The sequence below is a fragment of the Streptomyces sp. NPDC048352 genome (assembly GCF_040651895.1).
GTDB lineage: Bacteria > Actinomycetota > Actinomycetes > Streptomycetales > Streptomycetaceae > Streptomyces.
This window is the reverse complement of the sequence record NZ_JBEZKZ010000022.1, coordinates 1-55,644: the sequence shown is the minus strand read 5'-3', so window position 1 is coordinate 55,644 and position 55,644 is coordinate 1. Positions and strand designations below refer to the sequence as shown.

The following is a 55,644-nucleotide window of genomic DNA, read 5'->3' as shown; positions in this document are numbered from 1 at the left end:
GCCGCGTACAGCTCCTGGACCAGCAGGTCCCGCAGACCGGGACCCACCTGCGCCGTGCAGCTGCGCACCGGCGCGCAGGGGGTGAGGACCGTGACCGGGTCCGCCGCACCGCCCGCCCCGCCCGACGGGAGCAGGGACACCGGCTCGCTCCAGTCCCAGGCGGCCCAGCCACCGAAGAACTCCCTGCGCAGCGCGCCGGGGGAGCGGTCCGCGGCCTCCCGGACGGTCCGTGCCGCCAGGACGGCCCAGGCCAGTCCCGGCAGCCCCCCGAACGGTGCCGAGTCCAGCCCCCGCGCCCGCGCCCAGGCCTTGACCTCCCGCGCCAGCCGGGCGAAGGCGGCGTGCTCCGCACCCACCGCCTCCCGTACCGCCCCGGCGTCGGCGAGCGCGCTCAGCGCGACGGCCGCCGCCCCGCCCAGCTCCGCCCGCCGGGCCACCGCGAGCGCCGGGTCCAGTGCGCCGGCGCCGACCACCACCAGGTCCACGTCCAGCCCGGACGCGGACAGCCGCAGCCCCGGCACCCGCGCGCCCGTCACCTCCCGCAGCCGCCGGGCACCGGGCAGCGCGGCCGCCACCCGCGCCCGCACCCCGGCGGCGTCCCCCGGCCCGGGCAGCACGGCCACCAGGTCCAGGTCGGCCCCCGGCAGCGCGCACCCCATGGCGCGGGAACCGGCCGTCCCCACCAGGCCCTCCGGCAGGGCCGCCGCGATCCGCGCCGCGACCTCCTCGGCGGCGCCCGCCACCTCGACGGCCCCGGCCGGGGCCTCGGGCGGCGTCCAGCGCACCGCACCGGTGCCCAGCTCCACCACCGCCCGCACCCGCATCGGCCCGTCCCCGCGCCGCGACAGCACCGCGAGCTCCCCGACCTGGGCCGTGCGCCCGCCGGGGCCGAGCCGCTCCGCGAACTCCCGCTCCGCCCGCAGCGGGTCCCCGCTGCGGCCCAGCGTCAGGTGCGGGGTCCAGCCACCGGCAGACCCCCGGCACCCCGGGAACCGGTCGGCGAGGGCGTCGCGCAGCGCGTGCCACGGCGCGTCGCCGCCCTCGCCCGCCGCCGGGTCCAGCCACAGGGTGGCGTCCTCCCGGTGCCCGAAGGAGTGCACGCCCTCCAGCCGGGCGGTGAACGGCCGCGTCGCCGCCGCGACCTGCGCCAGCAGCGGCAGCGCCTCCTCGAAGGACGACTCGGGCACGAAACCGGACAGCAGGTTCACATGCGCCGGCCAGCGCTCCGCCTGCGGGTCGTGCGCCCGGCGCAGCTCCTCGACGACCGGGTCCGGTGGCGCCGGCCACGCCACGGCCGTCCGCGCCGTCGCGGCCGCCGCGCACCGCTCGGCTCCGGCGTCCGCCGTCCCGTACTCGACGGTGGCCTCCACCCCGAAGTGGTCCGAGACGAACAGCCCGTCGGGCCCGGGGGAGTCGCCCCGCAGTGCGGCCTCCCGCACCAGCGCGCCGCCCGACGGCCGCAGCAGGATGCGGTCCAGGCGGGCCGCCCGCCCCGACAGCGAGCCCACCGCCGCCAGCGGGTTGACGCCCGGGTCGAAGGTCGGGGTGTCGTCCTGCGGCCCGTGGACGTCGTTCCACGCGTCCCGCAGCCCCAGAGCGGCGGCCGGCCCCTCGGCCCCGGAGCGGCCGTCGTTGAAGTCGCCGAGCAGCGCGATCCCGGCGTCGATCCCGCCCAGCCCCTCGGCCAGGCGCGCCAGTTCGGCCTCCCGCCGGCCGGCGCCGTCCTCGGTGTGGTCGCTGGTCAGGTGTGTCGCGGCGACGACCAGCGGCCCGCCGGCGGTGTCCACGGTGACGGCGGCGACCGCCTTGTGCGGGCCGAGCGCGTGCACCCCGGCCTCGCGCACCGGCAGCCGGCTCAGCACCAGCAGCCCGCTGTCGGCCACGTCCGCGCCCTGCGGATCGGTGCCGAGCGCGTACCCGTCCCGCACCCACGGCGCGGCCAGCAGCAGCGCGAGCAGCGCCGGCTCGACCTCCTGGAGGGCGATGACGTCGGCGTCGGCCGCCGCCAGGCCGGCCAGCAGCATCGGCCTGCGCAGGGCGGTGGCGATGCGCGGGGCGTCGTACCGGTCCCACAGGGTGTTCCAGGTCAGCAGCCGCACGCTCGCCGCGGGACGCGCGGCCGGCGCGGGCCGCACCGGCCGCCAGTCGCCGGCCGAGGCGTCCCACGCGTGCGGGATCCGGGCCGTGAAGAACGGGGCGTTCAGCAGGCGCCGCTCGCGCACCCGCCCGGCCCGCGTCGTGTCGATCCGGTCCACCCCGGTGGCCCGGTCCCACACCAGCTCACCGTCCGCCTCGACGAACAGCACCCGGTGCCAGGGGATGTCGCCGCCGGGCACGAACGAGGGCAGCGGCACCCGTTTCGGCGCGGCCCCGCGCTGGAGCAGGCCGAGCGTGAACCGCGCCGGATCGAAGCGGGGGTCCCAGCGGACCTGGTGGTAGAGCTGCTCGCTGGTGCGCATCAGACGTCGTCCTCTTCGTCGCTCCCGGCCCCGCCGTGCGGCGCCAGGTGCCCTGCCCTGTCCTCGACCGCACCGGACGCCCCGACGTACCAGGTCCGGTGCGCCTGCCCCGGGTACGGCGGGCTGAACCGCCGCAGCTGCGCCGCCAGCACGGACTCCGGCACCGGGTGGGGGCGTACGGCGTTGCGCCGCGCCAGCTCCGCCTCCCCGACCAGCACCACCACCCGGGTGACCAGCGCGTCGCGGCGCCGGGCGACCGCGCCGGCCAGCCCGCGCTGCTGCTCGGTCAGGGAGGTGGCGTCCCACACCACCGTCCCCCCGGCGGCCAGCGCCGCGTCGAGCCGCTCCAGGCCCTCGCGCAGCACCTCCGGATTGGCCCGCTGGTCGGCGCGCGCACCCCGGGCCGCGCGCAGGTCGTCCAGGGCGACGTACGCGTCGACCCCGGGCAGGGTCCGCGCGAAGGTGGTCTTCCCGCTGCCCGAGGGCCCGCACAGCTGTACCAGCCGCGGGTACGCCGACCCGTCCCGCCAGCGCCAGGTCGCGGCCACCGCCTCCTGCGCCGTGGACAGCGAACCCCGCCCGAAGGCCTCGCGGGCCTCGGCCCAGCACCGGTCGGCGGCCTCGGCGTCCAGCCCGGCGAGGGCCTCGCGCAGCCCAACCCGCAAGCCCCCGAGGGGGTTCGGGCCGAGCAGGCCGGCCTCCTCCGCGCACAGCGCCGACCACTCGGCGCACTCCAGCTCCCCGGCCGTCGCCGGGAGCCCCGCGGCCAGCGCGTGCAGCACCCCGAGGTCGGCCGCCGCGGCCATCCGGACCAGCCCGGCCCGCCGCTCGTCCTCCGGGAACGGCCGCCGCAGCGCCGGGTACAGCCCCACCAGGTCCGCCACCCGCCGCGCCGTCCGCATCCCGAGCGGCCCCGCCGCGAGCCGCGCCCCGAGGGCGGCCCGGGGGCGGCGGTGCAGCGCGGCGGCCAGGACCCCGGCCAGCCGGGAGTCCCCGGTGCGGCCGGCGCCGTCGAGCCGGGCGGTGACCTCGGCCACGGCACGCTCCGCCGCGGCGTCGGCCGGCTCCTCCGTCCCGAGGGCGGCCAGCAGCCCGGCGGTGTCGGGCTCGGAGCCGGAGCGGACCGCCCACAGGGGAGCGCCCGGGCCGAGCCCGTTGGGCACGACGGGGGCGTTCATCCAGTGGGTGCCGGTCTGCACGTGGCCGCCCCGCACCCACTTGGCGACGTAGCGGCCGAAGTCCGCGCGGCCGAAGCCGGCCGTCGTGCGGACCACGTAGCCCTCCTGGCGGGTGGTGTCGACCCGCAGCCGGCGCAGCGCCCGCTCGTCGTAGGTCCCGCGCCACAGCACCTTCGGGACGGGGATGCCGAGCCGGCCGAGGAAGCGCACCGTGCGGTCCCAGTCGAGGCACTGGTCGCCGTCCCACACCGAGAACCCGTAGAACCAGCTGTCGAGTTCTGCGTAGGCGAGGGAGTGGCGGGCGTACAGGTTCTCCCCGCACACCCGCCACCCGGCGGGTATCCCGGCGCCGATCCGCCCCTGGAGGCCCTTGACCCAGGCGCGGGAGGGGTGGTGGCCGGAATCGAGGGAGCGGGCGTGCAGCCCGTCCGCGTACAGGGTGGTGTTCTCCCCGTCGAGCTTCTCGGTGACGACCACCTCGCGCCCGGCCAGTGCCGAAGTCCCCGCGGCGCGCACGTCGTCGGCGGTGGCGCCGGGGGACCACGGCAGGTGGGCCGTGCGGGGGTAGTGCGTACGCATGACGGGCTCCAGCGCGGGGGACGGGGTGCCCGGTCACCCTACGTATCCGCCGCGGCGGGCTTCCACCCAATTCGGCCGGAGCGGGCGCTCCCGAGGGGCGCGGCCGGAAACGGTCTAACGGCACAGCGCGGCGATGGCCGGGTCCACCACCCCGCGGGCCGCCTCGCACAGGGGGGCCATGTCGTACGAACGCCGCGGTGCCGGACGGGGCTTGGGCCGTACGGGTTCCCGGGTGCGCGGCTTCGCGGCGGGGGCGCGGTGTGCGGGGCGGGCGGGACGCGGCGGGCGGTCGTCGGAGCGGGCCCGGGGCGGGTGTCCGGCGGCGGGCTGCCGGCCGGCCTCGCCGGGAGCTGCCGGGGCGGCCTCGGAGGCGAGCGCGGGCGACGGCTCCTGCGGCTCCGGCGCGGGCCCCAACGGAAGCCCCTCCGACGCCGGTTGCCGGGGCGCCCCCACCGTACGCGCGGGCCCCGGCGCCTCGGCGGGCCCCGGTGCCCGGACGGTCACGCACCCGGTGGTCAGCACCAGCGCGGCGAGCATCAGGGACAGGAGCGGCGGCGGGGTCGGGCGCGACGGCATCCGCCCACCCTGCCGTACGGGAGCACCGGCGGTCGCGCCCGCTCACACGGACGGGTGAGCGCCTCCACCGGGTCGCCGGGAGGTCCCGTGACCCGGTACGTGGTCGGACCAGCTGCTTTCACACCGCCGGTCCGCACGACGGACCGTATCAAGATCGACATAATCTGGTCATAAGGAGGTATCGGGGCGGTAAAAGGATCTTACGGCGGCGTGCCGGGAGCGGCGGCCGGCCGCCGTAACCCGCAGGCCGCCCCCGCTGTTGCACGCACGACGGGTCCACCCACGGTGAACGGAGTACCGATGCCGCAGCTGACCGACGACCCGGAACGGGCGGGCACCTGGATGACCCCGGCGGAGTACGGGGCCTCCCGCGCCGTCCTGTGGACCGGAGCGACCGTCCTCGTCACCGACCCCGACGGGCGGGTCCTCGTCCAGAGCGTCGACTACCGCCGCGACCGGCTGCTGCCGGGCGGCGCCGTCGACGCGGGAGAGGCGCCCTCGGCCGCCGCGGCCCGCGAGATGCGCGAGGAACTCGGCATCGACGGCCACTACCCGCGCGGACTCGCCGTGGACTGGGTCCCCGCGGACGCCCCCGGCTTCCCGCCCGAGATGCGCTTCCCCGGCGAGATCCTCCACGTCTACGACGGCGGCACCTGGACCCCGGAACGCATCGGCTCCGTCCGCCTGCCCGCCCAGGAGGTCACCGGCATCGACTTCGCCGAGCCCGCCGACCTGCCCGCCCTGATGGACGCGGGCGACGCCCGCCGCGCCCTGTCCGCCCTCCGCGCCCGCGTCAACGGCGGCGGGCCCGCCCTGCTGGAGGACGGCCGCCCCACCACGCCCACCGCCCTGGACCGGCTCGGGGTGCTGCGCACCCGCCGTGCCCCGCAGCACGGCACCTGGCACCCGGGCCCCGTCCCCGCCCACCTGCCCGTACGGGACCGCACGGGCTGGCTCTTCGCCCCGGACGGCCGGGTGCTGCTGCTCGTCGCCCGCGCCACCGGCGCCGTGCACCTGCCCTCCCACCGGGCGGAGCACGCCGTCGCGGCGGTGCCGCTCGGCTACCGGTACGCCGACCAGCAGGCCCACGCCCGTACCGCGGCCCGGCTCACGGCGCTCTCCCCGGCCGCGGACCCGGCGTACGCCCGGCTGCTGGCCACCCCCGAGCAGGTACGGGAGCTCAGCGACTGGGGGCCGGCCGGGCGGCACGAGCTCGCCTCCGTCCACGCGGCCCGCGCCCACCTCGGCCTGCCCGCGCCGCCGCGCACCCCGCCGGTGGAACTGCCCGAGCAGGGGCTGCGCTGGTGAGGGACCCGTACCGCCAATGCGGGGCCCGCGGCGGCCCGTCCCGCAGCATGGGGCCATGACCGACAGCGTGATCGACTACACCCTCTACATCCAGGCCGACCCCGCCCGCGTCTGGGAGGCCCTCACCGACCCCGCGTACACCCGGCGCTACTGGGGTCTCAGCTTCGAGACGGACTGGGCGGTGGGCTCGACGATGGACTGGGTCGAGCGGGGGGCCCGCACCAGCGACCCCGAGCAGGTGGTCCTCGACTGCGTCCCCGACCGCCGGCTGTCCTACACCTGGCACACCTTCAGCCCCCAGTGGGCGGCCTCCGCCGGCATCGCCGAGGAGCTGCGGGCCGAGCTGGCGGGCGAGCCGCGCACCCGGGTGACGTACGAGATCGAGCCGGTCGGGGACACCCTCGCCCGGCTCACCGTCCGCCACGAGGGGTTCACCCCGGGCGGCACCCTCTTCGGCATGTGCGCCGACGCCTGGCCCCTGCTCGTCTCCAGCCTCAAGACCCTCCTGGAGACCGGCGCCCCGCTGCCGGAGGCCCGGCCGGCCCCGGGCGGCGCCTCAGGGCAGTGACCAGATCCGGGTCGTCACGACGTAGAACACGAGCACCCAGAACACGGTCGCCACCGCGACGGTCCCGAGGCCGATGAGGTTGGTCCGGGCCGGCCGCTCCGTGGGGGACGGCCGCAGCCACCGCTTGAGCAGCGGGTTCACGTAACGGGGCATCGTGAAGAAGCTCATGGTGAAGCTCGACAGCAGGTTGCCCACCAGCAGCCCCAGCCACAGCGGCATCCTCAGCGGCGACAGGGCGAGCGTCAGCAGCACCACGGTCGGATACAGGCCGACCCAGACCGCGAGGGCGGTCTTGGTCTCCGACGGCGCCGGCGCCTCCCTGCCGTTCTCCGCGAAGGCGAACCAGCTGCCGAAGGAGTTGTCGACGGTGCGCAGCTTGAAGTCGTCGAACTTCCGGCCCTCGGCGAGGACCTCCTGCCGCTTGTCCGAGGTCAGCCAGGCGTCGAGGTGCTCGGCGGTGTCGTAGCGGTACAGGGTGGTCCACTCGTCCTGGAGGCCCTCCACCGGGCGGAAGACCTCGCTGCCCCGGAACCCCTCGAACGTGCTCTCCGCATGGCTCATGCGGCGCTGCCAGGCGAGGAATTCCTCGACGTGGCCCGGGTGGACGCGGTGGGTGACCACGACGGTCACCAGCGGGTCGGTCGGCCGGGAGCCGCCGCTGATGACCTGCTGGGTCGCCGGTCCGTCGAAGTACTGCTCGCCGACGTCGAGGAGCCGCTGCCGGGTCGCCCCGTTCATCCAGGCCTGGAGGTGGGCGATCGAGTCGAACCGGTAGACGACCACCCAGTCGGGCTGGAGCGGCGTCGGCGGGGACACCTCGGCGCCGAGGTAGCCGGGGTAGTCGGCCGCGGCGGCGTTGACCCCGTACTGCCACTCCTCGTACTCCCGCTCCCGCCCAGGCAGGACCTTCCGGCCGATGATCACCGTGGCGGAGGCGTCCGGGTCCCCGGGCCCCGTGTTCACCGTCCCGGACCCGTCCGCGCGGCGCGGCTCTCCCCCAGCCGGCCGTAGATCCGCTCGGGGGTCAGGGGCAGCTCGCGGAACCGTACGCCGGTGGCGTCGCGCAGCGCGTTCGCCAGGGCGGGGGCCACCGGGTTGATGCAGCATTCCGCGATGCCCTTGGACCGCAGCGGCCCGACGGAGTCCGACGACCCCACCAGGAGCACCTCGGTGCGCGGGACGTCGGCGTAGGCGGGGATGCGGTAGTCGCGCAGGCTCGGGTTGGCCATCGCGCCGTCCGCGTCGACCCGGTGGTTCTCGGTCAGCACGAACCCGATGCCCTGGGCCACGCCCCCCTCGATCTGCCCGCGCACCTGCGCCGGGTTGATCAGCACGCCGGCGTCGGCCGCCTGGACGCTGTGCAGGATCCGGATCTCGCCCGTCACCGGGTGCACGGCGATGCGGAACCCCTGCGCGTTGGAGGTGACGCTGCGGGGCGAGCCGTACGCCTTGCGGGCCGCGGTGAACCGGATGCCGCGCGCCCGGGCCGCGGCGACGAGCTCGGCCAGCGCGACGCGCTGGTCGCCGCAGACCACGTACTCGTCCTCCAGCGCGCACATCACGACGTGGACGCCGGTGCGGGCGGCGGCGAACTCCAGGATCCGGTCGCGCACCGCGCCGGCCGCCCGCAGGACCGCGTTGCCCGCGACGAAGAGCCCGGCGCTGGCGAAGGCACCGGTGTCGAACCCCGTGCGGTCGGTGTCGGACTGCACCAGACGGATCCGCGAAGGCGTCGTCCCGAGCCGGCCGGCGGCGATCTGGACGTGCCCGGTGGAGGTGCCCTCGCCGAACTCGACCGTGCCGACCGCCAGTTCGTACACGAGGTCGTCGCCGAGCGTGACCCAGGCCTCGGAGATGTGCTCCGTCGGGGGCGCGGTCTCGTGCAGGGAGCACGCCACCCCGGTCCCGACGAGCCAGCCGGGGCCGGGAGGGGGGCTGCCGTCCGTACGGGCCAGGGCGCCGGCCACCAGGCCGAGGCACGCGCCCAGCCCGTCCTCGCTGAACGTCACGTCGTCGGGGCCCTCGTGCATCGCCACGAGCGGGTCCCCGGGCCGCACGACGTTGCGGCGCCTCAGCTCGACCGGATCCATGTGCAGGGCCAGTGCCAGCTCGTCCATGGCCGACTCCACGGCGAAGGCCGGCTGGGTCATCCCGTAGCCGCGCAGCGCCCCGCTGGGAACGGTGTTCGTGTACACGGAGTACGCGTCGTACTTCTTGTTCGGGCAGCGGTAGAGCATGACGGCGGCGCCGCCCGCGTACAGGGTCTCCCCGCCGTGGTTGCCGTAGGCGCCGGTGTTGGACACGTTGCGCACCTGCACCGCGGTGAGCGTGCCGTCCGCCTTCGCGCCGAGCCTGACCGTCAGCTTCATCGGGTGCCGTGGCGAGGCGGTGGTGAACTCCTCCTCGCGCGTGAACTCGTAGCAGACGGGCCGGCCCGTGTCGAGGGCGGCCAGCGCGGCCAGGTCCTCCGAGACGACCTCCTGCTTGCCGCCGAAGCCGCCGCCGACGCGCTTGCAGAACACGCGCACCTGGTCGGGGCGCAGGGCGAAGAGGTAGGCCAGTTTGAGCCTCGCGATGGACGGCGACTGGGAGCTGGTGCGGACGTTGAGCCGGCCGTCCTCCGTCCAGGCGATCGAGCCGTGGGTCTCCAGGTGGACGTGCTGCACGCGCGGGGAGGAGTACGTGCCCTCGTGGACGACGTCGGCCGCGGCGAACCCGGCGTCGACGTCGCCGATGTGGGAGTGGATCTCGAGGAGCAGGTTGCGGGCGCTGTCGCGGACGAAGGGGTCCTCCGAGCCGTGCAGCCGCGGCGCCCCCTCGGCCATGGCCTCCTCGGGGTCGAACACCGCCGGCAGCACCTCGTACTCCACGGCCACCCTGCGGCAGCCCTCCTCGGCCGCTGCGGGAGTGTCGGCCAGGACCGCGACGACGCGCTGGCCGACGAAGCGGACCGTGTCGTCCAGGAGGTAGGTGTCGTCCGGATCGACGAGGTGGTCGGTGTGGAGCGCGGTGGTGAAGCGCCTGCGCGGCACGTCCTGCCAGGAGTAGACGCGGTGCACCCCGGGGACCGCGAGCGCGGCGCTCCTGTCGACGGAGACGACCCGCGCGTGGGCGTGCGGGGAGTGCAGCACCTTCAGGTGCAGCATGCCCTCCATCCGGGTGTCCATGGTGAACTCGGCGCGCCCGGTCACCACGTCCTCGGCGGCCGGGGCCCCCACGTTCGTCCCGACCGCCCTCGCGGGCGCGGCTTTCTCCACGTGGGCGACGCCGTTGACGGCGTCCTCGATGGCCCGGTAGCCGGTGCAGCGGCACAGGTTGCCCTTGAGGGCTCTCGGCAGGTCCGCCTTCTGGGCGTCGGTCAGGGCGGCCGCCGTCATGATCATCCCGGGGGTGCAGAAGCCGCACTGGAAGCCGGGCGCGTCGCGGAAGCGCCGCTGCACGGGGTGCAGGTCGCCGGGCGCCCCGAGCCCCTCGACGGTGGTCACGGCGCGGCCCTCCGCGCGGAAGGCGGGGGTGATGCAGCTGTGCACGGGCACACCGTCCAGCCACACCGTGCAGGCGCCGCAGTCGCCGGCGTCACAGCCCTTCTTGACACCGAAGTGGCCGAGCGAACGCAGGAAGGTGCGCAGGCACTGTCCGGGAGCCGGCTCCTCCTCGAACGCGCTGCCGTTGACGAGGTAGGTCATGCCGGGCCCCCGGAGGCGAGTTCGCGGCGGATCTCCTCGGCGAAGTGCCGCGTCAGATGGCGGCGGTGGCCGGGGGTCCCGTTGGGGTCGTCGAACCAGACGTCGGCGGGGACGGCGTCGATGCTCTGCCGCAGCGTCGCGGCGTCGGGCATGTGGTCGAAGGCGAACCGCACGGGCCGGGTGGTGCCGGCGGTGACGGTCAGCAGCAGGTTGCTCGTCCCGGGCGCCTGCGTGCCGATCAGGAACACCGTCGAGCGGCCGAGGCGGGTCAGGGAGAAGCGCCGGTGCGCGGCGCGTTTGGCCAGGGCGTGCGCCGGAACGTCGATGCGGCGCAGGACCTCGCCGGGGGCGAGGACGTTGCGGTGGTCCCCGGTCACGAAGTCCAGGGCGTCGACCGTGCGCACGGTTCCGTCGGCGGCCCACAGCTCGTAGCGGGCCTCCAGGGCGACCGTCAGCGTGATCATCGGGCCGGCGGGAAGGGACATGCAGATGTTGCCGCCGACGGTGGCCGCGTTCCAGACCTTGAACGAGGACAGGAAGGCCTCGCAGGCGGTCCTGACGAGGTGGCCGGCCCCGGGCCAGTCGGGCGGCGCCCGGAAGGAGTACAGGTCGCGGACGGTGCAGGTCGCGCCGATCTCGAGGCCGGCGTCGCTCGGGACGAGGGGCTCCCAGGGCAGGGCGGTCAGGTCGATCAGGCGCCGCAGGTGCGGCTGCTCCGCGGAGTACAGCCAGGTGCCGCCCGCGAGCCACGCGTCGCCTTCGCGCCAGTCGGCGCCCGGCCGGTCGGAGGGCCGGCGCACGACCTCGGTGACGGTGTTGAGATCCATGGGGAACGGACTCCCTCACGACGGACTCACGACGGACTCACGACGGACTCATGACGGGTTCCCAGCGGACCCGCGACGGACCCGAGGCGCTGCGCGACGAAGATCCTTTCCAGGATAGGGCGCGGGCCCGGCCCCTGCCATGCAGGCCCGTCCGCCGCCCCGCCCGCACGGAATTCCTTGATCACCGGCGGAGTTCACGTGTACGGACCACACACGAGGAGGCCGACAGCATGGCACGTGAACACCACCGGGTCGTCATCACCGCGGCGGGGCGGGACTTCGGGCGGACCCTGGCCCTCGGTTTCGCCGCGCGGGGCGCAGAGGTGCACCTCTCCGCCCGCACCCTCGAAGGTGCCGAGCGCGTCCGCGCGGAGATCACCGCCCAGGGGCACGACCCCGACCGGGTCCACGCGTACGCCTGCGACCTCACGGACCCGGCCTCGGTGCGGGCGTTCGCCGCGGCGGTCGCGGCCCGTGCGGACCACGTCGACGTCCTCGTCAACAACGGCTCCCGCTACCAGCACGGGACGGACCTGCTGTCCGCCTCCGACGAGGACGTCGTGGACACCCTCGCCTCCGGGGCCACCGGAACCGTCCTGGTGACCAAGGCCTTCCTCCCCCTGCTCCGCGCGTCCGACAGGCCGGACATCGTGACCATGGTCTCCGGCTGCGGCGAGGCCGGGAACCACCGGTCCGACGCGCACAGTGCCTTCTACGCGGCCAAGAGCGCCCAGGCCGGGTTCACCGAGAGCCTCTCGCGCCGGCTGCGCGGCGAGGGCATCCGGGTGATCTCCCTCTACCCGCCGGACTTCGACAACCACGACCCGCTCTCGCCGGCCTGGGAGGACGCCCCGCGCACCGCGGAGGACCCCCTCACCGCCCAGTCCCTGATGGACTGCGTCTTCTTCGCCGTCGGCCAGCCCCGCGACTGCTTCATCAAGTCCTTCCACTTCGAGCAGGCCGCCGGGGACCGGCCGCACTGACCGGGACCGGGACCCCCGTCGGGGCCGCGCAGGGCCGTCGTGTGGAATGTGTGCCATGGGGAGCCCCGAACACCACATACGCCGTGTGCCGGCGGCCGGCCCGGCGACGCCGCCCCGGCCGCCGGAGCAGGCCCTTGCCGTGGCGGCCGACCGCTGGCGGTACGCCCGCCACCTCGACCGCCTCGCCGCGGCCGGGGTGGCCGGCCCGGCCGCGGAGGCCGTGGCCGTGGCCGACGTGCTGCGCGACCCGGACCCGGTGATGGCGCAGAGCGCGGTGGTGACCCACCTCGACCGCCGTGCCGTACGGCTGCTGCCCGGCGCCGGCTTCCACGACTGGGCCCGCGCCCTGCTCCTCGTACTCGACGGCCACGCCTTCCCGGCCCGCCGGCTGCGCGAGTGGACCCTGCTGAAGGCCCTGGAGGCGGGCGGGGCGTGGTCGGCCGGGGAGCTGGCCGCCGCCTCCGACTGGTGCCAGCACACCGCCGCCCGGTCGCCGGCCCCTGACGAGGCGCTGGCCCTGCTGGCCGCCTCGGGCCGGACCGGGCGGGTGCGCACCGCCGCGGCCCGGCGGCTCCACCGGCGTGCCATGTCCTGACCCGCCGCGCGCCATGCCGGCGGGCGGCCCGCGGAACCCGCCGGGCCGCCCCCGGTGTCAGAGGCCCTTGCGGACCCGGGCCGCGCGGCGGGCCTCGGCGGCCTGGCGCGCCTCGATGGTCTTGCGGGACTCCTTGCCCTTGCCGGGCCGGCCCGGGCGGGTGCCGATGCCGCGGAAGCCCAGCTCCGAGCCGCTCGGACGCCCCTTGGCGTCGGTCGGCAGGGCTCCGGCCAGCGGTACCCCGGACGGCTTCTTCGCACCGGTGATCCGGCTCAGCGCCGCCTCCCCGGAACGCACCTGGGTGATGGTGGGCCGGATCTTGGCGTCGGCCATGAGGCGCACCATGTCGCGCCGCTGGTTGGGGGTGACCAGGGTGACCACCTTGCCGGACTCGCCGGCCCGCGCGGTGCGGCCGCCGCGGTGCAGGTAGTCCTTGCTGTCGGCCGGCGGGTCGACGTTCACCACGAGGTCGAGCTCGTCGACGTGGATGCCGCGGGCGGCGACGTTCGTCGCGACCAGCACCGTGACCAGCCCGTCCTTGAACTGCCCGAGCGTGCGGGTGCGCTGCGGCTGGGACTTGCCGCTGTGCAGCCCCTCCGCCCGCACGCCCATGGCCCGCAGGTGCTTCACGAACTGGTCGACGCCGTGCTTGGTGTCCAGGAACATGATCACCCGGCCCTCGCGGGCCGCGATCTCGGTCGCCGCCGAGACCTTGTCCGCCGCGTGGATGTGCAGCACGTGGTGGTCCATCGTGCCGACCGAGGCCGACTGCGGGTCCACGGAGTGGGAGACCGGGTCCTTCAGGTAGCGGCGCACCAGCTGGTCGACGTTGCGGTCGAGGGTGGCGGAGAAGAGCATCCGCTGCCCGTCGTGGTGCACCTGGTCCAGGATCTCGGTGACCTGGGGCATGAACCCCAGGTCGCACATCTGGTCCGCCTCGTCCAGCACCGTGATCCGCACCCGCTCCAGGTGCACGTCACGCCGCCCGACCAGGTCGCTGAGGCGCCCGGGCGTGGCGACCACGACCTCCGCACCGGTGCGCAGCGTGCTCGTCTGGCGCCCGATGGACAGTCCGCCCACGACGGTGGCCATGCGCAGGTGCAGGGCCTGCGCGTACGGGGTCAGCGCCTCGGTCACCTGCTGCGCCAGCTCGCGCGTCGGGACGAGGACCAGCGCGAGCGGCCGCTTCGGGTCGGCCTTCTGCCCGGCCGTGCGGGCCAGCAGGGCCAGGCCGAAGGCGAGGGTCTTGCCGGAGCCGGTGCGGCCGCGGCCGAGGATGTCGCGGCCCGCGAGGGAATTGGGCAGGGTGGCCGCCTGGATCGGGAAGGGTTCGCGCACCTCCTGGTCGGCCATGGTCCTCACCAGCTCAGCGGGCAGCCCGAGTTCGTCGAACGAGGCCACCGGGGGCAGGGCCGGGGTGGCGGTCCGGGGCATGGCGAACTCGCCCTGCGGACCGAGGGTCCGGGGGGCCTTGCCGGCCCCCTTGGCTCCCTTGGCTCCCGGCTTGGAGCCTGCCTTCGCTCCGGCCTTGACACCGAAACGCCCGTGAGCTGACGGGTTCTTCATGCAGAACCTTCCGTGAGGAGAGTGAGGGGTGCGGGGCCCGCAGCGCCGGAACGGCGACGAGCCGGGGACCGTACCCCTCGGTACGGTCCCCGGCTCGTCGTACGCGTCCGCACCGGGCGACAGCGCCCGCGCCTCAAGTTTCCCGGCCATTTTACCAGCCGGTCACCGGCCCGGCCCGGGGTCCAGTTCCCCCGACCGCACCCGGGCGAGGTGGGCCCGCATCTCGACCTCCGCCCGGGCGAACCAGTCGGCGATCACGGCGATCTCGTCGGCGGTGTACTCGGCGAACACGGCGCCCAGCCGGTCGTAGAAGGGCTGGTAGGTGGCGATGACCCGGGCGGCGGCCTCCGGGACGGCCACGACCCGTACCCGCCGGCGGTCGGCGGGATCGGGCTGCCGGCGCGCGTACCCGGCCCGCTCCAGCCGGTTGAGCACGCCGGTGACGGCGCCGGTGGTGAGGTTCACCAGCCCGGCCAGATCGCCGGCGGAGAGGGGGTTGTCGCAGGCGTTCAGGATGTGGCCGAGGCAGGTCAGGTCGGTGACGTTGATCCCGAGGAGCTGCGCCACCTCCTGCTGGCCGATGAGGCCGAGGGCCACGTACTGGTCCATGCGGGCGATCGCCTCCCCGGCCGTGGCCGCGGGGCGGGGCTTGCCGTGCACCGACACTCTCCTTAGTATCTAAGTTACTTAGCTCGTGAGATAAATGATCCTGCTCCGAGCGTACTGCTGCCTGCCCTCAGAGGGGGAACCATGAGCGCCCACGGCGACGTCGACCTCGGCCACACCGTGGCCGGCTGGACCGGCACCACCCTGGCCCTGCTGGGCTGCACCGGAGCGGGGGCGGCCCTGTGCGCGGGCTGGACCCCCGGCATCTGGCTCGGACTCGGCCTGGTCGTCGCGGCGGGCCTGGCCGCCTGGCTGCTCCACCTCGCCGGGTGGGGCAAGCCCAGCGGCCCGCGTCCGCGCGAGGCGTGGGACTGGCGCGTGCGGGACACCGCCGCGCGGACGGGGCACGCCGACTGCCTCGGCTGCCGGGCCGCCGGTCCGCGGCGCGCCGCGGCGGCGCCGGCCGGCCGCCGGTCCGCCGCGCCGCTGCCCGCCGGGGACGGCGGCGCCTGACCCGCCCCGGTTGGCCGAGCCCCGCGTGTGGCGCACGGGACGGACGGGCAGTATCGAGACGGCCGCGCGTGTGCGGCCCGAGCGGAACGTCGAGAAGGATCAGTACCGATGGCAACTGGCACCGTGAAGTGGTTCAACTCGGAGAAGGGATTCGGTTTCATCCAGCAGGACGACGGCGGCCCGGACGTGTTCGTCCACTTCTCCGCCATCCAGGGGGCCGGCTTCAAGTCCCTGGAGGAGAACGCCCGCGTCTCGTACGACGTCACCCAGGGGCCCAAGGGCCCCCAGGCCGAGCACGTCGTGCCCGAGTAGGACCGCGTCCCCCGGCGCGCCGCCCGCCCCCGGGGGCGGGGCCGCCCGCCCTGCGGTCACCGCCAGTGGAGCCCCCGCCGGTCACCCGGCGGGGGCTCCCGCGCTCTCCGGGGGCGCCGCCTGGCGGACGGGCCCCGCTCAGTGCACCGGGCCCCCTGCGGCCTCCCCTTCCTCCCCGCCCGTGCCGTCCTCGCGCACGGTGATCGCCGAGACCGGGCAGGCCCGCGCGGCCTCCCGTACCAACGGGCTGCCGTGGCCGTCCTCCCGGCCCGCCAGCACCTCGCTGAAACCGTCGTCGTCCTGGGTGAAGACCTGCGGCGCGGTCAGCACGCACTGGCCGGCGCCGATGCACACGCCCTGGTCGACGGAGATCCGCACGCCGCTCACCACGTCACGGGCAGTTCGATCATGCCCTGGATGGTGTCGCCCGGCTTGAACGGGATCCGGTCGGGATCGGCCGCCAGGCGCAGCCCGGGCAGCCGCTCGAAGAGGGTGCCCAGGGCGATCTCCATCTCGGCGCGGGCCAGGTTCTGGCCCAGGCACTGGTGGATGCCGAAGCCGAAGGCCAGGTGGTGGCGGGTCGGCCGGTGCCAGTCCAGGGCGTCGGGGTCCGCGAAGACGGCCTCGTCCCGGTTGATGACCGACGTGGAGAAGACCACCCCGTCGTCCGGGCGGATCGTCACCCCGCCGATCTCGATGTCCTCGGTCGCCACGCGCAGCATGCCGTCGGCGATCGACAGGTACCGCATCAGCTCCTCCACCGCCTCCGGCATCAGGGCGGGGTCCGCCCGCAGCTCGGCCAGCTGCTCCGGGTGCCGCAGCAGGGTGAAGGTGCCGAGGGAGATCATGTTCGCCGTGGTCTCGTGCCCCGCGATCAGCAGGATCGCGGCCAGCGAGACGAGTTCCTCGACGTCGGTCTCGCCGGTCTCCAGCCGGGTCGCGACGAGCTCGTCCAGCAGCCCGTCGCCCGGATCGGAGCGCTTGCGCCGGATCAGGGCCTCCAGGTAGGCGTCGAGCCGCTCCCGGGCCTCCTCCACGTCGGCGGTCGCGGGGCCGCGCAGCAGCCGCCGCGACTGCTCCTCGAAGAACTCGTGGTCCTCGTACGGCACCCCGAGCAGGGCGCAGATCACCATGGACGGCACCGGCAGGGCGAAGGCGCCCACCAGCTCCGCCCCCGGGCCCCGGTCCACCATCGCGTCGATCAGCCGGTCCACGGTCTCCTGGATCCGGGGGCGCAGCGCGGCCGTGCGCTTGACCGAAAAGCTCGGGATCAGCATCCGCCGCTGCGTGTTGTGCTCGGGGTCGTCCACCCCGAGCAGGGCCGTCCGCCGGTTCTGCAGCCCCTTGAACCGGGGGCTGGGGGAGGGGAAGGCCTCTTTCGTACGGTCGGTGGACAGCCGCCCGTCGGACAGCAGGGCCCGCGCTTCGGCGTGGCCGGTGACCACCCATACGGAGCGGCCGTCGAAGAGGGTGACCCGGGAGAGCGGCCGGCCCTCCCGCAGCGGCTGATAGGCGGCCGGGGGGTGGTAGGGGCAGGTGCGGTCCTGGGGGAAGGCAACGGCATCGGACATGGAAAGCAACACCTCACAAGCGATGGTTCCGTCTTGCCGGACTCCATTACATGCCTGAGGCACCTATCCCACCTATGCCACTTTCGGCCAGCCTGCCCGAGTTCACCCGCGGGGCCCGGCGGCGACCGGACCCAGGCCGGAACCGGGGCGGGTCCGCCGGCACGACCTAGAGGTGCGCGTCCAGGAAGGCGCGCAGCTCCGCCGCGCCCATCGGACCCGCGTGGGCCGCCACCGCCTCGCCGGACCGCAGCAGGACCACCGTGGGCGCGCCCGTCACGCCGTAACGACGGACCGGCCCGGGGCAGCGGGTGATGTCGGCGCGGACGGCGGTGAGGCGCGTGCCGTACTCGTCCTCCCGCACCAGCTCCGTGACGAGCGCGTCCAACGCCCGGCACGCCTCGACGGCCTTCGGCCAGGTGCCGGTGAAACAGGCGAGGACCGGCCCCGGTGCCATCCGGACGATGAAGTCGAATTCCTGGTCCTCCAGCGGCCGGTGTACCCGACGGGCCATGGGTGGTGCTCCTCAGTTCGGACTGCCGTGACCGCCAGCCTAGGCCGTGACCTCCCGGCGGTCCGCCGGGAGGGGCCGGACCGCCCGTTGTCAGTGGCGGCTGTGAAGCTGGGCCCATGGACGACAGGATGCTGCGCCGCCGCGTCTACGGCGCCGACCACGACGACCCCGACCCGGGCCCGCGCCCCGGCCACGCCTACGGTGAGCTCGTGGGCGGGCCCCTCGACGGGCTGCTCCTCGACGTCACCGGCTGGAGCGCCCGCCGGCTGTCCGAGGAGGTCCGGCTGCCCACCGAGATAGGCCGCTACGGCGCCGGCGGCCGCGCCCACTACCGCCGCCGCGCCGCGGACCCCGGCCGCTGGGACTGGTCGGGGGACAGCCGGTAGCGGCCCGGGGGCCGGCCGGCCCCCCGGGCCGGCGTGCCGGGACCCCGTACCTCTGGTGCGCCTGACGGGCCCCCGCGGTGGCCGGTTCCGCGGAACCTCCGAAGAATCTTGCCCAGAGCTGTCGATCCGGGCGCCTCCCGTTCGACGCAGAGGTGAGAGGCGGGGAGAGCCCCCGCCCTCCCACGACCGAGGAGCCACCATGCCGCGCTTCCTGATGCTGATCCGCATCGACGAGCAGGACCCGCCCCCGGAGGACTTCCCGCCCGGCTTCGAACAGCGCATGGGCGCCCTGATGGACGAGCTGACCCAGGCCGGGGTGATGCTCGACACCGCCGGGCTGCTCCCCACCTCCGAGGGCACCCGCATCACCTGGTCCGGCGGGAGGACCAGCTTCACCGACGGCCCCTTCACCGAGACGAAGGAGGTCGTCGGCGGCTACATCTTTCTCCGGTGCAAGGACAAGGCCGAGGCCCTGGCGTGGACCAAGCGGTTCCTGGAGGCCCACCCGGCGGAATGGACCGTCGGCGCCGAAGTCCGCCAGGTCCACGAGATGTGACCCGGCGGCGGCCCGCGGCCCCGGCGGCGGACGCACACCGGAGGCCCGCGCCGAGGTCGAGAGGGCGGCCGCCCTCACCCGCAGCGCCCGCGGACGGGACCTGCTGCCGGGCCGCGCGGCCGCCCTCGGGGACGTCAGCCCGTGACCCGTACCGCCTGCGGCTCGGGCCGCCGGGGCGCCGTGAGCGCGACGGGCCTGCGGAAGCCGCCGGTGCGCGCGATGCTCTGCACCGTCAGCCGCAGCGCCTCCTGGAAGTCGCCCATCGTGCGGCGCGCCGCCGGGGTGTCCACGTACAGGGAGTTCATGTGGAGCCCGTCCGCGTCCCGCTGGAACCAGGAGCAGGTGCCGTTCGCCCGCGCCGACCACACGTGCGTGGTGGGCCGCCACTCGTCGTGGCGGTCGGCGCCCGGGCAGCGGCGCATGTCGATGTACGAGAAGAAGTTCACCGGGTACGGCCAGGAGCGGCCGGCGAACTCCTCGGGCGCCAGCAGCTGCCAGGCCCGTACGAACGGCACGTCGAGGTGGCGCATCATCTCGGTGAACCCCGCCCGGACCTCGGCCATGACCTGCGCGAAGTCCTTGCCGGGGGAGGCGTCGAACTCGATCGGCAGGGTGTTGACGAACCAGCCCACCGAGTTGTTCCAGTCCTCGCGCCCGCGCTCGCTGACCGGCATGAAGCCCCGGTAGACGCCGGGGCCGCCGGCCTCGCGCAGACACACGCCGACCGAGCCGAGCAGCCCCATGAACGGCTTCCCGCCGACCTCGCGGCACGTCTTCTCGAACACCTCGGTCTCGGCGGCGTCCAGCAGCGTGGAGGCCTCGTTGACGATCGGGTACATCCGGTCCGGCTCGATGCCCAGGTCCAGGGGGAAGCGCGGGAAGAACTCCCCGCCCCGCCGCGTGAAGGACTTCCAGTAGTCCAGGCGTTCGTCACCGGCGTCGATGGACAGGTAGCGGCGGCGCTGGTCGTCGGCGAAGTCGAGGTAGCTGGGCGCGGGCGGCAGCACGGCCGTCTCGCCGCGCCGCAGGGCCTCGTAGGCGGTCAGCACGTCATGGGCGACGACCGGCATCGACATGCCGTCGCAGACGATGTGGTCGAAGGCCAGGTACACGGTCGCCGAGTCGGGGCGCAGCACCGCGCCCATGGTGAACAGCGGCCACGCGAGGGTGTCGATGCTGCGCGTGAACCGCCCGGCAAGGTACGCGCCGAGCCGCTCGGTGGAGTCGAACGTGGCCACGTACTGTACGTCCAGGGCGAGTTCACCGATGGGCAGGGGCTCGCAGGACAGCTCGCCGGCGAGCCTGCGGAACGCGCAGCGCAGCACCTCGTGCCGCTCTACGAAGCCCAACAGGGCCCGTGTCATGGCCGGTTCGTCGAGCGCGCCCTCGACCTCGAAGGTGACGGCCACCCAGGAGGCCGTGGGGTCGTCGTCCGCGCGGGCTTCCTCGGCGACGGTGAAGTGCTTGTCCTGGTTGAACGACGCCTTCTTGCCCTCCGTGCCACCCCGGCCCGGGCCCTGCGGTTCGGCGGTGGCCCGCAATCGCCACTCGAACAGGCGCCCCGGCGCCACGTGGTGTGTCTCCAGAGGAAACTGCCGCATTCCGTCATCCCTTCGCCCCCCGAATCAGCCCCGAGCCCCTAACGACCCCCGGGCCGCGGAAGTGACGCCCGCGCAGGGACGGCCCCGGGGAACACCTCCCGGGGAGACGGAACTCGGGGAGGTCAGGCGCCGGGGTCGTCCGCGTCGTCGCGTCGCACCTCGATGCGGTCGGGGGCCAGGTCGACCGCGACGCGGTGTTCCATGCCCAGTGCCTCCAGGAACTTCTGCGGGAGCTGCACGCGGCCGGTGCGGTCCAGCATCACGTACTCGCGCTCGCTGACCGACTCCGTGCCGTGCTCGTCGGTCACCGTGCGGCGCAGGACCTCGCTGCTGGTGCGGCCGTCGCGGATCGCCACCGTACGGCGCACCTCGCCCGCCACCATGGGGTCGTGGGTGACGATGACCACGGTGGCGCCCAGTTCCCGGTTCACGGTGCGGAAGGCCTCGAAGACGGCCGTGCCGGTCTCGGAGTCCAGTTCGCCGGTCGGCTCGTCGGCGAGGAGCACCGCCGGGTCGTTGGCCATGGCGACGGCGATGGCCACCCGCTGCTGCTGGCCGCCGGAGAGTTCGGCCGGGCGGCGGCCGCCGAGTCCGCCGATCTCCAGGGCCTCCAGCAGCCGGTCGACCCGGGCCGCGCGCCGTGCCCGCGCACCGCGCCCGCCACCCTTCAACTCCATGGGCAGCGCGATGTTCTGCGCCGCCGTCAGGAAGGGCAGCAGGTTGCGGGCCGTCTGCTGCCAGACGAAGCCCACCGTGTCGCGCCGGTAGCGCAGCCGCTCGCGCGTGGACATCTCCAGCAGGTCGTAGCCGCCGACGGTGGCGGTACCGGCCGTGGGCACGTCCAGCCCCGCCAGGATGTTCAGCAGCGTCGACTTGCCGCTGCCGGAGGCGCCGACCAGCGCCACCAGGTCGCCCTGGGCCACCGTCAGCTCCAGCCCCTGGAGGGCCTGCACCTCGATGCCGTCACTGGTGAAGATGCGGACCAGCCGGTCGCAGACGATGGCCGTCCCCGGCGCGTGCCGGCGCGGTGCGGCGTCGGCCAGGGCCTGGCGCCGCAGTTCCTCGTACGTGGGCGCTTCGGTGTTCAACGTCGGTCTCCCGCTCTCAACTCGGTGGTGATCTGACGCCGGCCGGTCACCGCCGCCTCGGCGAGCACGGCCAGCGCCACGAGACCCGCCAGGCCCAGTGCCTGCGCGAGCACGGGTCGCAGGCCGAACCCGAGTCCGGGTGGCACGCCGGCGCCGACCAGGGTCGACAGGTCCACCGACGGGCCCAGCACGGCGACGGCGGCGACCGCGGTCAGGGCGCCGCCCAGCGGGGCCGCCAGGACCTGCGGCAACGACTCCGTCAGCACCAGCACCACGCCCTGCCGGGGCCGCAGGCCCATGGTCCGCAGCCGGGCCAGCAGCGCGGCCCGCTCGGGCGCGGCCCGTACCAGGGTCAGCAGGACGGACAGCAGCGCGAAGCACGCCGCCGCGGCCAGGGAGGTCCAGAACAGCCGTGCCGCCGCCCGCTGGAGGGGATCGCCGGCGAGCTGCGCGGAGACGGCCGTGCTGGTGCGGACGAAGGTCCGCTCGGCGACCGGGGCCGGGGCGTGGGCGCGGACCAGATCGCGCAGCCGCTGCTCGTCGACCGTGCCCAGGGCGAACCAGTGGTTCGGGCGCGCCGCCTCGGGCAGCCGTGCGGTGACCGGTCCCGCCGGCAGCACGACGACCGCCGCCTCCACGGACGGCTCCGCCGGGGTGCCTTCGACCACGCCGACCGGCCGCGCCCGCAGTTCCACTCCGCCCGCGAGGCTGACCCGGAACTCGCCCCCGGAGTCCTTCCCGGCGAGGTTCTTGCTGATCAGCACCGGGACGGGCGCGTCCGCACCACCGCCCCCGGTCAGCCGCGCCGGGTCGAACCGCCCCCGCCCGGCCGCCTCGGACAGCGCGGCGTAGGCCGCCGGGTCGGCGACCACCGCCCTGATCCGGGTGTCGGCCAGACCGTCCGACAGCAGGAGGGCGTCCCGGTCGGTCCACGCCCCGACGGAGCTCCGTACGCCGGGCAGCGTGCCCGCCGCCCGCAGGAACTCCGGCGCCAGTGCCTCGTGGGGCGGGGCCGACACGTGGGCGTCGCCCCCGACGTCGGCCCGCGCCGCCCGCAGACGGGCCCCGTCCACGGAGGCCAGTACGGCCGACCCGAAGCCGCCCGTGGTCACCGCCAGCAGCAGCGCGATCATCGGCAGGACGGACGGCCGGGCACCCCCCGCGTTCCCCCGGGCCGCGCGCGCCAGCCCGAGGAAGCCGGTCAGGCCCCGCCCGCGCCCCGCCGCCCGGGCCGCCAGCCGCGCCAGCGGGGGCAGCGCCCGGGCCAGCAGCAGCCCCCCGCACAGCGCGAGCAGCAGCGGCGCGGCGACGAGCAGCGGGTCCAGCCCGGCTCCGGCCGGGGCGACCCCGCGCCGGCGGACCTCGGCCACGGCGGCCGCGGTGGCGCCGAGCACCAGCAGCTCCGCCACCAGCCTGCGCCGGGGTGCGGCCGCACGCGGACCCGACAGCAGCACGAAGGCCCGTACCGGGAAGGCCAGCAGGGCCGCCATCGCGACGGCCCCGGCCGCGAGCAGGCCGGGCGCCAGGCGGGGCGTCGGCAGCAGCAGCACCCCGAGGGCCGCCGCGAGGACGGCGGCGGGCAGCACGGTGACGGCCCCCTCGCCCAGCAGCCGGCGCAGGACGCCCGCGCGGGAGCCGCCCCGGGCCAGCAGCAGGGCCAGTTCGGCCTCGCGGCGGTCGCCGGTGAGGCCGGCGGCCAGACAGAACACCACGAGGGCGACACCCGCCGCGCCGGCCGGCCCGATCGCGGCGAGCGGCGCGGCGGCCTGCCGGCGGGCCTCGGCGGCGGCGAACAGCTTCGGCAGTTCGGAGGTGATCCGGATGCCGGGGCGGCCGGTCTCCGCGGTCAGCCGCGTGGCGGTGGGGCCGGCCACGTACGAGGCGATCTGCCCGGCGGCCTCGGGCAGCCGGTCGGCGCGCAGGCCGCCCGTGTCCACCGGCAGCCGCCAGAAGTCCGTCGCGCGGGTGCCCCAGGCCGCCAGCCGGCCGATCCCCTCGGGGCCGACCAGGGCGGACGCCTCCCACCAGGACTTCTCCTGCTTCTTGTCCCACTTGAGGCAGGCCCGCAGCAGGCAGGTGGTGTCGGTGTCGCTCCAGTAGACGTCGGCGGGGTCGGCCGGGGCGAACAGGCCGACGACCTCGATGCCCATCGGCGGGGCGAAGCCCGAGGAGCCCTCCAGGACCGAGCCCACCGTGGCGCCGATGCTGTCGGCGGCGCTCTTGGACAGGGCGACCGGGACGGTTCCCTCACCACCGCCGGACGGCCAGCGCCCCTGGACCAGCCGGCTGTGCGCGGCGATCTGCGGCAGGTGCAGCAGGTCCATGTCGGGCGGGATGTCCGAGGGGCGGACGAGCCCGGGGCCCGTCAGGGAGCGCGGGTCCTTCGTGCGCACCCCGTACACGGGGCCGGAGTCCGCCAGCCGGTAACCCGGCCCGACGGCCGCGCGCAGGGCGGCCAGCGTGGAGTCCAGCAGGGCCGCGGGGTCCCCGCTCTGCGGGGTCCGGTCGGTGGCGATCAGGCTGGTCGGGCCCGGGCCCTGCTCGGCCAGGTAGGCGCGCAGGGCCGGGTCGGCGCCCCGGTCGAGGGCGCGCGGCAGCGCGGTGGCCAGCAGCACGGAGACGAAGACCAGCACGGCGGACAGGAGCGTGGCCAGCGGCGCGGCGCGCAGCCGCGTCCGCACCCAGCCGGCCCCGCCGCGGCCCCTGGGCACGGCGCTCCGCGGCTTGGTGGTCGGGCCGGTCATATCTCCTCCACGTGGCGCAGACGGGCGGCGGCGCCCCGGGACGTGCGGTCGCCGCCGCCGAGCACGGCCGACAGCAGCGGTACCGCCGCGACGGCGGCGGCCAGCAGCAGGGTCGCCAGGCCCGGCAGGTCCACCAGCACCGCCGGTACGGGGCGCTGCGCGGCGGGGGTCAGCACCATCAGCGGCACCGTCAGGTGCACGATGGCCGCGCCCACCGCCAGTCCCACCCCGGTCCCGAGCGCGACCAGGACCAGGCCCTCGGCGGCGGCCGCCCGGGCCGGACTCCGCCGGGGCGCTCCGAGGGCCAGGAGGACCGCGGACTCCCGGGCCCGCCGCCGCGCGGCCGCCGCCGAGGAGGCGGCGAAGCCGATGGCCGCCAGCACCGCGCAGGACAGGGCGAGGGCGGCCAGCGCGATGCGGGGGCCGGCGCTCAGCGGGTCGTCCAGCAGCCCGGAGGCCACCTCCTCGCGCAGCAGCATCCGGTGCGAGCCGGCGCCCGCGCGCAGTTCGGCCGCGGCCCGCGCGGGCGCGGCGTCCGATGCGGAGGCGGCGGGCAGCCACCACTCGTCGGCACCGGGCAGGGCCCGCCCGTCGGTGGCCGCCAGCAGCCGCCCGGCGGTGGCGAGGTCGACGGCCACCGCCTTGTCGCCGGACGCGGGCAGCGCGGCGACGGCGGCGGTGATCCGCACGGGTACGGCCGCCGGGCCCAGCAGCACCGGGATCCGGTCCCCGACCCCGGCGCCGACGGCGGCGAGGTAGGCGCGGGTGGCGACCCCCGGCAGCTCGGCGGCGGCCCGGGCGCCGGTGGTCAGACTGAGGTCGTAGGCGCCCACGGCGGCGCCCGCGTACCGCAGCCGCAGCAACGCCCCGTCGGCCGGCAGCAGCCGGCCGGCCGGGGCGTCGCCCGTGGCGCCGACGCCGGGGCCCGCCAGGTTCCAGGCGGGTGCGGGCGCCTCGACGGGGACGGCCCCGCCGCCCGCCGTCTGCGCGACCGAGACCCGGAGCAGCGCCAGTTCCGCCTCGACCGCCGGCCTGCCCCCGTCCGCGTAGCCGGACGGGCCGGGCTCCGACCCGTACGACAGGGCGAGCCCGGCGATGGACAGCGGTTCGGCGGCCGCTCCCAGCGGGGCCCCGGCCAGCGCCGCGACATCCACGGAGACGGTGCCCGCGCCGTTCTCGGGCAGGGCCTGCATCGGCGCCCGGTAGGTCAGCCCGAACCGGTCGCGCAGCAGCACGCCGAGCCGGGGGGCGCCGCTCGCGCCCGTCGCCCGCAGCGACACACCCAGTTCGATCCGCTGCGGGCGGCCCGGCAGGACGATGCCGGCGCTGCCCGGCGCGTCGACCGCCAGCGGGGTGAACAGCTCCTCCATGGGCCGGCCGTCCCGCAAATCGGCCCGCAGCGGCACCCGCCGCGCCACGGCGGGCGCGTCCAGGGCCAGCAGCTCCCCGGTCGTTCCGTCGGGCAGTCCATGGGCGGAGCGCACCACCGGGACCACCCGGTCGCCGCCCGGCAGGGACGCGTACCGGCCGGCCCGGCCGGGGGCGGGCAGTTCGCTGCCGGTCACGCGCAGCCCCCCGGCCGTGGCGAACTCCGCCTGGTCGCGCTGCGAGGCGGACCAGGCGGTGTGCTGGCCGAGGGCGAGGATGCCGCTGGACACCGAGAGGACGAGCAGCAGGACCGGTCCGGTGGCCCGCCCCGGGCGCCGCGCGAGCTGCCAGCCCACGAGCGCCGGGCCGAGCCCGCGGCCCCGGGCGGCGATCCGGGCCCCGAGCCGCGCCGCGAACGGCAGCAGCCGCAGCACGAGCAGGGTGCCCGCGCACAGGGCCAGGGTGGGCGCGGCCACCAGGACCGGGTCGACGCCGAGTTCACCGCCCGGGCCGGTGGCGCCCCCGCTGTAGCGGTCGAGCTGGCGGTACGCGAGGACGGCCAGGGCCACCACCGCCAGGTCCAGGCCGGAGCGCGCCGCCCCCGACACCACGGCCGCGCGGCGCCCGGCCCGGCGCAGCACGACCGCCGCGGCCCCGCGCAGCACGGCGGGCAGGGAGGTCAGCAGGACGCACCCGAGCGCGCAGGCCGCCGCGGCCGGCCACAGCAGCCACGCCCCGCCGGTCTCGACGGGGGTTTCGGCCAGGGGTCCGTAGCGGCCCGCCAGGTGCAGCAGCGGAGGCGTGAGCAGCGGGGCCAGCACCGCCGAGGGCAGGACCAGCAGCAGCGCCTCGGCCGCCGACAGCATCCCGAGCCGGCGGCGGGAGGCGCCGCGCGCGGTGAGCAGGATCCGCTCGGGCTCCTGGCGTTCCGTCAGCAGGTGGGCGACGAGCAACAGGGCGGCCCCGGCCAGGACGGCCAGCTGGAGCGCCCCGACCAGCAGGGTGGAGCGGGCCACCCGCCGGCCCGTCTCCAGCGCGGCGGAGTACTCCCGCAGCGCGGTGGTGACGGTGAGCCCGGCGGGGCCCTTGGCGCCGGTCTCGGGCGCCAGGGTGCGCAGGCGCTCGACGTCCGTGCCGCGCGCGGCACGGAAGTCGGGGGTCAGCAGCGTGGCGCGGCTGTTCTGGACCAGGGCGCCGCCCGTGAAGGCGGAGTCGTGCACGAGCAGCGGGCCGTAGCTGGTGAAGGAGGCGACCTGCACCTCGCGGCCGCCGAGCGGATCGAGCCGCCAGTACGGGGACTGCGGGTCGGCCGCCCGGAAGACGCCGGTGACGAGGACGCCCAGCGGCGCCCCGCCGTAGCGGTCCTCCAGCCGCACCTCGGCGGGCAGCGCCCGCGCGGTCAGCCCGAGCCGGTTCAGCGCGGCCTCGGGCACGGCCACCGGGACCCGCCCGGGGCGGTCCCCGACGGGCTCGGGCCACTGGCCCGCGAGGAGCCGTACGCGGTCGCGGTCGAGGGCGGCGAGCAGGGTGAGGTCCGGTTCCCCGCCGGGGGTACGGGGGCCGGGCAGCCCGTACGAACGGCTGCGCGCCACGCTCTCGACGGAGACGGGCACCCTCCCGAACAGGGCGTCCGCGAAGCCCCGTACGGCCGCGTCCTCGCCCGCCCGGGCCGCCAACCCGTGCTCGCCGGCGAGGACGACGGCGGTGCTCGACCTGCCGCCCGGACCGGTCAGGGCCCGGCGCAGCCCGGCGTCGCCCACACCCCGGGTGAAGGCCAGGAGCGCGGTCAGGGTGGTCGTGGTGATGAGCGCGGTGAGCAGTACGGCGGCCGCGAGCGGCAGTCGGCCGCGCAGCCGGCGCACGACGAAGCCGATCATGTGCCTGTTCCTTCCCCCCGAACCGGACCAAGGGCACCGGATAGCGGACGATGCTGTCAGATCCGGTCGGACAGAGGAAGGGACTTGCGTGATGGATGTGACAGATGAGCAAATTCGGACGCGAAGGCAGCGAAGAGCGCGCCGGCCGAGGGGGAGCCCACCATGACGCAGCAACCGGACCCGCAGGACACCCCGCCCGCCGGGAGCACCGCGCCGCCCATGATGACGGTGCGCGGCCTGCGCAAGAGCTTCGGCACCGGGGCCAACGCCGTACACGCCCTGCGCGGGGTCTCGTTCGAGGCCCGGCGGGGCGAACTCACCGCCCTCAAGGGCCGGTCGGGCTCCGGCAAGACCACCCTGCTCAACCTGGTCGGCGGCCTCGACACCCCGACCGGGGGCACCGTCGAACTCGACGGCACCGACCTGTCCACCCTGGACGAGAACGGACTGCTCGCGCTGCGCCGCGACCGGATCGGCTTCGTGTTCCAGTCGTTCGGGCTGCTCCCGGTGCTCACCGCCGCGGAGAACGTCGGCGTCCCCATGCGGATGCGCAGGCTCCCGGCGCGGCAGCGCGAGGAGCGCGTCCGCACCCTGCTGGCCCTGGTCGGCCTGGCCGAACACGCGGGGCAGCGCCCCGGGGAACTCTCCGGCGGCCAGCAGCAGCGCGTGGCCCTCGCCCGCGCGCTCGCCAACGAACCGTCCCTGATCATCGCCGACGAGCCCACCGGCCAGCTGGACTCCGAGACGGGCCGCTCCATCATGCGGCTGCTGCGCGCCGTGGTCCGCAGCGAGGGCGTCACGGCCCTGGTCGCCACCCACGATCCGCAGCTGATGGAACTCGCCGACCGGGTGGTCGAGTTGCGCGACGGCCAGGTCGTCGAACCGGCCGGGCCGGCCCGCTGACCGGCGCCGGCGGAACCCGCACCCGGTCCCACAGCTCCAGCAGCATCCGCACGGAGCGGGAGGCGGCGGCCAGCTCCCAGCGGCGGCCGCCACGGCCCCACCGGTCCAGCACGTCGAGCAGGGCGGAGTCGCAGAAGGTGACCCCGGCGGCGTCGAGCACCAGGCGGCGCGCCCCGAGGGCCGCCCCCTCGTCGAGGACGGCGCGCAGCGGGGCGCAGCTGTAGTGGTCCAATTCCCCGGCCAGGCCGACGGCGAGGACGCCGTCGCGCAGCGCGGAGCGGATACGGGGGAGCGGCGGGCCGGTCACGCCCCTCCAACGGGCCGTGCCCGCGGCGGGAACCGGCGCCCCCGCGCCATTCACCCGCGTGGCCGTGGGGCGCGCACCCCCGGGCCGGGCGGCCATGACCGACAGTGGGGCGCGTGGATGCCGATGCGGAAGTGGATCTGGAAGAGATCGTCGACGCCCTGTACGTGCCGCACCCCGCCGGGTTCAAGGCGGCGCGGGACGCGGCCGCGGCACGGGTGAAGCGGGCCGGCGACCCGGCGGCGGCCAAACGGATCGCGGCACTGCGCAGGCCCACGCTCGCGGCCTGGGCGTCCAACACGCTGGTCCGGGCGAAACCGGAGGAGACCGAGCAGTTCGTCCAGCTGGGGCAGACCCTGCGGGCGGCGCACCGGTCCCTGGACGGGGAACGGCTGCGGGCCCTGTCCCACCAGCAGCACGTGGTGATCGGGGCCCTGGCGCGGGAGGCCGCGCGGCTGGCCGAGGAGGCGGGGACGCCGGTCTCGGAGGCGGTGGTGCGGGAGGTCGAGCAGATCCTGCACGCCGTCCTCGCCGACCCCGACGCGGCCCGGGAGTGGGCCTCGGGTCGGCTCGTACGGGCGCCCGATCCGGTGTCGGAGTTCCCGGCGGTCGCCCCGGACGCGGTGCTCCCGCCGCCGCCCGAGCCGGCCCCCGGCGCGGAGCCGGAAGCGGAACCCGGTCCGGCGGCGGAGGCCGCCCCGGCCCCGGAGGCCGCGGACCCGGTCGGCGCGGCCCGGCTGGAGGCCGCCCGGGCGGCCGCCGCGGACGCGGCGTGGGCCGTCTCCGCCCGCGAGGACGAGCTGCGGACCGCCGAGGAGGCCCGGCAGCACGCCGTGGCCCGCGCGGCCGAGGCCGACGCGGTGGTCCACCGGCTGGAGGGGGAGGCCGCACAGGCGCGGACCGAGCGGGACCACGCGTACCGGGCCGTGTCGGAGGCGGAGGCCCGCCACCGCGCGGCCGAGCAGGCGGCCCGCGCGGCCCGCCTCACGGCGGCCTCCGCCCAGCGCCGCCTGCGCCGGCTCCAGGGCTAGGGGGTGCGGGCCGGGCCCCGTCGGCCAGGAGGGGCCCTCAGTCCTGCCAGTAGAACAGCAGGGTGCGGACGTCCAACGGGACGCGGGCGCCGAAGTAGTAGACGCCGAGGCCGGTGACCTCGATGGAGCCGACGGCCCCGTCGATCCAGCGGAAGCCGGCCGCTTCGAGGGCGTGCCGGACGGCCGGTTCGTCGTCGTGACCGGAGGCGAACCGGCCGAGCGTGCTGAGGTGGACCTCGCCGTCGTCCTCCCCGTAGCCGATCACGTCGTACGTGCCGTCCCCCTGCCCGTGGGCGTCCCCGCAGGAGACCGGCGGCTTCGGCGCGAGACCCGCGGCGGTGAGCGCGGCAGTGGCCCGCACCAGCCGCTCGGCGGGATCGGCAGCGGGGGGCGGCTCCGTACACAGGGCTTCGATCCGCCACCGCGGATCGCTCCGCTCCTCGCACCACGGCCCGTACTCGTGGACGATCGCCGCCCGCAGCTCCTCGTCGAGGCCGGCCACCTCCACCCGGGGCCGCCCCAGCGCCTCGTACACCCGCCGGGTCTCGGCGGCGTCCTCGGTGAGGCGGTGCAGCGCGTAAGCGGCCCACAGCTTCGCCTCGTCGGTCGGAGCCTCGGCCAGGTACGCGCGCAGGCGGCCGGGGTCGGTCAGGAGCGCTTGGGCGCGGTACGCGACGCCCCGGTCGGGGTCCGCGAGCGCGTCGGTGACGTCCTCCCCGGCGCGCTGCCGCATCACGACCCGGACGGAGCGGTCCTCGGGCCGGGCGTCGCCCAGCTCGGCCAGCACGGCCTCGACCCCGTACCGGGCCGCCAGGTCGTCCAGCCCGGCCTCGCCCGTCTCGCGCCGGTGGCGCCACGGGCTGAAGGCGAGCGCGGCCAGAGCGCTGGCCGCCGTACGGTCGCCGACCGCACCGCGCGCCCTCAGGATCGCCTCGGGCATGCCGTACCCGCCGTCCCGCTGCCGCTCCTCGTGGCGCAGCCACGGCTGCAGCTCGGGGCGGTCGGCGAGGACGCCGAGCAGGGCGATGCGGACCTCGCTCACGTCACCGGTGTCCTGCACGCGGGAGATCAGCTCGGCCAGCCGCCGCTCGGGCACCCGTCCCGTCAGCGCCTCCGCGCAGGCCCTCCGGCGCCACCACGGCTGCCCGGTGTCGGCCGCGCACCGCGCGAGGGCGTCCGCGTCGTACGCGCGCAGGGCAGCGGTGTCGGCCCGCCCGGCTTCGGGGCTCAGGGCCTGGATCGTCGTGGACATCCGGGGATGCTACTCGGCCCGGGCGGCCGCCCGCCCCCGGATATCGGCGCCCCCGGACGCCCGGACGGTGCCGGCGGCGGGGGAGCGGTGACGCGACCCCGCCCCGAAGCCTCCCCGGAGCTCCCGCGCCGCCTCACGCGCACAGCGCGATGAGGTCCACGATCCCCTCGGCGTAGGCGGCCGACACCGAACCGGGCCGGCCCGCCCGGCCGTCGCGCAGCAGGGGCAGGGCGGCCCGGACGTGGGCGGCGCACTGGCCGTAGAGCCCCGCCTCGTACGGGGTGCCGTCGTCCTCCGAGTTCAGCAGCGCCAGCAGCGTCCACAGCAGGGCCTCGCGGGTCGCCAGCCGCGGCGGGCCGGCCGACCAGACGGCCATCAGCACCGCGCAGGCCGCCGGGGCCGGGGGCCACAGCCGGGACCGGGCGAAGACGTGGCCCTCCAACGCGTGGAAGGCCGCCGGATGTCCCTCGGCCGCGTCCCACAGGGTGTCCTCGAGATGCCCCGCCGAGCGGCCGCAGCCGCAGGCGACGGACTCCCAGTCGTACCGCGCGATCGTCTCCCGTACGCCGTCGGGCACCAGCGGGCTGCTGCGCGGCGGTTCGTTCCCTCTCATGAGGCCCCAGTATGGGAGCGGGGTGCGGGCCCGGTCGAGGAGGCTGCCCGCAGACCGGGCCGTCCGGCGGTCCCGGCGGGCGGAACCGGTCGGCGGGCGGACACGTCTGAGTCCCCGTGTGGATGAAGAGAAGGATCCTGGCGCTGCTGTTCGCCCTGCTCACGACCCAGATCGCGGCCCTGGTCAGCCCCGCCTACGCGTGCGGCTGCGGGGCGATGGTGCCCGACGGCGGCTCCCGGATCGGGGTCGACAGGGAGAGCTCCGTCGTGCGCTGGGACGGGCGGACGGAAGAGATCGTGATGCGCTTCACCGTCGGCGGCGACGCCCGCCGCGCGGCCTGGATCATGCCGGTCCCGGGCCGGGCCTCCGTGGAGCTCGGCAACCCCGCCCTCTTCCCCCAGCTGGCCGACCTCACCCGGCCCGAGCGCAGGACCCGTACGTACTTCTGGCCGCGCGGCACCGACTGGCCCTTCTCCTCCGGCTCCTCGGACGGCGTGGGTGCCGCCCTGCCCGGTGCCGGCGCCCCGGTCGGCGTCGTCGGCCGCGAGCGGCTCGGCGACTTCGACGTGGCGCGGCTGACGGCCACCGACCCCGAGGCCCTGCGCACCTGGCTCCGGGACAACGGCTTCGAGCTGCCCGAGCGGCTCGCCGCCGAACTGAAGCCGTACGTCGACCAGAAGTGGGAGTACGTCGCCGTCCGCCTCGCCCCGCGGGAGCAGGGCCGGACCCTGCGCGGCGAGCTCGAACCGCTGCGCATCCGCTTCGACAGCGCCCGGCTCGTCTACCCGATGCGGCTGTCCCGGCTGGCCCGCACCCCGCAGTCCCTCGGCCTCTACGTCCTCGCCGGCCACCGGATGGAGCCCCGCTCCGCGATCGGCGGCGCCGTACCCGAGGTCACCTTCGCCGGGACCGTCAGCCCCGGGGGTGCGCTCGGGGAACTCACCGGCGGCGAGCCGGTGTTCCTGACGGCGATCGAGCAGCGGTTCCCGGACCCGTCCCGCATCGACGGGGACCACGAACTGCGGGCCACGGCCGAGGACACCCCCTACCGCAGGGCCGTCTACCGCAACGAGCTCCTCACCGCGGGCGGCGTTCCGGTCTGGCTGCTGACGGTGGGCGGCGTCCTGGCGGCGGCGGTGGCCGCCGCCGTCCTCCTCGTGGTGCGCGGGCGCCGGCCGTCCCGCTCCGGCCGGCCGGAGAATCGTGTTGACCTGCGAGAACGGTCCTGACATGGTCCCGTCATGATGACCTTCACGGCCCATGACGGAACCCGGCTCGCCTATCACGTCAGCGGCGGCGGGACCCCGCTCGTCTGCCTCCCCGGCGGCCCCATGCAGGACTCCGCCTACCTGGCCGGCCTCGACGGCCTCCTCCCGCACCGCAGCCTGGTCCGGTTCGACCTGCGCGGCACCGGCAGCTCGGCGGTCCCCGAGGACGCCGCGTCCTACCGCTGCGACCGGCTCGTCGACGACGTGGAGGCGCTGCGCGAGCACCTCGGCCTGGAGACGCTCGACCTCCTCGCCCACTCCGCCGGCGCCAACCTGGCCGCCCTGTACGCCGCCCGCCACCCCGGACGCGTCGGCCGGCTCCTGCTGGTCACCCCCAGCGTCTTCGCCGTCGGCATCCCGGTCACCGGCGACGACCGGCTGGAGACCGCCCGGCTGCGCGCCGCCGAGCCCTGGTTCGCGCCCGCGTACGCGGCCCTGGAGGAACTCGTCGCGGGCCGCGCCACGGCGGAGACCATGGGGGACATCGCCCCCTTCTGGTACGGCCGCTGGGACGAGGAGGCCCGCGCGCACCGGGCCGCCGAGTCCGGTCAGAAGAACCACGAGGCCGCGGCGGCGTACGGGGCCGAGGGCGCCTTCGACCCGGAGGCCACCCGCAAGGCGCTCGCCGAGCTCGCCGCACCCGTGCTGCTCCTCGCGGGCGAGGCCGATCTGGCGGCCCCGCCGCGCGCGGTGGCGGAGTACGCCGGCCTGTTCCCGAACGCCGAGCTCACCGTCCAGTCCGGCGCCGGGCACTTCCCCTGGCTCGACGACCCGGAACGCTTCGCCACCGCGACGGCGGGCTTCCTCGGCCGGACCGGTGCTCCCGCCGCGGTGAGCGGCTGAAGCGCCCGGCACGGCCGTGACCCGCGGGACCCGCCGGGCGTTCCCGCCCCGCAGGCGTCCCGTACGACCCGAGCCGCAGCCGCGTCACCCCGGACGTTCCACTCCTCGGACCGGCCCCGAACCGGAGGCGGCCGTCCGGAAAGCCGTCACCGCTCCCCGCGCCGCCCCGCGCGCCGCAGGGCCAGGGCCGCGAGGGCCTGTGGGGCGCCGGCCTGGCCGCGGATGCCGGGGAAGGCGTTGACGTCCACGATGAGGGGCCGGCCGCCGTCCGCGGCGATGACGTCCACGCCGTAGACGTCCAGGGCGAAGACCTCGCCCACCCGCAGGGCCAGTTCGGCCCAGCCGTCGGGCAGCCGGCCCGGCGGCCGGGCCGGCTCCTCGCCCCCGGCGGCCAGTTCGGAGCGGCGCAGGCCCGCGAAGACCCGGTCGCCGACCACCCACAGCTTGTGGTCCCAGCCGCTGTTGGGGGCGAACGGCTGCACCACGACCGGCTCGCGCTCCCAGCCGGCGGCCAGCGCACCGAGGCCGTCGGGGCCGTCCACCCGGGCGACCAGGTCGTGCTTGCGGCTGTGCCGGCTCTTGACCACCACAGGCCAGGCCGGTTCCGCCGACGCCCGGAGTGCCGCGAGGGAGGCGTGGGTGCGGGTGGCGGCGAAGGGGAGCCCGGCCCGCAGGGCCAGTTCGGCCATGGCGGTCCGGTCCTGGCACCGCCCGGTGGCGGCAGCGGAGTTCAGTACGGGCGCCCCGCGCCGCTCCAGTTCCCGGGCCAGGGCCAGGGCCGAGGGGGTCCGCGCCTTCAGCAGGTACACGTCGGCCCGCTCCCCGGCCGCCGCGGCGGCCCCGGCGCGCGGGTCCAGTACCCGTACCTCGTGCTCCGGCGCCAGCAGCCCCGCGGTGTCGGCCAGCAGCGGATGCCCGGGGTCAGGGGTGATCAGGCCGACCCTCACGCGCCGTCCCCCGCCCCTGCCGCCGCCTGCGCCGGGATCGCCACCGGAAGGCCGTACGGGCGGCCGGGCGGGCAGGGTGCGGCGGCGACCGGGCGCCCGCCGCCCGACCGGGCCAGCTCCAGGACGGCGCGCGCGACCCGCGCGGCCGCGTCCGGCACCTGGCGGAAACTCGGGAAGTCGTTCACGTCGACCACGACCGGCCCGTCGGGGCCCAGCAGCACGTCGACCCCGTACAGGTCCAGCCCGTACACCTCGCCCACCCGGGCGGCGATCCGCGCCACCTCGCCCGGCAGCGCCACCCGGCGCTCGCGGACGGCGGCGGCCGGGTGCAGCGGGGAGCGGCGCTCGGTGGCGAACAGCTCCCCGCCGACGCAGTACACCTTGAGGTCGGTACCGGAGTTGGGCACGTAGGGCTGCGCGATGAGCATGCCCTCGCCCGCGAGGGCGGGCAGCAGCGCGGCGAGCCGGTCCGGCGAGGGCACCAGGTGCACGCCCCGGCCGGAGCTGCCGTCCGCGGGCTTGACGACGAGCGGGTAGGCCGCGTCCGGTACACCGGCCAGGAGTTCGGGGCGGGCGAGGGCGTAGGTGGGCGGCAGCGGGAGCCCCCGGGCGCTGCCCAGGGCGGCGGCCAGCGCCTTGTCCCGTACCCCGCGGATCGCCCGGGCGTCGTTGACGGTGGTCGTGCCGCCGGCGGCGGCGGCTTCCAGGAGGGTGAGCCCGGGCCCGCCGGACACCGTCTTCAGGACCCAGGCGTCGTGCGCGCCGGCCCGGACCAGTCCGTCCATGCGCAGCAGCGAGCCGCCCGGACGGATCACGTCCACCCGGTGTCCCCAGGCGGTCAGCTGCGCGACCACCTCGTTGGGCATGCCGTCGTGGCGGTAGTGCTCCTCCACCAGGAAGCAGAGCCTCATGGAACTTCCCCGATTTCCCCGGACGTCCGCCGATTCCGTCCGGCGAGTGGTGACGTCACAGGATGCCATGGCATAGCCCCGAAACCGCTCCAGAAGCAGCCTAAGTGGGCACTACTCAACGTAATGTTTATCAAGACCTTTCCGAAACGATCACCAATCCTCTTATAGTTGTGCCTCGTTGCCACAGGAACCCTCTCTTCCATTTACGCCCGGTTTGAGGCTTTGATTGATGACGGCGTCGCCCTCCCCCCTCCGCCCCTCCGCGCTCGCCCTGCTGGTGACAGCAGCGGCCGCGGGCGCCCTCTCCACGGCGGCGGTGGCCGCGGCCCCGTCGGCCGTCCAGGTGCCCCTCGCGTGGTTCTCCTTCTCCGGCTCGCTGCTGCTCGCCGTCGCCGCCTGCGCGGTCACCTGGTGCGCGCGCAGCGCCCGGCAGCTGCGCGGCCGGCTGTCCGCCCTCGCCGGCGAAGTCTCCGCCCGTGACGGGTACATCGCCCGGCTGACCGCCGACGCGGCCCGCGACACCGCGGCCCGCACCGCCGAACGCACCCGGCTGGCGGCGGAACACGCCGCCGAGGTCGAGCAGCTGACGACGGCCCACGCCGCCGAACTCCACCGTCTCACCACCGCCCACGCCGCCGAACTGGACGCCCTCACCGCCGCCCAGCTCGCCACCCGCGAGCGGCTCGGCGAGGAACTGCGCCGCGCCCGGTCGGGCCGGGCCGCCGCCATGGCCGCCACCGCCAACGCGGCCGGCCGGATGCAGGCGCTCGCCACCGGAATGCTGGCCGACCTGCGGGAGATGGAGCACAAGCACGCCGACGAGGAGGTCCTCGGCGACCTGCTCCACCTCGACCACCGCACCGCCCAGGCCGGCCGCCTCGCCGACTCCATCGCCGTCCTCACCGGAGCCCGCTCGGGCCGCCGCTGGGCCAAGCCCATCGTCATGGAGTCCGTCCTGCGCGGCGCCATGGGCCGGATCGGCGGCTACCAGCGGGTCCGGCTGCACTCCACCAGCGAGGCCGCCGTCGCCGGGCACGCCGCCGAGGGCGTCATGCACGCCCTCGCCGAACTCCTCGACAACGCCGCGAACTTCTCACCGCCCACCGCCGAGGTCCACGTCTACGTGGAAGAGGTGCCGGCCGGGGTCATCATCACCGTCGAGGACAGCGGCCTCGTCATGAGCGAGGTCCAGCTGCGCCGCGCCGAACAGGCCGTCACCGCCGAGTCCCTGGACCTCGCCGGGCTCTCCGGCACCCGCCTCGGACTCGCCGTCGTGGGCCGCCTCGCCCGCAAGCACGGGCTGACCGTCTCCTTCCGCCCCTCCGCCCGCGGCGGCACCGGCGCGCTCATGATGATCCCGGAAGAGCTGATCAGCCACGCCCCGGCCGAACCCGTCCCCGCCCCGGCCCTCCTCGCGGCCCCCGAGCCCGCTCCCGCACCGGCGGCCCGGCCCACCGGGCCGGAGGCCGCCCACGACACCCCCGTAGAATCCGGCGAGCCCGAAACCACCGGCCCGAACCCGGTGCTCGGCGACAGCGGACTGCCCCAGCGGCGGCGCGGCCGGACCCTGGCCGCCGCCCACCCCGAGGGGCCCGGCGCCGCGAGCGCGGCGGCCCGCACCCCGGCCGCCCCCGCCGGCGCGTCCCGGCCCGCCCCCCGCTTCGGCAGCTTCCGCCAGGCCGTACGCGGCACCACGGCCCCGGCGCAGCAGCAGCCCACGAACCCCCCGCACCCGGAAGGCGACGACACCCCATGACCGGCTCCACCACCGACGAGACGCTCAGCTGGCTCCTGGAAGGACTCCTGGAGCGCACGCCCGGCGCCCGGCACGCCCTCGTGCTCTCCCGTGACGGCCTCAAGCTGTGCCGCACCCCCGAGCTCTCCGTCGACCAGGCCGACCAGCTCGCCGCGATCTCCGCCGGCATCCAGAGCCTGTCGCACGGGGCGTCCATCGAGTTCGGCGACGGCACCGGCGGGGTCCGCTCCGCCATGGCCGAGTTCTACGGCGGGATCCTCTTCATCGTGGAGGCGGGCGAGGGCGCGCACCTCGCCCTCGTCGCCGCCGAGGACGCCGACGCGGGCCTCGTCGGGCACAACATGTCCGAGCTGGTGGAGCAGCTGAGCGAGCATCTGATCGCCAGGCCCCGGGGTTGAGCCGCGTCAGGCCGGGCCGGGACGACTCCCCGGACCGGCTGTACACCCTCACCGGCGGCCGCAGCAGCTCCGGCAGCGACGCCTTCGACCTGGTCACCCTGATCGTGGCCGAGTGCGACCCGGTCCCCGGCATCCAGTCCGAGCACGCGGCGATCCTGCGGATGTGCCGCTTCCCGACGGCCGTCGTGGAGGTCGCGGCCGAACTGGGCCTGCCCGTGTCGATCACCCGGATCCTCCTCGCCGACCTCCTCGACGCCGGGCGCATCAGCGCCCGGCACCCGCGCGTCACGACGTACCGCCTTCCCGACCCCGACATCCTGGAGCAGGTGCTCGTTGGACTCCGCAACCTCTGACCGGGGCGAGCCCCGCCAGGCACTCAGCAGCACCGCCGACAACGGCCTCAAGATCGTGATCGTGGGCGGCTTCGGCGTCGGCAAGACCACCCTGGTCCGCTCGGTCAGCGAGATACGCCCGCTGAACACCGAGGAGACGATGACCGCGGCCGGCGAGGCCGTCGACCACACCGACGGCATCACCGCCAAGACCGCCACCACCGTCGCCTTCGACTTCGGCCGGATCACCCTCGACGCCCACAACGTGCTCTACCTGTTCGGCGCCCCCGGCCAGGAGCGCTTCTGGTTCCTGTGGGACCGGCTGTTCTCCGGCACCCTCGGTGCCGTCGTCCTCGTCGACACCCGCCGGCTCGCGGACTCCTGGTACGCCATCGACCGCCTCGAACACCACGGCACGCCCTTCGTCGTCGCCTGCAACGACTTCGGCGGCCCCGCCCACACCCCGGAGCAGATCCGCGCCGCCCTCGACCTCCCGTCCGAGGTGCCGCTGCTGTTCTGCGACGCCCGCTCCCGCGCGTCCGGCAAGCAGGTCCTCATCTCCCTCGTCGAGCACCTCCAGCACCTCCAGCACCTCCAGAGCCGCCGGCCCGACCAGCCGGACGTCGTCCCGCACACCATCCCGGAGCCCACCCCGTGACCACGCCCGAGCCGCAGCCCGTCTACCTCGGCGGCCCCCGCTTCCAGAGCGACCCCGCAGCGCTGTACCGGGAGATGCGCCGCGACCACGGCGTTGTCGCCCCGGTCGTCCTCGACGGGGACATACCGGCCTGGCTCGTCCTCGGCTACCGCGAACTGCACCAGGTCACCAGCGACCCGCAGCTCTTCTCCCGCGACTCCGACCTGTGGAACCAGTGGGACCGCATCCCGGCCGACTGGCCGCTGCTCCCGATGATCGGCCGCAAGCAGCCGTCCATCCTCTACACCGTCGGCGAACGCCACCGCGAACGCGCCGCCGTCATCTCGGACGCGCTGGAATCCGTCGACCCCTTCGAACTCCGCGGCCACGCCGAGCGCTTCGCCGACGAGCTGATCGACGGATTCTGCGGCAAGGGCACCTGCGACATCGTGGGCGAGTACGCCATGCTCCTGCCCCTGCGCGTCCTCGCCCGCATCTACGGCTTCTCCGACGAGCAGGGCCCCGGCCTCGTCACCGCCATGAACGACATGATCAACGGCAGGGAGGGCGCCCTCGACGGCCAGCGCCACCTCGCCGAGTCCATGTACGCGCTCCTCGCCGCCAAGGCCGCCGCGCCCGGCCCCGACGTCGCCTCCCGGATGCTGGCCAACACCGCCGGATTCACCGTCGACGAGATCGCCCAGGACCTCATGGTGATGATGGCCGCCGGGCACCAGCCCACCGCCGACTGGATCGGCAACTCGCTGCGCCTGATGCTCACCGACGACCGGTTCGCCGCCTCCCTGGCGGGCGGCCGGCACAGCGTCGGCGAAGCCATGAACGAGGTGCTCTGGGAGGACACCCCGACCCAGAACGTCGCCGGCCGCTGGACCACCCGGGACACCCACCTCGGCGGCCGGCGCATCGGCAGCGGCGACCTGGTCCTGCTGGGCCTGGCCGCCGCCAACGGCGACCCGCACGTACGCACCGAAACCGGCGCCCTCACCGGCGGGAACAACGCCTTCTTCTCCTTCGGGCACGGCGAACACCGCTGCCCCTTCCCGGCCCAGGAGGTCGCCGAGGTCATCGCCCGGACCGGCATCGAGGTCCTCCTCGACCGGCTCCCCGACGTCGACCTCGCCGGGCCGGCCGCCGGACTCACCCGGCGCCCCTCGCCCTGGCTGCGCGGCCTCACCGCCCTGCCCGTGACCTACACCCCGACCCCCGCGCTTGGAGCCACCCCGTGACCTGCCCGATCGACCACACCGGCCCCGCCCCGCTCGTCCTCGACCCCTTCGTCGCCGACCTCGACGCCGAGAGCGCCGCGCTGCGCGCCGCCGGCCCGCTGGCCCGCGTCGTCCTGCCCGGCGGGGTCGCGGTGTACGCCGTCACGCACCACGCCGAGGCGCGCAGACTCCTCACCGACCCCCGCCTCGTCAAGGACATCGGCGTGTGGGGCGCCTGGCAGCGCGGGGAGATCCCCCTCGACTGGCCGCTCATAGGCCTCGCCAACCCCGGCCGCTCCATGCTGACCGTCGACGGCGACGAGCACCGCCGCCTGCGCACCCTCGTGGCGCAGGCGCTGACCGCCCGCCGGGTGGAGAAGCTCCGCGCCGGCATCGAGGCCCTCACCGCCCGCTCGCTCGACGCGCTCGCCGCCCTCCCCGCCGGTGAGACGGTCGACCTGAAGGCGCACTTCGCCTACCCGCTGCCGATGAACGTCATCAGCGAGCTGATGGGCGTCGACGCCGCCGAACACCCGCGCCTGAAGGCCCTCTTCGAGAAGTTCTTCTCCACGCAGACCCTCCCCGAGGAGGTCCCCCGGATGATGGCGGACCTCGGCGCCCTCTTCTCGCGCATCGTGGAGTCCAAGCGGGCCACCCCGGGCGACGACCTCACCAGCGCGCTCATCGCCGCCTCCGAGGACGGCGACCACCTCAGCACCGAGGAGATCACCAACACCCTCCAGCTGATGGTCGCCGCCGGGCACGAGACCACCATCAGCCTGATCGTCAACGCCGTCGTCGCGCTGGAGACGCACCCCGCGCAGCGGGCCCTCGTCCTCAAGGGGGAGGTCCCCTGGGAGAACGTCATCGAGGAGACCCTGCGCTGGTCCACCCCCACGTCGCACGTCCTGATCCGCTTCGCCACCGAGGACATCGAGGTCGGCGACCGGATCCTGCCCGCCGGCGAGGGCCTGATCGTCTCCTTCGGCGCGCTCGGCCGCGACGAGGCCCAGCACGGGGAGACCGCGGGGGAGTTCGACGTCACCCGCACCCCCAACCGGCACATCGCCTTCGGCCACGGCCCGCACGTCTGCCCCGGCGCGGCCCTGTCCCGCCTGGAGGCCCTCGTCGCCCTCCCGGCGCTCTACGCCCGCTTCCCGGAGCTGTCCCTGGCCGTCGGACGCGAGGAGCTGCGCAACAAGCCGGTCCTCACGCAGAACGACCTGTACGACCTCCCCGTCCGGCTGCGCCCGTAGGAAGGCGCGCCACAGAAAAGAAATGGTAGTCGCACCGGAGCCGTTGCTAGGTTGCTCACGTGCCGAAGCTGAATCAGATCATCGCAGTCGAAAAGGGCGTCAAGTCCAAGTCCCTCCAGGAGCTCTCCCAGGCTCACCACGACGTGCAGAAGCCCGCCCTGCTGGCCGGCATCTCGCGTACGTACCAGCCCAAGGACGAGGAGGGCGAGCAGCTGCCGCCCGAGTCCACCCGGGTGCAGGTCAAGGCGGAGGACGTGCTGCGGGCGACGGCCGGCACCCTGACCCGCCTGTTCGACGTGACGGCGACCAAGGACTGGGCGAACCGCACGGCGGCCGCGGACGTCGTCGTCGACGGCCGGGTGCTCCTCGCCCAGGTTCCGGTGCCCTACCTGCTCTTCCTCGAGAAGCAGCTGACCGACCTGCACACCTTCGTGCGCAAGCTGCCCGTCCTCGACGCCTCCGAGTCCTGGAACCTGGACCCCTCCACGGACTCCTGGAAGACGGAACCGGTGCGCACGATCCGCACCAAGAAGGTGCCGCGCAACCACGTCAAGGCCGAGGCCACGGAGAAGCACCCGGCGCAGGTGGAGGTGTACTACGAGGACGTCGCGGTCGGCTACTGGACGACCGTGAAGTTCTCCGGCGCCCTCCCGGCCCGCCGGGTCAACGAGCTCCTCGACCGGGTGGAACGGCTCCAGCAGGCCGTGAAGTTCGCCCGCGAGGAGGCCAACGGCGCCGAAGTCACCGACCAGCGGGTGGGGGACGCCGTGTTCGGCTACCTGTTCGGGTAGCCCCGAGAACGCCCCCTGCGCGACAGGGGGTGCGCGAGAGCGCAAGCTGAAACTGACGTTGAAGCTGAAACAGGGGTGTCACTGGGGGTTCGAATCCCTCCCCCGGCACACGTGCCGGGGTGGCCCAAGCGGTAGAGGCGGCCCCTTGAATCTCAGATTATCGCTCCAGTCTCAGCATTCGCCGCCGAACACCGGATCGACCGGGCGGGGACGATCACCGACGGATGGGGGTTCAAGTCCCTCCTGCGCCTCTTCGCGGCGCGGTAGTTCAAAGGCAGAACACGTCGGCCTCACCATGATCCCCTCCCTTAAACGCCGCCGGTGTGCGCAATTGGGTGGCACACAGGGGCCCGGGAACTGGACATGTTCCCGGGCCCCGTCACGTTCCCCGGGCAACTCCCGTTCCCTCAGCCACTCGTACGACGCCCCGAGCGGCGGACTGCGACCACAGGGTGACGGTGGATCCCTCTGTGAGGCGACGAGGGCCCGCGGGCCCCCGCCTAGGTTGGACGGCATGACGATCCGACGCCGCACCGCGGCCGCCGCGGCCATGCTGGCCCTCCTCCTCCCGGTCCCGCTGACGGCGGCCTCCACCGCCATGGCCGCCCCCGCGGCAGCCACCGGCACCCGGGTGAATCCGGCAGAACTGCCCGCGCCCACCGGCCGTTTCGCCGTCGGCCAGGAGGACCTCCACCTGACGGACCGCAGCAGGACCGACCCCTGGGCGCACACCGGGCCCCGGGAACTGATGGTCACCCTGCGCTATCCCGCGCAGCGCGGCACCGGCCGCGCCCCGGCGCCCTACATGAGCACCGAGGAAGCCCGGCTCATGCTGGCCGACAAGAAGCTGGACCAGGTCATCGACCCCGCAGTCTTCGCCGCCACCCGGGCCCACGCCCGCGTCGGCGCCCGGCCCGTCCAGGGCCGCTACCCGCTGATCGTCCTGTCGCCCGGCTTCACCGTGTCCCGCGCCACCCTCACCTCGCTCGCCGAGGACCTGGCCTCCCGGGGCTACGTGGTCGCCGCCGTGGACCACGCGTACGAGAGCGCCGCCACCGCCTTCCCCGGCGGCCGTATCCTGACCTGCCTGGCCTGCGGGCCGGCCGATGCCCCGGGGGGCCACGAGGCCGTCCTCGGCGTCCGGGCCCAGGACGTCTCCTTCCTCCTCGACCGCCTCACCGGCCGTCACCCGGCCTGGCGTCACGCCGGGCTCATCGACGCCGGCCGCATCGCCATGGGCGGCCACTCCATGGGGGGCGCCGCCGCCCTGCCGGCCATGGCCGCCGACCCGCGGATCCGCGCGGGCGCCGACATGGACGGGGGCCTGCCCGGTCCGTACCCCGCCGCCGGGATCGGCGGCCGCCCCTTCCTGCTGTTCGGTGCGGCCGCCAGCGCGCCCGGGGGCCACTCGAACGGCGACTGGTCGAAGACGTGGCCGCACCTCGACGGCTGGAAGCGCTGGATCACCGTCGACGGCACCGACCACTTCGCGGCCACCGACTTCCCCGCCATCCGCGACCAGCTCGGACTGCCCCACCCCGAGGCGCCGCTGCCCGGCTCCCGCGCCCTCGAACTGACCCGGACCTACGTCGGCGCCTTCTTCGACCAGCACCTCAAGGGACGACCCGGGCCGGTTCTGGACGGCCCCCGCGCCGACACCCCCGAGGTCCGCTTCCACACCCCCTGAGCGGCCCGTACGGGGGCCCGTACGGGGGCCTGTACGGGCCCCCGTACCGCGCCCGGCGGCTACACGGGCACGGACACGAAGGTCCGGCCCGTCTCGTTCACCACCAGGACCTCCCTGACGTCCGACGGGTCCACGGCCGCGGAGCCGTCCAGGGCCGCGGCCTTGCCCTCGCCGTGCTCCGCCGTGCCCACGACCCAGCCGCCCGCCGTGGAGCGCGTACCGTCCCGGGAGACCACCACCAGCCGGCACCGCTCGCCCGCGGGCACCCCCGTCACCGCCGCGCGCAGCCGCACCCACCCGGCCGCCGGCGTCAGCTGTACGGTCATCCGCGCGCCCGTCCCCACATCCGCGGCGGAGGCCACCCGGGTGCCCGCCACCGGCGGCGAAGGCGCCGCCGACACGGTCGGCGGCGCAGGCGGCGGCAGCGCCCCGGCGCTCCCCGGGTCCGCGCCCACCCGGGCACCGGCCCAGAACACCGCCGCCAGCGAGGCGGCCGCGGCCAGCCCCACCACGCCGGCCCGCCACCGCGCGGCCGACGCCCGCTCCCCGCGCACCTGCCGCAGGGTCCGCTGGAGCAGCAGGTCCCCGCCCGGCGGAGGCCCGTCGAGGAAGGCCTCCTCGGGCACCTCGCCCAGCACCCTCTCCATCTCGCGCAACGCGCCCACCTCCTCCCGGCACCGCACGCAGTCGCCGAGGTGCTCCCCGACGCGCCGTACCTCCTCCTCGTCCAGGACGCCGAGCACGTACGCGCCGAGCAGTTCCGGTTCCTCCTCGTGCCGCTGCCGGTTCACGCCACCACCTCCCGCAGTCCGCCGGGCTGCTGGGGCGGCCGGCCGGTTCCTCTCCTCCGCGCGCCGTCCCCGGCGGCGTCCCCGAACACCTCGCGCAGGGCCTTGAGCGCGTAGTGCGAGCGCGACTTGACCGTCCCCGCGGGGATGCCCAGCCGGTCGGCGGCCTCGGCGACGCTGTGCTGGCGGTAGTACAACTCGGTCAGGACGTCCCGGTGTTCCGGCGACAGCCGGTCCAGGGCGCCGAGTACCGTCATGGCGTCCACCACGGCGTCCGCGTGGTCCCCCTCCACCGGGGGAGCGGCCGCCGACCCGGAGACCTCCGGCGGGCGGGCGGCCCTGGCCCGGTACCGGTCCGTGATGATGTTCCGGGTGACCGTGAGCAGCCAGCCGCGCACCGAGCCCTTGCCGTTGACCAGGACCTCGGAATGCCGCCAGGCCCGGATCAGCGTCTCCTGGACGACGTCCTCGGCGGCGGCGCGGTCCCCGGTCAGGCGGGTGGCGTAGGCGAGCAGGGCGTTGCCGTGCTCCTCGTACACCGCCCTGATCAGCGCCTCGTCGGTAGAGCCCCGCCGAGTACGGGGCCACAGTGGTCCGGGCATCTCACCCTCTCCGTCCGCCTCGTGTCGCGTCGTGCGCTCGGAACACGGCCCCGAAGGGCCGGCCGGTTCATGTGACCCGCGTCACTCGCGTCCGGCAGGTGAGGCCCCCGTCGAGGCAGGCGACGGGCTCGCCCCTCCTGGCGTCCGCCATCACGTCCGCGGACACCGCGCGCCCCGGCCGGCCGCCCGGCGGAGCCCGGCGCGCGGCCGAGGTTGGCCCGTCCCGTGCTTGTCCGGCCGGGGGCCGCCCGCGAGAGTTCTCCGTATGACACCGGAAGAGCTCCTGCACTCCTTCGCCCGGACCCGTGCCTCCCTCGACGGCGAGGAGACCGTCTTCTGGTGGACCGGCGACGTCCACTCCTGGGCCCCCGGCGAGCCCTACCGCCGCCTCTTCGGCTTCGAGGGCCTCAACACCGCCCGGCTGGAGCGGGACGAGGAGGACGGCGGCTACCGGCTGCTCTCCCGGGAGGCAGCCTTCTACCTCGACCCCACCACCCGGGACATCCTCGACACCTGGCACGGCAAGCCCGTGGTGCACGTCTGGAACGATCCGGCCAACCAGCGCTTGCGGCCCTTCCCCGTACCGCGCACCGAACTGGGCGACCAGGTGTGCTTCAGCCTGGAGATCCCGCTCGCCTACCCCTCCCCGCTGCCGGTCGCCGACTACCCGCTCAACTCCGCCGACGACACCTACCGGGCGCTGGAGCTCTTCCAGTTCTTCACGCCCGCGGCGGCCCTCGCCGGTGACGCCCCGAGCGTCCCCGCGACCATGTCGTGGACCCGGATGTCCCCCTGGCTGCCCTGGATGGAACAGGGGCAGCGCCCCGGCGGCCTCACCTTCCACTGCCGGGGCGTGAAGCTCGCCTCCTACGCCGAGGTGCCCGAACGCACCCGCGCGTACATCGCCGCCCACCAGCCGCAGTTCGCCCGCGCGCCGGAGAAGTGGGCCGAGCCCAACGAGACCAGCTGGACCTACTTCCGCCGGCTCAACCCCCGCTGACCGGCGGGGGAGGGGAGGGACCCCCAGGGTCCGGACAAGGGTTTTCCCCGTATCGGGTTCACCCCCGCGTTGCCTACTGTCTGCCCACCGGCGATCTTCCGCGCCCCGGGCGGCCCCGCACCAACCCCACATGGTGTGAAGCGACCGCGGACGCGCTGATCGCCGGGTACGCCGTTGCCCTGCCCCGCCGTCGCGGCCGGACAACGCGGCGCGCGGCGGTGGCCGGGGCGGGTGCGACCAGCCCGCCCGGGCCCCGCTTCCGCCGGTTCCACCTCCCACACTGCACCGACCGGCCGCTCCGGCCTGCCCGGATCCGGCCCGTAAAGGGGAACAACGTGCACGCACCCAGACGTCGGCTCATATCCGTCGTGGCCATGTCCGTCACCCTGCTCGCCGGCTCCGCCACCGCCGCGGTGGCCGTGGCCCCCGCGAACGACCCGGCCGCCTCCACCCTCCCGGCCGCCGCGGCCCCCGCCACCCCCGCCGCCGCCCCGGTCGAGAACCTGATCGTCGGCTACAAGTCCTCCGCCTCGGAGGCCGGTTCCAACGACGCGGCCGCCGCCGACGCCACCGCCAAGGGCAAGAAGGCCGGCAAGAAGGCGAAGTTCGACCGCCGTCTGGGCACCGGAGCCGCACTCGTCAACCTCGGCGGTGCGACCGCCCCGGCCGACGCCGCCGCCGTGATGGCCCAGTTCCGCGCCGACCCGGACGTCGCCTACGTCGAGCCGGACTCCCGCGCCTACGCGATGGCCACCCCGAACGACACCGAGTACGCCAAGCAGTGGGACCTCTTCGAGCCCACCGCCGGCATGAACGTGCCCGCCGCCTGGGACAAGACCACCGGTTCCGGCGTCACCGTCGCCGTGATCGACACCGGCTACGTCGCCCACTCCGACGTGGCCGCCAACGTCGTCGCCGGCTACGACTTCATCAGCAGCTCCACCGCCGCCCGCGACGGCAACGGCCGCGACAACAACCCGGCCGACCAGGGCGACTGGAGCGCGGCCGGCGAGTGCGGCACCGGCTCCAAGGCCAGCGACTCCTCCTGGCACGGCACCCACGTCGCCGGCACCATCGCCGCCGCGACGAACAACGCCAAGGGTGTCGCGGGCATCGCGTACAACGCCAAGATCCAGCCCGTCCGCGTGCTCGGCAAGTGCGGCGGCGCGACCTCGGACATCGTCGACGCCATCACCTGGGCCTCCGGCGGCACCGTCGCGGGCGTCCCGGCGAACGCCACGCCCGCCAAGGTCATCAACATGAGCCTCGGCGGCTCCGGCGCCTGCACCGCCACCTACCAGAACGCCATCAACGCGGCCGTCGCCCGCGGCACCACCGTCGTCGTGGCCGCCGGCAACAGCAACGCCGACGCGGCCGGCTTCTCGCCCGCCAGCTGCAACAACGTGATCAACGTGGCCGCGAGCAACCGCACCGGCGACCGCTCGTTCTACTCGAACTACGGCACGATCATCGACGTCGCCGCCCCGGGCGGTGAGACCCGCCGCGCCACCGACACGCCCGGCACCGTCACCACCCCCGAGAACGGCATCCTCTCCACGCTGAACGGTGGCACCACCACCCCCGGCGCCGAGATCTACAAGCCGTACCAGGGCACCAGCATGGCCGCCCCGCACGTCGCGGGCCTCGCCGCCCTCCTCGTCGGCGCCAAGCCCTCGCTCACCCCGGCGCAGATCGAGTCGGCCATCAAGGCCAACGCCCGCCCGCTGGCCGGCACCTGCACCGGCGGCTGCGGCTCCGGCCTCGCCGACGCGGCCGCGACCGTCAACGCCGTGACCTCGACGCCCGCCACCCCGTCGTTCGAGAACACCGCGGACTTCGCCATCGGCGACAACACCACGGTCGAGAGCCCGATCGCCGTCACCGGTGTCACCGGCAACGCCCCAGCCGCGCTCAAGGTCGGCGTGAACATCGCGCACACCTACATCGGTGACCTGAAGGTCGACCTGGTCGCCCCCGACGGCACCGTCTACACCCTGCACAACCGCGCCGGCGGCAGCACCGACAACATCAACCAGACCTACACCGTCGACGCCTCCTCCGAGGTCGCCAACGGCACCTGGAAGCTGCGCGTGAACGACAACGCGGGCGGCGACACCGGCAAGATCGACTCCTGGAGCCTCGGCTTCTGACCCGGTCCGCACCGGTCCCGGCGGAGCCCCCCAACTCCGTCCTGACGGACCGATGGTACGGACCAACCCAGTGCGCGGGTCTGCCGGTACCTCCCGTACCGGCAGACCCGCGGCGCTTTCCTGCCACCTGACTGAATTCTGCGTCACAATCCGGGTCCGCCGGGGGGCTGACCTCGTATTGTCGCGTCTCACAGGAAGGGCACAGAACAGGGGCGCGAAAGGCGGGTGGCTGTGCGTGGCGGCGACGGCGAACGCTGACACCAACGTCGGACACGGTGCACTCATCGAGGCGGTCGACCGGGCGCTGACCACGCACGGCCGCGCCGTCCTCACGGGACCCGCCGGCTCGGGAAAGACCGAGGTGGCCAGCGCCGTCGCGGCCGCCGCCGCCCGACGGCACGAAACCGTCCTGCGGCTCGCCCCCGAAGCCGCCGACCGGGAAATACCCGAAGCCGCGGCCGCCGCCCTCCTCGCCTCCGTCCCCCGCGCCACGCTCGACCGCCTCGCCGGACCCCAGCGCACCGCCATCGCCCTGCTCCGCCGCGAGGCCGACGCCCCCCGCGCCGGCCGCGACCACGTCGCCCTGCGCCTGGCCGTCGTGGAGGTGCTCCGCACCCTCGCCGTCCCCGGGCCGGTCCTGCTCGTCCTCGACAACGCCCAGTGGCTCGACCCCGAGAGCACCGACCTGCTCCGCTTCGCCCTGCGCCTGACGCCGCCGCGCGTACGGGTCCTCGCCGCCGAATGCGTCCAGGGCGGCGCCCCCGTCGCCGAACCCCTCTGCGGCCCCGGCACCCCCGTCGTCCGCATCCCCGCCCTCGGCGCCGACGAGGTCGCCGAGCTGCTGCTGCGCCACGGCCTGCCCGCCCGCCTCGCCGGCCGCATCCACCAGGCCAGCGGCGGCAACCCGCGACTCGCCCTGGCCCTCGGCCACTCCCTCGCCGAAGCCGCCGCCTGCCAGGGCGGCGCCCACCACGCCGACTCCCTGCCCCTGACCGGCCAGGCCCGCGAGGTCGCCCGCCGGCTCCTCGCCGCCGCCCCCGGCAGGACCCGCCCGACCCTGCTGCTCGCCGCCCTCGCCGCCCGCCCCACCACCGCCCTGCTGCGCCGCGCAGGACGCCCCGACGCCGAGGCGGAACTCGCGGAGGCCGAACGGGCCGCGCTGGTCACCGTCGGCGAGGACGGCGCCGTCGCCTTCACCGCCGGCGCCCTGCCGGCCGCCCTGGCCGCCGACGCCGGCTGGCCCGAGCGGGCCGCCGGGCACGCCGCGCTCGCCGCCGCCGTGGACGACCCCGTCCAGGCCGTGCGCCACCGCGCCCTCGCCGTCGACACCCCCGACGCGGACCTCGCCGCCGAGATCACCCGGGCCGCCGACGCCTGCCGCCGCCGGGGCCAGCGGGCGCTCGCCGCCGAGCTCGGGCTGCTCGCCGCCGAACGCACCCCCGCCCGCCTCGCGCAGGACGAGCTGGCCCGGCTCGTGGCCGCCGCCGAGGACGCGGGCTGGGCCGGCCGCGCCGACCTCGCCCGCCGCGCCACCCGCGCCGTGCTCGCCCGCGACGCCTCGCCCGCCCAGCGGGTACGGGCCCGCCTCGCGGTGATCGACGCCGCCGGGCAAGCCCTGGCCGACCTCGACGAGACCATCGCCCACGCCGTGGCCGACGCCGCCGGGGACCCCGCCCTGCAGGCCGCCGTCCAGCTCCGGATCGCCTGGAAGCACAACATCGGCGACGGCGACCCCGTCCGCTCGCGCGACGCCGCGGCCCAGGCCGGAACCCTCGCCAAGGCCGGAGGGGACCAGGTCGCCGAAGCCATGGCCCTGACGGTCCGCGCCCGGATGGGCCGCATCCTCGGCGACCCCGACGCCGAGGAGATCCTGGCCCAGGCCCTCGCCCTGCCCGCCCCCGAGGTCCCCCTCGGCATGCGCAACGCCCCCCAGTACCTCGCCGTCCGCCACGCCCTCTTCGACGACCGGCTCGCCGACGCCCGCCGCCAGCTCCTCGTCCTGCTGCCCGCCGTCCAGCGCACCGGCTCCGCCGAGGACGTCTTCGAGGTGCTGCGCAGCCTCACCGAGACCGAACTGCGCCGGGGCCACTGCGCCCGCGGCACCGCCCACGCCCGCCGCGCCCTGGAACTCACCATCGAAGCCGGCCTCTCACCCGGCCCCGCCTGGTACGTGGCCGCCACCGCCGAAGCGGCGGGCGGCAGCTTCACCCGCGCCGCCGGCTACGCCCGCCGGGGCATCAGGGCCTCCGAGGAGGAGGGCGACCAGGTCTTCCTCTCCCGGGGGCTGTTCGCGCTCGGCACCGTCGAACTGGCCACCGGCGAGGCCGCGAAGGCGGTGGCCACCCTGCGCCGGGTCGCCGCCCTGGAAGAAGCCCAGCAGGTGGTGGACCCCTCGGTCCTGCGCTGGCACGGGGAGCTCGCCGAGGCACTGGTCGCCGCCGACGCCCCCGCGGAGGCCGCGGCCCTGCTGGACCGCGTCACCCCCGTCGCCCGTGCCCTGGAACGGACCACCGTGCTCGCGGCCCTGGACCGGGCGCGGGGGCTGTGCCTGTCCGCGCAGGGCGAGCCGGAGCCCGCCGTCGCCCTGCTGGAGACGACCGCCGAGCGGTTCGGCGCCCTCGGACTGCCCCTCGAACAGGGCCGTACGCTGCTCGCGCTGGCCCGGGTGGAACGCCGGCGCCGCCGCCGGGCCCCCGCCCGGGCCGCCCTGCGGGCCGCGGCCGGGCTGTTCGAGGCGGCCGGAGCGGCGCCCTGGCTGGAGCTCGCCCGGGAGAGCGCGCCCGAGACCAGCGGCCCGCACCCCGGCGTGGCCTCCCTCACCGAGGCGGAGACGCGGCTCGCCCTCCTCGTCGGCGGGGGAGCCAGCAACCAGGAGGCGGCGGCGAAGCTCTTCCTCAGCGTCAAGACGGTGGAGGCCCGGCTCACCCGGATCTACCAGAAGCTCGACGTCCGCTCCCGCGCCCAGCTGGCCACGGCCCTGCGCGGCCGGTGAGCCGGTCCCTGCCCGCCGTCAGCAGCCCAGGTTGTCGCCGGGAGTGACCCCGAGCAGCCGGGTGAAGCTCTGGTAGGCGCTCACCCGGCTCTGCACCTGCGCCGGGTTCCCGCCGTTGCACTCCAGGGCGCCGTTGATGGAGCGGATCGTCTCGCCGAAGCCCGCGCCGTTGACCATGGCCGCGTGGGCGGTCATCGTGCCGGGGCCGTTCTGGGTGTTCCAGTACCAGAGCGCCGTCTTCATCGCGACGGCCGGGTCCCGCTCCACCAGGTAGGGGTTGGCGAGCAGGTGGATGCCGAGGGCGTCGCCGGCCGCCTTGTAGTTGAAGTTCCAGCTCAGCTGGATCGGGCCGCGACCGTAGTACGCGGCCTGACCGGCCGGACAGCCGTAGGGCTGCGAGGCGTCGCAGTAGTGCGGGTAGTTGGCGGTGTTCTGCTCCACGATGTGGACGAGTCCGCCCGTCTCGTGGGAGACGTTCGCCAGGAAGGCCGCCGCCTCGCGCCGCTTGACGGTGTCGTCGCCGGTGTGGGCGAAGGCCGGGTAGGCGGAGAGCGCCGCGACCAGGCCGTTGTAGGTGTAGAAGGGGTTCCGGTTCGGGAACATCTGGTTGAACTGGGCCTCGCTGACCACGAAGCCGGACGGATCGCCGGTGCCCGGGTCGGGATCCTGGCCCCCGCCGCCGCAGGCGCCCTGGTCCGACCAGACGCCCCACTGGCCGGTGGTGCCGGGCGTTTCGCCCTGGGTCCACCACTTGGCCTGCCAGTTGTGGCCGCCGTACGAGGCGCTGTTGCCGCCCGTGTAGACGGCGGAGGTACTCCAGGCCGCGGCGCAGGCGGGGGCCGCGGCGGCGGGGGAGGCGGGCAGGGCGACGGCCAGGCCCAGGGTCGCGGCGGCGGCCACGGCGAGGGAGAGGGCACGGCGGCGTAGCGTACGTATCACGTAACTGCTCCTGGAGTGGGGGGATTTGTCGCGCGGCGTGTGGGGTGCGACGACTACCGCCACTGAACCGAATTGGTCTGGACCTGTCAAGGTCCAGACCAAAGCCTTTACGTGTCGGATGCGGGGTGGAACCGGCCGGAACATGCCGGAGCGGCGTGACGGGCGAGGCCGTCACGCCGCTCCGGGGCCGCTGGATCAGCTGCCGGCCGAGAGGTTGCCCGACAGGACCGGGATGTTCTCGGCGATGTGCGAGAGGGTCTCGTCACCCTTGCCCTGGGTGGAGTTCTCGGCGCACTGCTGGTTCTGCGGGTTGGAGGCGATCGGGATGTCCTGGACGCCGACGTTGACGAGGGCCAGGACGGACTGGACGTTGACCTTGGCCGGCAGGCCGATGCAGAGCTTGTTCAGCGAACCCTGGACCGCGGAGAGCTGCGGGCTCATCGCGCCCTCCGTCTCCTGGTTGCCGTAGATCTGCGTGGCGTTGTTGCCGTTGACCGTGTTGACGCCGTTGTCGTTGCCGACCGCCATCGCCGGGGAGGCTGCAAGGGCGCCAGCCCCGAGGACGGAGGCGGTGACCGCGGCGGTGGCCATGAACTTCTTGAGCATCGTGAGGATCCTTCTGTCGCATGTGCTGTCCCCGGCGGAACGACCTGATCAACTGCCCCTGGCCCCAGGGGTTATCGCAGGTCACCCATGCGGCCCAACGTTTCCTCGGGATCCCCAGGTCAGCCGGTCTTGCGCCGGACCTTCTTGTTCTTGCCGCCCGGCCCACTGCTGGAGCCCTGCACCTTCGCCCGGCTCTGGTGGGCCTGCTGGGACTGGGCGTGCGAGGCGTTGCGCTCCAGCGCCTCGCGGAACTTGCGCTTGGCCTCCTCGGCGGGGGACTCCTCCTGCGGGACGTCGTCACGGGGGGTCTGCGGTGTGTCGGCCATCTGGTGCCTCCTGGAGTGATCGGGTCGCCAGTGTGTCAGTCGGACCGCCGCCGGGCCATCCAGTTGGGCGGCGGCGGGCGGGCCGTCAGGCGGCTCCGGCCGGCGCCTCGGCGCCGCCGCCGGCGCGGATGGCGTTCAGGGCGGCCGTGTGGAGGGCCGCTGGATCGCCGTGGGTGACGGGGCTGCCGGTCAGCGTGTACCACTCGTCGGCGTCCGTGTACTGGACCTCGAAGCGGACCCGGCCGCCCGGTCCCGCGGTGGTGCGCAGGGTGAGCGGCCCCGTGATGACGCCGACCTCGTCGGTCATGGCGCCGCCGGGACCCGCGAGGACCTCGTCCTGCCACTGGCGGGGGGCGGTCATGAGGCGCAGGTGTCGATCATGGTGGTGAGCATGGCCCTCTCCGCTTCGGTGACGGTCAGACGGTAATGGGACTTGACGGTGGTCCAGGCCCGCCCGTACTGGCACCAGCTCGACTTGTCCGGGGGCTGCCACAGGTCGGGGCTCTGGTCGCCCTTGGAGCGGTTCGACGCCGCCGAGACCGCCAGCAGCTGCGGCCGCGTCAGGTCGTTCGCGAAGGCCTTGCGCCGGGCGGCGTCCCAGCCCGAGGCGCCGGACCGCCAGGCCTCGGCCAGCGGAACCATGTGGTCGATGTCCAGTGCGGCGGGCTCGTCGACCACGGCCCCGTCGTACAGGCTCTTCCAGGAGCCCGACCGGGCGCGGCACTCGGAGTCCTGGGTGACGTCCTTCCCGTCGCGCTTGAGCACCGTCTCCCGGGTGTCGCACCGGCCGCCCTGCTCGGCCCAGTGGGTGAACCGGTCGCGGCTGTAGCCGGCCATCGTGCCCGGCGTGCCGGTCGTGAGCGCCGCGAGCTGCGTACGGGCGACGGCGGCGCTGACCATGCCCGGCAGCACGTCGCCGGACGCGGGCTTCGCGTCCGCGGAACCCGTCGCGGAGGGGCCGGAGCTCGCGGGCCTCCCCGCCGGTTTCCCGTCCCCGGGGACGCCCGGGCCCCCGCAGCCGCTCAGCCCGAGCAGCAGCGCGGCGGCCACCGCCGCGCCGCGTACACCTGTGTGACGATCCATGACCCCACCCCGGACGAGACGCTCCGCGAACTGACCCGGGCACACTACCCATAACCGGACAAGCGTCAACGCACCGGGCCTACGTTCTCGCTCGTACCCCGGAGCCGGCCCGGCAACCGGGGGTGTTGCAGCCCCCGTTCGCCGGCCGGCCCACCCGTCAGGGGACGGGGCGTCAGCTCCAGGAGGCGGCCACCAGGGAGCGCTGGGCCGCCTCGAGGTGCGTGGACGCCGCCAGCCAGGCCCGGGCGTAGCCGTCCGACGAGGCCTCGGTGAGGCGGCCGAAGGCGTCCCGGGAGCGGCGGTCGGCCTCGGCGACGAGCGCGTCGGCCAGGTCGGCCGCCGCCCCGAAGCCCGCCCGGCGCAGCGGACCCGACGCCGTCAGCGGCTCCGGCCCGCGGGCCGACTCCGCCACCGCCCGGCGCCCGCCCGCCACTCCCGTCTCCAGCAGCCGGCGCACCCGCCACAGCGGCGAAGCGGCCAGCGGGTCCGGCCCCGGCTCGGCGGGGGCCACGGCTGCGGGGGCCCCGCCGTCCGGGAAGTGGCCGCCCTGGAGCCGGTCGTAGCCCAGGTCCGCCCGGCCCCGCCACTGCGGCGGCAGCCGCAGCGTGTACGCGGCCCCGGGCACCGGCCCCACCGCGAGCGGGCTCAAAGTGGCCGCCCGGTCCGGGTCGGGACGGCCGAGGACGCGCAGCACCAGGCCGGGACACCCCGCCAGGCGGCGCAGGTTGGCGGTGTGCGCCAGCTCCGGGTGCGGATGCGCCGGGCGCAGCCGCAGCAGCGGCGCGTCCGGGCGCAGCTCCCGCACCAGGAGGTGCTCGCCGGCCGCGCCGGCCACCTGGACGTCGCAGCCCAGCAGGCCCGTTCCGGCCTCCCCCGCCAGCAGCTCCCGTACGGCGTCGGCCGCCGGGCGGGCGAAGAGCGCCGCCGCCGGCTCCTCCTCCCAGGACACCCCGGGCGCCGGCACCGCCCGTACCCCGCGCCCGGCGCCGAGGCGCCCGTCGGCGGAGACCGTCGCCCCGGCGATGCGCAGCCCCGCGCGCGCCAGCCCCGCGTGGTCGAGGGCGGCTCCGCCGAGGGCCACGGAGGCCGACCCGGCGCCCCGGGCCCGGGCGAGGCCGCCGGGGCGGACGTCCGAGAGCGAGTACCGGGCGCCGTCCGCGCCCAGCAGGTGGGTGACGACGCCCCCGTAGCCGGTGGCGGTCAGCACGGGCTCCCGGCACAGGCCGTGCACGAGCAGGCTGCCGCCCGCCCCGTACGCGCGCCGACCGCCCCCGGTCAGCCCGGGGCCGCCCGTGCCGGACGCCAGCAGCGCGGCGGTGCGCAGCAGTTCCGCGAAGGCGGCGGCCAGGTCGGTGAGCCGCTGGGCGGCGCGGCGCTCCCGCGCGGCCCGCAGGCCCCGCACCACCCGCAGCGCGGCGGCCTCGGCGTGCGGCAGGCCGGCGAGGCGCGCGGTGTGCGCGGCCCGTCCTCGGAGAGGTGCACGAGCATCATCACGTCGGTGCAGTTGCATCCCTTGCCGCCGACGTGCAGGCGGCGCTTCTCGGC

51 protein-coding genes (1 of these 51 only partly in view) are annotated in these 55,644 nt (G+C 75.6%); 23 read left to right on the top strand and 28 right to left on the bottom strand.

The window, feature by feature from the left end; genetic code table 11:
• The 3 genes from AB0D45_RS14510 to AB0D45_RS14500 form a co-directional block, all read right to left on the bottom strand.
• A protein-coding gene (locus AB0D45_RS14510) for a poly(A) polymerase (protein WP_362458461.1) crosses the window boundary here: on the bottom strand, nt 1-2,459 show its 5' portion. It extends 361 nt beyond the left edge of the window; only the first 2,459 of its 2,820 coding nucleotides appear in the window; its start codon is at nt 2,457-2,459; its stop codon lies beyond the left edge, outside the window.
• On the bottom strand, nt 2,459-4,216 hold the full coding sequence (locus tag AB0D45_RS14505) for an RNA ligase family protein (RefSeq protein WP_362458458.1): 1,758 nt from the start codon (nt 4,214-4,216) through the stop codon (nt 2,459-2,461). Before AB0D45_RS14505 ends, AB0D45_RS14510 begins: the two co-directional genes overlap by 1 nt.
• A 114-nt stretch (nt 4,217-4,330) precedes the next feature.
• Nucleotides 4,331-4,792 (bottom strand): hypothetical protein, encoded by a 462-nt coding sequence (locus AB0D45_RS14500; RefSeq protein ID WP_362458455.1) that lies wholly within the window; start codon nt 4,790-4,792, stop codon nt 4,331-4,333.
• Between the two features lie 300 nt (nt 4,793-5,092).
• Between AB0D45_RS14500 and AB0D45_RS14495 the strand changes: the two genes are divergently transcribed.
• On the top strand, nt 5,093-6,100 hold the full coding sequence (locus AB0D45_RS14495; protein WP_362458452.1) for an NUDIX domain-containing protein: 1,008 nt from the start codon (nt 5,093-5,095) through the stop codon (nt 6,098-6,100).
• Between the two features lie 55 nt (nt 6,101-6,155).
• Nucleotides 6,156-6,668 carry an SRPBCC family protein gene (locus tag AB0D45_RS14490; protein ID WP_362458449.1) on the top strand — a complete coding sequence of 171 codons (513 nt, stop codon included), beginning with the start codon at nt 6,156-6,158 and terminating at the stop codon, nt 6,666-6,668.
• Here the strand turns inward: AB0D45_RS14490 and AB0D45_RS14485 are convergent.
• The 3 genes from AB0D45_RS14485 to AB0D45_RS14475 are packed head-to-tail and all read right to left on the bottom strand — an operon-like array spanning nt 6,657 to nt 11,181.
• Complete coding sequence (locus AB0D45_RS14485) at nt 6,657-7,631, bottom strand: antibiotic biosynthesis monooxygenase (protein ID WP_362458447.1); 975 nt, start codon at nt 7,629-7,631, stop codon at nt 6,657-6,659. The genes AB0D45_RS14490 and AB0D45_RS14485 overlap by 12 nt on opposite strands.
• Nucleotides 7,628-10,354, bottom strand: coding sequence for a molybdopterin cofactor-binding domain-containing protein (locus AB0D45_RS14480; RefSeq protein WP_362458444.1), 2,727 nt, complete (start codon nt 10,352-10,354; stop codon nt 7,628-7,630). Before AB0D45_RS14480 ends, AB0D45_RS14485 begins: the two co-directional genes overlap by 4 nt.
• Nucleotides 10,351-11,181: an FAD binding domain-containing protein gene (locus AB0D45_RS14475; RefSeq protein ID WP_362458441.1), complete on the bottom strand. Its 831-nt coding sequence runs from the start codon at nt 11,179-11,181 to the stop codon at nt 10,351-10,353. The genes AB0D45_RS14480 and AB0D45_RS14475 overlap by 4 nt, the downstream gene beginning before the upstream one ends.
• A gap of 230 nt (nt 11,182-11,411) precedes the next feature.
• Between AB0D45_RS14475 and AB0D45_RS14470 the strand changes: the two genes are divergently transcribed.
• On the top strand, nt 11,412-12,164 hold the full coding sequence (locus AB0D45_RS14470) for an SDR family oxidoreductase (protein WP_361610356.1): 753 nt from the start codon (nt 11,412-11,414) through the stop codon (nt 12,162-12,164).
• A 55-nt stretch (nt 12,165-12,219) separates the two neighbouring features.
• Complete coding sequence (locus AB0D45_RS14465; RefSeq protein ID WP_362458438.1) at nt 12,220-12,759, top strand: hypothetical protein; 540 nt, start codon at nt 12,220-12,222, stop codon at nt 12,757-12,759.
• Nucleotides 12,760-12,816: 57 nt separating this feature from the next.
• On the opposite strand, the gene AB0D45_RS14460 is transcribed toward AB0D45_RS14465, so the two are convergent.
• Together AB0D45_RS14460 and AB0D45_RS14455 are read right to left on the bottom strand one after the other, a co-directional pair.
• Complete coding sequence (locus AB0D45_RS14460) at nt 12,817-14,193, bottom strand: DEAD/DEAH box helicase (RefSeq protein WP_361611415.1); 1,377 nt, start codon at nt 14,191-14,193, stop codon at nt 12,817-12,819.
• 294 nt (nt 14,194-14,487) lie between these two features.
• On the bottom strand, nt 14,488-14,985 hold the full coding sequence (locus tag AB0D45_RS14455; protein ID WP_362458435.1) for a MarR family transcriptional regulator: 498 nt from the start codon (nt 14,983-14,985) through the stop codon (nt 14,488-14,490).
• 90 nt (nt 14,986-15,075) lie between these two features.
• Between AB0D45_RS14455 and AB0D45_RS14450 the strand changes: the two genes are divergently transcribed.
• Both AB0D45_RS14450 and AB0D45_RS14445 read left to right on the top strand, forming a co-directional pair.
• Nucleotides 15,076-15,444, top strand: coding sequence for an HGxxPAAW family protein (locus AB0D45_RS14450; RefSeq protein WP_362458432.1), 369 nt, complete (start codon nt 15,076-15,078; stop codon nt 15,442-15,444).
• 108 nt (nt 15,445-15,552) lie between these two features.
• A complete protein-coding gene (locus AB0D45_RS14445; RefSeq protein WP_362458429.1) occupies nt 15,553-15,756 on the top strand; it encodes a cold-shock protein in 204 nt (67 codons plus the stop codon).
• Nucleotides 15,757-15,894: 138 nt separating this feature from the next.
• Here the strand turns inward: AB0D45_RS14445 and AB0D45_RS14440 are convergent, their stop codons facing one another.
• The 3 genes from AB0D45_RS14440 to AB0D45_RS14430 form a co-directional block, all read right to left on the bottom strand.
• Nucleotides 15,895-16,134 (bottom strand): ferredoxin, encoded by a 240-nt coding sequence (locus tag AB0D45_RS14440; protein ID WP_362458426.1) that lies wholly within the window; start codon nt 16,132-16,134, stop codon nt 15,895-15,897.
• Nucleotides 16,135-16,139: 5 nt separating this feature from the next.
• Complete coding sequence (locus AB0D45_RS14435) at nt 16,140-17,327, bottom strand: cytochrome P450 (protein WP_362458423.1); 1,188 nt, start codon at nt 17,325-17,327, stop codon at nt 16,140-16,142.
• Between the two features lie 166 nt (nt 17,328-17,493).
• Nucleotides 17,494-17,838: a thioredoxin domain-containing protein gene (locus AB0D45_RS14430; protein ID WP_361611359.1), complete on the bottom strand. Its 345-nt coding sequence runs from the start codon at nt 17,836-17,838 to the stop codon at nt 17,494-17,496.
• 116 nt (nt 17,839-17,954) lie between these two features.
• Between AB0D45_RS14430 and AB0D45_RS14425 the strand changes: the two genes are divergently transcribed.
• Both AB0D45_RS14425 and AB0D45_RS14420 read left to right on the top strand, forming a co-directional pair.
• The gene (locus AB0D45_RS14425; RefSeq protein ID WP_361611357.1) at nt 17,955-18,224 is read left to right on the top strand and encodes a hypothetical protein; all 270 of its coding nucleotides are present in this window, start codon (nt 17,955-17,957) and stop codon (nt 18,222-18,224) included.
• 199 nt (nt 18,225-18,423) lie between these two features.
• A complete protein-coding gene (locus tag AB0D45_RS14420; protein ID WP_362458420.1) occupies nt 18,424-18,780 on the top strand; it encodes a YciI family protein in 357 nt (118 codons plus the stop codon).
• A 134-nt stretch (nt 18,781-18,914) separates the two neighbouring features.
• Here AB0D45_RS14420 and AB0D45_RS14415 read toward each other — a convergent pair whose 3' ends face one another.
• The 4 genes from AB0D45_RS14415 to AB0D45_RS14400 all read right to left on the bottom strand — a co-directional run bounded on the left by AB0D45_RS14415 (nt 18,915) and on the right by AB0D45_RS14400 (nt 27,458).
• On the bottom strand, nt 18,915-20,381 hold the full coding sequence (locus tag AB0D45_RS14415; RefSeq protein ID WP_361611173.1) for a condensation domain-containing protein: 1,467 nt from the start codon (nt 20,379-20,381) through the stop codon (nt 18,915-18,917).
• Nucleotides 20,382-20,503: 122 nt separating this feature from the next.
• A complete protein-coding gene (locus tag AB0D45_RS14410) occupies nt 20,504-21,424 on the bottom strand; it encodes an ABC transporter ATP-binding protein (protein WP_362458548.1) in 921 nt (306 codons plus the stop codon).
• Between the two features lie 41 nt (nt 21,425-21,465).
• Nucleotides 21,466-24,213, bottom strand: coding sequence for a hypothetical protein (locus AB0D45_RS14405; protein WP_362458418.1), 2,748 nt, complete (start codon nt 24,211-24,213; stop codon nt 21,466-21,468).
• The gene (locus AB0D45_RS14400) at nt 24,210-27,458 is read right to left on the bottom strand and encodes an FtsX-like permease family protein (RefSeq protein WP_362458415.1); all 3,249 of its coding nucleotides are present in this window, start codon (nt 27,456-27,458) and stop codon (nt 24,210-24,212) included. The genes AB0D45_RS14405 and AB0D45_RS14400 overlap by 4 nt, the downstream gene beginning before the upstream one ends.
• 162 nt (nt 27,459-27,620) lie before the next feature.
• Between AB0D45_RS14400 and AB0D45_RS14395 the strand changes: the two genes are divergently transcribed.
• Nucleotides 27,621-28,361: an ABC transporter ATP-binding protein gene (locus AB0D45_RS14395; protein WP_362458412.1), complete on the top strand. Its 741-nt coding sequence runs from the start codon at nt 27,621-27,623 to the stop codon at nt 28,359-28,361.
• Here AB0D45_RS14395 and AB0D45_RS14390 read toward each other — a convergent pair.
• Nucleotides 28,255-28,764, bottom strand: a complete 510-nt coding sequence (locus AB0D45_RS14390) for an STAS domain-containing protein (RefSeq protein ID WP_362458409.1) — start codon at nt 28,762-28,764, stop codon at nt 28,255-28,257. The genes AB0D45_RS14395 and AB0D45_RS14390 overlap by 107 nt on opposite strands.
• Before the next feature lie 17 nt (nt 28,765-28,781).
• Between AB0D45_RS14390 and AB0D45_RS14385 the strand changes: the two genes are divergently transcribed.
• Complete coding sequence (locus AB0D45_RS14385) at nt 28,782-29,696, top strand: hypothetical protein (protein WP_362458406.1); 915 nt, start codon at nt 28,782-28,784, stop codon at nt 29,694-29,696.
• A gap of 37 nt (nt 29,697-29,733) precedes the next feature.
• On the opposite strand, the gene AB0D45_RS14380 is transcribed toward AB0D45_RS14385, so the two are convergent.
• A complete protein-coding gene (locus tag AB0D45_RS14380) occupies nt 29,734-30,948 on the bottom strand; it encodes a hypothetical protein (protein ID WP_362458403.1) in 1,215 nt (404 codons plus the stop codon).
• A gap of 133 nt (nt 30,949-31,081) precedes the next feature.
• On the bottom strand, nt 31,082-31,561 hold the full coding sequence (locus AB0D45_RS14375; RefSeq protein WP_361611311.1) for a hypothetical protein: 480 nt from the start codon (nt 31,559-31,561) through the stop codon (nt 31,082-31,084).
• Between the two features lie 122 nt (nt 31,562-31,683).
• Between AB0D45_RS14375 and AB0D45_RS14370 the strand changes: the two genes are divergently transcribed.
• Nucleotides 31,684-32,790, top strand: coding sequence for a DUF2330 domain-containing protein (locus AB0D45_RS14370; RefSeq protein ID WP_362458400.1), 1,107 nt, complete (start codon nt 31,684-31,686; stop codon nt 32,788-32,790).
• 12 nt (nt 32,791-32,802) lie between these two features.
• On the top strand, nt 32,803-33,672 hold the full coding sequence (locus tag AB0D45_RS14365; RefSeq protein WP_362458397.1) for an alpha/beta hydrolase: 870 nt from the start codon (nt 32,803-32,805) through the stop codon (nt 33,670-33,672).
• Nucleotides 33,673-33,818: 146 nt separating this feature from the next.
• Here the strand turns inward: AB0D45_RS14365 and AB0D45_RS14360 are convergent, their stop codons facing one another.
• Together AB0D45_RS14360 and AB0D45_RS14355 are read right to left on the bottom strand one after the other, a co-directional pair.
• Complete coding sequence (locus tag AB0D45_RS14360) at nt 33,819-34,619, bottom strand: alpha-L-glutamate ligase (RefSeq protein WP_362458394.1); 801 nt, start codon at nt 34,617-34,619, stop codon at nt 33,819-33,821.
• Nucleotides 34,616-35,530, bottom strand: a complete 915-nt coding sequence (locus tag AB0D45_RS14355) for a hypothetical protein (RefSeq protein ID WP_362458391.1) — start codon at nt 35,528-35,530, stop codon at nt 34,616-34,618. The genes AB0D45_RS14360 and AB0D45_RS14355 overlap by 4 nt, the downstream gene beginning before the upstream one ends.
• Nucleotides 35,531-35,759: 229 nt before the next feature.
• Here AB0D45_RS14355 and AB0D45_RS14350 point away from each other — a divergent pair, with 229 nt between their 5' ends.
• From AB0D45_RS14350 to AB0D45_RS14315, 8 genes are all read left to right on the top strand, one after another.
• Nucleotides 35,760-37,286: an ATP-binding protein gene (locus tag AB0D45_RS14350; protein WP_362458388.1), complete on the top strand. Its 1,527-nt coding sequence runs from the start codon at nt 35,760-35,762 to the stop codon at nt 37,284-37,286.
• Nucleotides 37,283-37,684 carry a roadblock/LC7 domain-containing protein gene (locus AB0D45_RS14345; RefSeq protein ID WP_361610367.1) on the top strand — a complete coding sequence of 134 codons (402 nt, stop codon included), beginning with the start codon at nt 37,283-37,285 and terminating at the stop codon, nt 37,682-37,684. Before AB0D45_RS14350 ends, AB0D45_RS14345 begins: the two co-directional genes overlap by 4 nt.
• Complete coding sequence (locus AB0D45_RS14340; RefSeq protein ID WP_361610369.1) at nt 37,681-38,037, top strand: DUF742 domain-containing protein; 357 nt, start codon at nt 37,681-37,683, stop codon at nt 38,035-38,037. The genes AB0D45_RS14345 and AB0D45_RS14340 overlap by 4 nt, the downstream gene beginning before the upstream one ends.
• Nucleotides 38,018-38,674: an ATP/GTP-binding protein gene (locus AB0D45_RS14335; protein WP_361610371.1), complete on the top strand. Its 657-nt coding sequence runs from the start codon at nt 38,018-38,020 to the stop codon at nt 38,672-38,674. The genes AB0D45_RS14340 and AB0D45_RS14335 overlap by 20 nt, the downstream gene beginning before the upstream one ends.
• Nucleotides 38,671-39,900: a cytochrome P450 gene (locus AB0D45_RS14330; RefSeq protein ID WP_362458385.1), complete on the top strand. Its 1,230-nt coding sequence runs from the start codon at nt 38,671-38,673 to the stop codon at nt 39,898-39,900. The genes AB0D45_RS14335 and AB0D45_RS14330 overlap by 4 nt, the downstream gene beginning before the upstream one ends.
• On the top strand, nt 39,897-41,135 hold the full coding sequence (locus AB0D45_RS14325; protein WP_362458382.1) for a cytochrome P450: 1,239 nt from the start codon (nt 39,897-39,899) through the stop codon (nt 41,133-41,135). The genes AB0D45_RS14330 and AB0D45_RS14325 overlap by 4 nt, the downstream gene beginning before the upstream one ends.
• A 59-nt stretch (nt 41,136-41,194) precedes the next feature.
• Nucleotides 41,195-41,926 (top strand): hypothetical protein, encoded by a 732-nt coding sequence (locus tag AB0D45_RS14320; RefSeq protein WP_361610376.1) that lies wholly within the window; start codon nt 41,195-41,197, stop codon nt 41,924-41,926.
• A gap of 514 nt (nt 41,927-42,440) precedes the next feature.
• Nucleotides 42,441-43,613: an alpha/beta hydrolase gene (locus tag AB0D45_RS14315; RefSeq protein ID WP_362458379.1), complete on the top strand. Its 1,173-nt coding sequence runs from the start codon at nt 42,441-42,443 to the stop codon at nt 43,611-43,613.
• 59 nt (nt 43,614-43,672) lie between these two features.
• Here AB0D45_RS14315 and AB0D45_RS14310 read toward each other — a convergent pair whose 3' ends face one another.
• Both AB0D45_RS14310 and AB0D45_RS14305 read right to left on the bottom strand, forming a co-directional pair.
• The gene (locus AB0D45_RS14310; protein WP_362458376.1) at nt 43,673-44,404 is read right to left on the bottom strand and encodes a zf-HC2 domain-containing protein; all 732 of its coding nucleotides are present in this window, start codon (nt 44,402-44,404) and stop codon (nt 43,673-43,675) included.
• A complete protein-coding gene (locus tag AB0D45_RS14305) occupies nt 44,401-45,003 on the bottom strand; it encodes a sigma-70 family RNA polymerase sigma factor (RefSeq protein WP_361611079.1) in 603 nt (200 codons plus the stop codon). Before AB0D45_RS14305 ends, AB0D45_RS14310 begins: the two co-directional genes overlap by 4 nt.
• 265 nt (nt 45,004-45,268) lie before the next feature.
• Here AB0D45_RS14305 and AB0D45_RS14300 point away from each other — a divergent pair, with 265 nt between their 5' ends.
• The 3 genes from AB0D45_RS14300 (at nt 45,269) to AB0D45_RS14290 (ending at nt 51,145) form a co-directional block, all read left to right on the top strand.
• Nucleotides 45,269-46,003, top strand: a complete 735-nt coding sequence (locus AB0D45_RS14300) for a DUF1838 family protein (protein ID WP_362458373.1) — start codon at nt 45,269-45,271, stop codon at nt 46,001-46,003.
• A 374-nt stretch (nt 46,004-46,377) separates the two neighbouring features.
• On the top strand, nt 46,378-48,153 hold the full coding sequence (locus AB0D45_RS14295; RefSeq protein ID WP_362458545.1) for a S8 family serine peptidase: 1,776 nt from the start codon (nt 46,378-46,380) through the stop codon (nt 48,151-48,153).
• 235 nt (nt 48,154-48,388) lie between these two features.
• Nucleotides 48,389-51,145: a LuxR family transcriptional regulator gene (locus tag AB0D45_RS14290; protein ID WP_362458371.1), complete on the top strand. Its 2,757-nt coding sequence runs from the start codon at nt 48,389-48,391 to the stop codon at nt 51,143-51,145.
• An 18-nt stretch (nt 51,146-51,163) separates the two neighbouring features.
• Here AB0D45_RS14290 and AB0D45_RS14285 read toward each other — a convergent pair whose 3' ends face one another.
• The 6 genes from AB0D45_RS14285 to AB0D45_RS14260 form a co-directional block, all read right to left on the bottom strand.
• On the bottom strand, nt 51,164-52,045 hold the full coding sequence (locus AB0D45_RS14285; protein WP_362458542.1) for a glycoside hydrolase family 19 protein: 882 nt from the start codon (nt 52,043-52,045) through the stop codon (nt 51,164-51,166).
• 234 nt (nt 52,046-52,279) lie between these two features.
• Nucleotides 52,280-52,690 carry a rodlin gene (locus tag AB0D45_RS14280; protein WP_361611681.1) on the bottom strand — a complete coding sequence of 137 codons (411 nt, stop codon included), beginning with the start codon at nt 52,688-52,690 and terminating at the stop codon, nt 52,280-52,282.
• Between the two features lie 119 nt (nt 52,691-52,809).
• Entirely contained in the window at nt 52,810-53,016 is a 207-nt protein-coding gene (locus AB0D45_RS14275; protein WP_361611682.1) for a DUF5302 domain-containing protein, read from the bottom strand.
• Between the two features lie 85 nt (nt 53,017-53,101).
• Entirely contained in the window at nt 53,102-53,377 is a 276-nt protein-coding gene (locus AB0D45_RS14270) for a hypothetical protein (RefSeq protein WP_361611684.1), read from the bottom strand.
• Nucleotides 53,374-54,099 (bottom strand): HNH endonuclease family protein, encoded by a 726-nt coding sequence (locus AB0D45_RS14265; RefSeq protein ID WP_362458367.1) that lies wholly within the window; start codon nt 54,097-54,099, stop codon nt 53,374-53,376. The genes AB0D45_RS14270 and AB0D45_RS14265 overlap by 4 nt, the downstream gene beginning before the upstream one ends.
• 172 nt (nt 54,100-54,271) lie before the next feature.
• A complete protein-coding gene (locus AB0D45_RS14260) occupies nt 54,272-55,609 on the bottom strand; it encodes a hypothetical protein (RefSeq protein WP_362458364.1) in 1,338 nt (445 codons plus the stop codon).
• Nucleotides 55,610-55,644: the final 35 nt, after the last annotated feature.

Excerpts from the sequence above, each read along its gene's own strand:
- AB0D45_RS14445 (WP_362458429.1), top strand. The coding sequence starts at position 15,553 with ATGGCAACTGGCACCGTGAAGTGGTTCAACTCGGAGAAGGGATTCGGT.
- AB0D45_RS14275 (WP_361611682.1), bottom strand. The coding sequence starts at position 53,016 with ATGGCCGACACACCGCAGACCCCCCGTGACGACGTCCCGCAGGAGGAG.
- AB0D45_RS14415 (WP_361611173.1), bottom strand. The coding sequence starts at position 20,381 with ATGCGGCAGTTTCCTCTGGAGACACACCACGTGGCGCCGGGGCGCCTG.
- AB0D45_RS14460 (WP_361611415.1), bottom strand. The coding sequence starts at position 14,193 with ATGCCCCGGACCGCCACCCCGGCCCTGCCCCCGGTGGCCTCGTTCGAC.
- AB0D45_RS14390 (WP_362458409.1), bottom strand. The coding sequence starts at position 28,764 with ATGGCCGCCCGGCCCGGGGGTGCGCGCCCCACGGCCACGCGGGTGAAT.
- AB0D45_RS14270 (WP_361611684.1), bottom strand. The coding sequence starts at position 53,377 with ATGACCGCCCCCCGCCAGTGGCAGGACGAGGTCCTCGCGGGTCCCGGC.
- AB0D45_RS14365 (WP_362458397.1), top strand. The coding sequence starts at position 32,803 with ATGATGACCTTCACGGCCCATGACGGAACCCGGCTCGCCTATCACGTC.
- AB0D45_RS14405 (WP_362458418.1), bottom strand. The coding sequence starts at position 24,213 with ATGACCGGCCCGACCACCAAGCCGCGGAGCGCCGTGCCCAGGGGCCGC.
- AB0D45_RS14480 (WP_362458444.1), bottom strand. The coding sequence starts at position 10,354 with ATGACCTACCTCGTCAACGGCAGCGCGTTCGAGGAGGAGCCGGCTCCC.
- AB0D45_RS14450 (WP_362458432.1), top strand. The coding sequence starts at position 15,076 with ATGAGCGCCCACGGCGACGTCGACCTCGGCCACACCGTGGCCGGCTGG.
- AB0D45_RS14295 (WP_362458545.1), top strand. The coding sequence starts at position 46,378 with ATGTCCGTCACCCTGCTCGCCGGCTCCGCCACCGCCGCGGTGGCCGTG.
- AB0D45_RS14420 (WP_362458420.1), top strand. The coding sequence starts at position 18,424 with ATGCCGCGCTTCCTGATGCTGATCCGCATCGACGAGCAGGACCCGCCC.
- AB0D45_RS14495 (WP_362458452.1), top strand. The coding sequence starts at position 5,093 with ATGCCGCAGCTGACCGACGACCCGGAACGGGCGGGCACCTGGATGACC.
- AB0D45_RS14395 (WP_362458412.1), top strand. The coding sequence starts at position 27,621 with ATGACGCAGCAACCGGACCCGCAGGACACCCCGCCCGCCGGGAGCACC.
- AB0D45_RS14400 (WP_362458415.1), bottom strand. The coding sequence starts at position 27,458 with ATGATCGGCTTCGTCGTGCGCCGGCTGCGCGGCCGACTGCCGCTCGCG.
- AB0D45_RS14280 (WP_361611681.1), bottom strand. The coding sequence starts at position 52,690 with ATGCTCAAGAAGTTCATGGCCACCGCCGCGGTCACCGCCTCCGTCCTC.
- AB0D45_RS14490 (WP_362458449.1), top strand. The coding sequence starts at position 6,156 with ATGACCGACAGCGTGATCGACTACACCCTCTACATCCAGGCCGACCCC.
- AB0D45_RS14345 (WP_361610367.1), top strand. The coding sequence starts at position 37,283 with ATGACCGGCTCCACCACCGACGAGACGCTCAGCTGGCTCCTGGAAGGA.
- AB0D45_RS14465 (WP_362458438.1), top strand. The coding sequence starts at position 12,220 with ATGGGGAGCCCCGAACACCACATACGCCGTGTGCCGGCGGCCGGCCCG.
- AB0D45_RS14315 (WP_362458379.1), top strand. The coding sequence starts at position 42,441 with ATGACGATCCGACGCCGCACCGCGGCCGCCGCGGCCATGCTGGCCCTC.
- AB0D45_RS14505 (WP_362458458.1), bottom strand. The coding sequence starts at position 4,216 with ATGCGTACGCACTACCCCCGCACGGCCCACCTGCCGTGGTCCCCCGGC.
- AB0D45_RS14265 (WP_362458367.1), bottom strand. The coding sequence starts at position 54,099 with ATGGATCGTCACACAGGTGTACGCGGCGCGGCGGTGGCCGCCGCGCTG.
- AB0D45_RS14500 (WP_362458455.1), bottom strand. The coding sequence starts at position 4,792 with ATGCCGTCGCGCCCGACCCCGCCGCCGCTCCTGTCCCTGATGCTCGCC.
- AB0D45_RS14380 (WP_362458403.1), bottom strand. The coding sequence starts at position 30,948 with ATGTCCACGACGATCCAGGCCCTGAGCCCCGAAGCCGGGCGGGCCGAC.
- AB0D45_RS14425 (WP_361611357.1), top strand. The coding sequence starts at position 17,955 with ATGGACGACAGGATGCTGCGCCGCCGCGTCTACGGCGCCGACCACGAC.
- AB0D45_RS14370 (WP_362458400.1), top strand. The coding sequence starts at position 31,684 with ATGAAGAGAAGGATCCTGGCGCTGCTGTTCGCCCTGCTCACGACCCAG.
- AB0D45_RS14475 (WP_362458441.1), bottom strand. The coding sequence starts at position 11,181 with ATGGATCTCAACACCGTCACCGAGGTCGTGCGCCGGCCCTCCGACCGG.
- AB0D45_RS14375 (WP_361611311.1), bottom strand. The coding sequence starts at position 31,561 with ATGAGAGGGAACGAACCGCCGCGCAGCAGCCCGCTGGTGCCCGACGGC.
- AB0D45_RS14305 (WP_361611079.1), bottom strand. The coding sequence starts at position 45,003 with ATGCCCGGACCACTGTGGCCCCGTACTCGGCGGGGCTCTACCGACGAG.
- AB0D45_RS14430 (WP_361611359.1), bottom strand. The coding sequence starts at position 17,838 with ATGGCCCGTCGGGTACACCGGCCGCTGGAGGACCAGGAATTCGACTTC.
- AB0D45_RS14350 (WP_362458388.1), top strand. The coding sequence starts at position 35,760 with ATGACGGCGTCGCCCTCCCCCCTCCGCCCCTCCGCGCTCGCCCTGCTG.
- AB0D45_RS14355 (WP_362458391.1), bottom strand. The coding sequence starts at position 35,530 with ATGAGGCTCTGCTTCCTGGTGGAGGAGCACTACCGCCACGACGGCATG.
- AB0D45_RS14300 (WP_362458373.1), top strand. The coding sequence starts at position 45,269 with ATGACACCGGAAGAGCTCCTGCACTCCTTCGCCCGGACCCGTGCCTCC.
- AB0D45_RS14470 (WP_361610356.1), top strand. The coding sequence starts at position 11,412 with ATGGCACGTGAACACCACCGGGTCGTCATCACCGCGGCGGGGCGGGAC.
- AB0D45_RS14435 (WP_362458423.1), bottom strand. The coding sequence starts at position 17,327 with ATGTCCGATGCCGTTGCCTTCCCCCAGGACCGCACCTGCCCCTACCAC.
- AB0D45_RS14260 (WP_362458364.1), bottom strand. The coding sequence starts at position 55,609 with ATGCAACTGCACCGACGTGATGATGCTCGTGCACCTCTCCGAGGACGG.